The organism is Paracoccus aeridis (assembly GCF_004923205.2).
GTDB classification, from domain to species: Bacteria; Pseudomonadota; Alphaproteobacteria; order Rhodobacterales; family Rhodobacteraceae; genus Paracoccus; species Paracoccus aeridis.
This window is the reverse complement of sequence record NZ_SELD02000044.1, coordinates 53558-107736: the sequence shown is the minus strand read 5'-3', so window position 1 is coordinate 107736 and position 54179 is coordinate 53558. Positions and strand designations below refer to the sequence as shown.

General features: G+C 69.9%; 56 protein-coding genes and 2 pseudogenes (2 of these 58 running past the window's edge). 29 read left to right on the top strand and 29 right to left on the bottom strand.

Annotated features, from left to right (window positions below):
• Together gorA and rpiA are read right to left on the bottom strand one after the other, a co-directional pair.
• Window positions 1-1387 carry the 5' portion of a glutathione-disulfide reductase gene (gorA, locus tag ELI80_RS13595; protein WP_136652488.1) on the bottom strand. 14 nt of this gene lie to the left of the window's left edge, so only the first 1387 of its 1401 coding nucleotides appear in the window; the start codon lies at window positions 1385-1387; its stop codon lies off the left edge, out of view.
• Entirely contained in the window at window positions 1384-2229 is an 846-nt protein-coding gene (gene rpiA / locus ELI80_RS13590; protein WP_136652487.1) for a ribose-5-phosphate isomerase RpiA, read from the bottom strand. The genes gorA and rpiA overlap by 4 nt, the downstream gene beginning before the upstream one ends.
• Before the next feature lie 201 nt (window positions 2230-2430).
• Between rpiA and ELI80_RS13585 the strand changes: the two genes are divergently transcribed.
• The 3 genes from ELI80_RS13585 to ELI80_RS13575 are packed head-to-tail and all read left to right on the top strand — an operon-like array spanning window position 2431 to window position 4659.
• The gene (locus ELI80_RS13585) at window positions 2431-3633 is read left to right on the top strand and encodes a bifunctional 2-C-methyl-D-erythritol 4-phosphate cytidylyltransferase/2-C-methyl-D-erythritol 2,4-cyclodiphosphate synthase (protein WP_136652486.1); all 1203 of its coding nucleotides are present in this window, start codon (window positions 2431-2433) and stop codon (window positions 3631-3633) included.
• Window positions 3634-3636: 3 nt separating this feature from the next.
• Entirely contained in the window at window positions 3637-4140 is a 504-nt protein-coding gene (locus ELI80_RS13580) for a phosphatidylglycerophosphatase A family protein (RefSeq protein WP_136652485.1), read from the top strand.
• A 12-nt stretch (window positions 4141-4152) separates the two neighbouring features.
• Window positions 4153-4659: a CinA family protein gene (locus ELI80_RS13575; RefSeq protein ID WP_136652484.1), complete on the top strand. Its 507-nt coding sequence runs from the start codon at window positions 4153-4155 to the stop codon at window positions 4657-4659.
• On the opposite strand, the gene ELI80_RS13570 is transcribed toward ELI80_RS13575, so the two are convergent.
• From ELI80_RS13570 to ELI80_RS13550, 5 genes and pseudogenes are all read right to left on the bottom strand, one after another.
• Complete coding sequence (locus ELI80_RS13570; RefSeq protein ID WP_136652483.1) at window positions 4641-5687, bottom strand: threonine aldolase family protein; 1047 nt, start codon at window positions 5685-5687, stop codon at window positions 4641-4643. The two genes, ELI80_RS13575 and ELI80_RS13570, sit on opposite strands and share 19 nt — an antisense overlap.
• Window positions 5684-6124, bottom strand: a complete 441-nt coding sequence (locus ELI80_RS13565; RefSeq protein WP_136652482.1) for a YcgN family cysteine cluster protein — start codon at window positions 6122-6124, stop codon at window positions 5684-5686. Before ELI80_RS13565 ends, ELI80_RS13570 begins: the two co-directional genes overlap by 4 nt.
• On the bottom strand, window positions 6124-7062 hold the full coding sequence (locus tag ELI80_RS13560; protein ID WP_136652499.1) for a bifunctional riboflavin kinase/FAD synthetase: 939 nt from the start codon (window positions 7060-7062) through the stop codon (window positions 6124-6126). Before ELI80_RS13560 ends, ELI80_RS13565 begins: the two co-directional genes overlap by 1 nt.
• A 76-nt stretch (window positions 7063-7138) precedes the next feature.
• Window positions 7139-7264 (bottom strand): annotated as a pseudogene (locus tag ELI80_RS13555) ((R)-hydratase); the annotation flags it as partial.
• Between the two features lie 66 nt (window positions 7265-7330).
• Window positions 7331-8515, bottom strand: a complete 1185-nt coding sequence (locus ELI80_RS13550) for an MFS transporter (RefSeq protein WP_136652481.1) — start codon at window positions 8513-8515, stop codon at window positions 7331-7333.
• A gap of 90 nt (window positions 8516-8605) precedes the next feature.
• On the opposite strand from ELI80_RS13550, the gene ELI80_RS13545 reads away from it, so the two are divergent.
• The gene (locus tag ELI80_RS13545) at window positions 8606-9544 is read left to right on the top strand and encodes a GlxA family transcriptional regulator (RefSeq protein WP_136652480.1); all 939 of its coding nucleotides are present in this window, start codon (window positions 8606-8608) and stop codon (window positions 9542-9544) included.
• Window positions 9545-9566: 22 nt separating this feature from the next.
• Here ELI80_RS13545 and ELI80_RS13540 read toward each other — a convergent pair.
• From ELI80_RS13540 to ELI80_RS13520, 6 genes and pseudogenes are all read right to left on the bottom strand, one after another.
• Window positions 9567-10192: pseudogene (locus ELI80_RS13540) on the bottom strand (substrate-binding domain-containing protein).
• A gap of 323 nt (window positions 10193-10515) precedes the next feature.
• A complete protein-coding gene (locus ELI80_RS13535) occupies window positions 10516-11286 on the bottom strand; it encodes an anti-sigma factor family protein (protein WP_136652479.1) in 771 nt (256 codons plus the stop codon).
• Window positions 11283-11816: an RNA polymerase sigma factor gene (locus tag ELI80_RS13530; RefSeq protein ID WP_136652478.1), complete on the bottom strand. Its 534-nt coding sequence runs from the start codon at window positions 11814-11816 to the stop codon at window positions 11283-11285. Before ELI80_RS13530 ends, ELI80_RS13535 begins: the two co-directional genes overlap by 4 nt.
• A 70-nt stretch (window positions 11817-11886) precedes the next feature.
• Complete coding sequence (locus ELI80_RS16470) at window positions 11887-12174, bottom strand: hypothetical protein (RefSeq protein WP_236641499.1); 288 nt, start codon at window positions 12172-12174, stop codon at window positions 11887-11889.
• Window positions 12110-13309 carry a YVTN family beta-propeller repeat protein gene (locus ELI80_RS13525; protein WP_236641498.1) on the bottom strand — a complete coding sequence of 400 codons (1200 nt, stop codon included), beginning with the start codon at window positions 13307-13309 and terminating at the stop codon, window positions 12110-12112. Before ELI80_RS13525 ends, ELI80_RS16470 begins: the two co-directional genes overlap by 65 nt.
• 19 nt (window positions 13310-13328) lie before the next feature.
• Window positions 13329-13781, bottom strand: a complete 453-nt coding sequence (locus ELI80_RS13520; RefSeq protein ID WP_236641497.1) for a DUF305 domain-containing protein — start codon at window positions 13779-13781, stop codon at window positions 13329-13331.
• A gap of 133 nt (window positions 13782-13914) precedes the next feature.
• Here ELI80_RS13520 and ELI80_RS13515 point away from each other — a divergent pair, with 133 nt between their 5' ends.
• A complete protein-coding gene (locus ELI80_RS13515) occupies window positions 13915-14730 on the top strand; it encodes a DJ-1/PfpI family protein (protein WP_136652477.1) in 816 nt (271 codons plus the stop codon).
• Window positions 14731-15102: 372 nt separating this feature from the next.
• Here the strand turns inward: ELI80_RS13515 and ELI80_RS13510 are convergent, their stop codons facing one another.
• Complete coding sequence (locus ELI80_RS13510) at window positions 15103-15741, bottom strand: LysE family translocator (RefSeq protein WP_236641496.1); 639 nt, start codon at window positions 15739-15741, stop codon at window positions 15103-15105.
• Window positions 15742-15847: 106 nt separating this feature from the next.
• On the opposite strand from ELI80_RS13510, the gene ELI80_RS13505 reads away from it, so the two are divergent.
• Window positions 15848-17209 (top strand): aminotransferase-like domain-containing protein, encoded by a 1362-nt coding sequence (locus tag ELI80_RS13505; protein ID WP_161596480.1) that lies wholly within the window; start codon window positions 15848-15850, stop codon window positions 17207-17209.
• Window positions 17210-17284: 75 nt separating this feature from the next.
• On the opposite strand, the gene ELI80_RS13500 is transcribed toward ELI80_RS13505, so the two are convergent.
• From ELI80_RS13500 to ELI80_RS13485, 4 genes are all read right to left on the bottom strand, one after another.
• Window positions 17285-18148 (bottom strand): TIGR01459 family HAD-type hydrolase, encoded by an 864-nt coding sequence (locus ELI80_RS13500; protein ID WP_136652475.1) that lies wholly within the window; start codon window positions 18146-18148, stop codon window positions 17285-17287.
• Window positions 18149-18272: 124 nt separating this feature from the next.
• A complete protein-coding gene (locus tag ELI80_RS13495; RefSeq protein ID WP_136652474.1) occupies window positions 18273-19193 on the bottom strand; it encodes a manganese-dependent inorganic pyrophosphatase in 921 nt (306 codons plus the stop codon).
• Between the two features lie 142 nt (window positions 19194-19335).
• Window positions 19336-19683, bottom strand: coding sequence for a nuclear transport factor 2 family protein (locus ELI80_RS13490; protein ID WP_136652473.1), 348 nt, complete (start codon window positions 19681-19683; stop codon window positions 19336-19338).
• Window positions 19680-20714: a TraB/GumN family protein gene (locus ELI80_RS13485; RefSeq protein WP_136652472.1), complete on the bottom strand. Its 1035-nt coding sequence runs from the start codon at window positions 20712-20714 to the stop codon at window positions 19680-19682. The genes ELI80_RS13490 and ELI80_RS13485 overlap by 4 nt, the downstream gene beginning before the upstream one ends.
• 211 nt (window positions 20715-20925) lie before the next feature.
• On the opposite strand from ELI80_RS13485, the gene ELI80_RS13480 reads away from it, so the two are divergent.
• From ELI80_RS13480 to ELI80_RS13465, 5 genes are all read left to right on the top strand, one after another.
• Window positions 20926-21213, top strand: coding sequence for a co-chaperone GroES (locus ELI80_RS13480; protein WP_131673797.1), 288 nt, complete (start codon window positions 20926-20928; stop codon window positions 21211-21213).
• A gap of 53 nt (window positions 21214-21266) precedes the next feature.
• On the top strand, window positions 21267-22916 hold the full coding sequence (gene groL, locus ELI80_RS13475) for a chaperonin GroEL (protein WP_136652471.1): 1650 nt from the start codon (window positions 21267-21269) through the stop codon (window positions 22914-22916).
• A gap of 510 nt (window positions 22917-23426) precedes the next feature.
• Window positions 23427-23825: a hypothetical protein gene (locus tag ELI80_RS13470; protein ID WP_143803219.1), complete on the top strand. Its 399-nt coding sequence runs from the start codon at window positions 23427-23429 to the stop codon at window positions 23823-23825.
• Window positions 23826-23900: 75 nt separating this feature from the next.
• Entirely contained in the window at window positions 23901-24026 is a 126-nt protein-coding gene (locus ELI80_RS16540; protein WP_268939883.1) for a hypothetical protein, read from the top strand.
• 164 nt (window positions 24027-24190) lie between these two features.
• Window positions 24191-24754, top strand: coding sequence for a tyrosine-protein phosphatase (locus tag ELI80_RS13465; protein WP_136652469.1), 564 nt, complete (start codon window positions 24191-24193; stop codon window positions 24752-24754).
• Window positions 24755-24772: 18 nt separating this feature from the next.
• Here ELI80_RS13465 and ELI80_RS13460 read toward each other — a convergent pair whose 3' ends face one another.
• Both ELI80_RS13460 and ELI80_RS13455 read right to left on the bottom strand, forming a co-directional pair.
• Window positions 24773-26299 carry a Ppx/GppA family phosphatase gene (locus tag ELI80_RS13460; RefSeq protein ID WP_136652468.1) on the bottom strand — a complete coding sequence of 509 codons (1527 nt, stop codon included), beginning with the start codon at window positions 26297-26299 and terminating at the stop codon, window positions 24773-24775.
• 61 nt (window positions 26300-26360) lie between these two features.
• A complete protein-coding gene (locus tag ELI80_RS13455; protein WP_136652496.1) occupies window positions 26361-28526 on the bottom strand; it encodes an RNA degradosome polyphosphate kinase in 2166 nt (721 codons plus the stop codon).
• 162 nt (window positions 28527-28688) lie between these two features.
• Between ELI80_RS13455 and ELI80_RS13450 the strand changes: the two genes are divergently transcribed.
• The 4 genes from ELI80_RS13450 (at window position 28689) to ELI80_RS13440 (ending at window position 31495) form a co-directional block, all read left to right on the top strand.
• A complete protein-coding gene (locus tag ELI80_RS13450; protein ID WP_136652467.1) occupies window positions 28689-29216 on the top strand; it encodes a GNAT family N-acetyltransferase in 528 nt (175 codons plus the stop codon).
• A 42-nt stretch (window positions 29217-29258) separates the two neighbouring features.
• On the top strand, window positions 29259-29972 hold the full coding sequence (locus ELI80_RS13445; protein WP_136652466.1) for a molecular chaperone DjiA: 714 nt from the start codon (window positions 29259-29261) through the stop codon (window positions 29970-29972).
• Window positions 29973-30080: 108 nt separating this feature from the next.
• On the top strand, window positions 30081-30800 hold the full coding sequence (locus ELI80_RS16095; RefSeq protein WP_161596479.1) for a sterol desaturase family protein: 720 nt from the start codon (window positions 30081-30083) through the stop codon (window positions 30798-30800).
• Window positions 30801-30886: 86 nt separating this feature from the next.
• Complete coding sequence (locus tag ELI80_RS13440) at window positions 30887-31495, top strand: hypothetical protein (protein WP_136652465.1); 609 nt, start codon at window positions 30887-30889, stop codon at window positions 31493-31495.
• A gap of 56 nt (window positions 31496-31551) precedes the next feature.
• Here the strand turns inward: ELI80_RS13440 and ELI80_RS13435 are convergent, their stop codons facing one another.
• The 3 genes from ELI80_RS13435 to ELI80_RS13425 all read right to left on the bottom strand — a co-directional run bounded on the left by ELI80_RS13435 (window position 31552) and on the right by ELI80_RS13425 (window position 38004).
• Window positions 31552-33390 carry an MFS transporter gene (locus ELI80_RS13435; RefSeq protein WP_201740638.1) on the bottom strand — a complete coding sequence of 613 codons (1839 nt, stop codon included), beginning with the start codon at window positions 33388-33390 and terminating at the stop codon, window positions 31552-31554.
• Between the two features lie 137 nt (window positions 33391-33527).
• The gene (acs, locus tag ELI80_RS13430; RefSeq protein WP_136652464.1) at window positions 33528-35480 is read right to left on the bottom strand and encodes an acetate--CoA ligase; all 1953 of its coding nucleotides are present in this window, start codon (window positions 35478-35480) and stop codon (window positions 33528-33530) included.
• A gap of 229 nt (window positions 35481-35709) precedes the next feature.
• On the bottom strand, window positions 35710-38004 hold the full coding sequence (locus ELI80_RS13425; protein ID WP_136652463.1) for a glycosyl hydrolase family 28-related protein: 2295 nt from the start codon (window positions 38002-38004) through the stop codon (window positions 35710-35712).
• A gap of 209 nt (window positions 38005-38213) precedes the next feature.
• Here ELI80_RS13425 and ELI80_RS13420 point away from each other — a divergent pair, with 209 nt between their 5' ends.
• The 5 genes from ELI80_RS13420 to ELI80_RS13400 all read left to right on the top strand — a co-directional run bounded on the left by ELI80_RS13420 (window position 38214) and on the right by ELI80_RS13400 (window position 42123).
• The gene (locus tag ELI80_RS13420) at window positions 38214-38834 is read left to right on the top strand and encodes a thiamine phosphate synthase (RefSeq protein ID WP_136652462.1); all 621 of its coding nucleotides are present in this window, start codon (window positions 38214-38216) and stop codon (window positions 38832-38834) included.
• A 40-nt stretch (window positions 38835-38874) separates the two neighbouring features.
• Entirely contained in the window at window positions 38875-40434 is a 1560-nt protein-coding gene (gene guaA / locus ELI80_RS13415; protein WP_136652461.1) for a glutamine-hydrolyzing GMP synthase, read from the top strand.
• Between the two features lie 19 nt (window positions 40435-40453).
• Window positions 40454-40798: a putative quinol monooxygenase gene (locus ELI80_RS13410; protein WP_136652460.1), complete on the top strand. Its 345-nt coding sequence runs from the start codon at window positions 40454-40456 to the stop codon at window positions 40796-40798.
• Between the two features lie 75 nt (window positions 40799-40873).
• Entirely contained in the window at window positions 40874-41665 is a 792-nt protein-coding gene (locus ELI80_RS13405) for a DUF72 domain-containing protein (RefSeq protein WP_136652459.1), read from the top strand.
• Complete coding sequence (locus ELI80_RS13400; RefSeq protein ID WP_136652458.1) at window positions 41662-42123, top strand: GNAT family N-acetyltransferase; 462 nt, start codon at window positions 41662-41664, stop codon at window positions 42121-42123. The genes ELI80_RS13405 and ELI80_RS13400 overlap by 4 nt, the downstream gene beginning before the upstream one ends.
• Before the next feature lie 3 nt (window positions 42124-42126).
• Here ELI80_RS13400 and ELI80_RS13395 read toward each other — a convergent pair whose 3' ends face one another.
• The 4 genes from ELI80_RS13395 to alr all read right to left on the bottom strand — a co-directional run bounded on the left by ELI80_RS13395 (window position 42127) and on the right by alr (window position 45945).
• Entirely contained in the window at window positions 42127-43110 is a 984-nt protein-coding gene (locus tag ELI80_RS13395; protein ID WP_136652457.1) for a hemolysin family protein, read from the bottom strand.
• Window positions 43111-43114: 4 nt separating this feature from the next.
• Window positions 43115-43675, bottom strand: coding sequence for an rRNA maturation RNase YbeY (gene ybeY / locus ELI80_RS13390; protein WP_438943074.1), 561 nt, complete (start codon window positions 43673-43675; stop codon window positions 43115-43117).
• Window positions 43672-44781: a PhoH family protein gene (locus ELI80_RS13385; protein ID WP_136652456.1), complete on the bottom strand. Its 1110-nt coding sequence runs from the start codon at window positions 44779-44781 to the stop codon at window positions 43672-43674. The genes ybeY and ELI80_RS13385 overlap by 4 nt, the downstream gene beginning before the upstream one ends.
• A gap of 126 nt (window positions 44782-44907) precedes the next feature.
• On the bottom strand, window positions 44908-45945 hold the full coding sequence (alr, locus tag ELI80_RS13380) for an alanine racemase (protein ID WP_136652455.1): 1038 nt from the start codon (window positions 45943-45945) through the stop codon (window positions 44908-44910).
• A 179-nt stretch (window positions 45946-46124) separates the two neighbouring features.
• Here alr and ELI80_RS13375 point away from each other — a divergent pair, with 179 nt between their 5' ends.
• The 7 genes from ELI80_RS13375 (at window position 46125) to ELI80_RS13350 (ending at window position 52185) form a co-directional block, all read left to right on the top strand.
• The gene (locus ELI80_RS13375) at window positions 46125-47657 is read left to right on the top strand and encodes an acyl-CoA carboxylase subunit beta (protein ID WP_136652454.1); all 1533 of its coding nucleotides are present in this window, start codon (window positions 46125-46127) and stop codon (window positions 47655-47657) included.
• Window positions 47658-47698: 41 nt separating this feature from the next.
• Window positions 47699-48424 carry a DUF6497 family protein gene (locus ELI80_RS13370; protein ID WP_136652453.1) on the top strand — a complete coding sequence of 242 codons (726 nt, stop codon included), beginning with the start codon at window positions 47699-47701 and terminating at the stop codon, window positions 48422-48424.
• Between the two features lie 181 nt (window positions 48425-48605).
• The gene (locus ELI80_RS16090; RefSeq protein ID WP_161596478.1) at window positions 48606-48731 is read left to right on the top strand and encodes a lipoprotein; all 126 of its coding nucleotides are present in this window, start codon (window positions 48606-48608) and stop codon (window positions 48729-48731) included.
• A gap of 78 nt (window positions 48732-48809) precedes the next feature.
• Window positions 48810-49223, top strand: a complete 414-nt coding sequence (locus tag ELI80_RS13365; protein ID WP_136652452.1) for a hypothetical protein — start codon at window positions 48810-48812, stop codon at window positions 49221-49223.
• 226 nt (window positions 49224-49449) lie between these two features.
• Window positions 49450-49698 carry a hypothetical protein gene (locus tag ELI80_RS13360; protein ID WP_136652451.1) on the top strand — a complete coding sequence of 83 codons (249 nt, stop codon included), beginning with the start codon at window positions 49450-49452 and terminating at the stop codon, window positions 49696-49698.
• A gap of 105 nt (window positions 49699-49803) precedes the next feature.
• Window positions 49804-50025: a YMGG-like glycine zipper-containing protein gene (locus ELI80_RS13355; RefSeq protein ID WP_136652450.1), complete on the top strand. Its 222-nt coding sequence runs from the start codon at window positions 49804-49806 to the stop codon at window positions 50023-50025.
• Window positions 50026-50127: 102 nt separating this feature from the next.
• Window positions 50128-52185 carry an acetyl-CoA carboxylase biotin carboxylase subunit gene (locus ELI80_RS13350; protein WP_136652449.1) on the top strand — a complete coding sequence of 686 codons (2058 nt, stop codon included), beginning with the start codon at window positions 50128-50130 and terminating at the stop codon, window positions 52183-52185.
• An 87-nt stretch (window positions 52186-52272) separates the two neighbouring features.
• Here ELI80_RS13350 and ELI80_RS13345 read toward each other — a convergent pair whose 3' ends face one another.
• Window positions 52273-52596 (bottom strand): DUF4174 domain-containing protein, encoded by a 324-nt coding sequence (locus ELI80_RS13345; protein ID WP_161596477.1) that lies wholly within the window; start codon window positions 52594-52596, stop codon window positions 52273-52275.
• A gap of 75 nt (window positions 52597-52671) precedes the next feature.
• On the opposite strand from ELI80_RS13345, the gene ELI80_RS13340 reads away from it, so the two are divergent.
• Window positions 52672-53259, top strand: a complete 588-nt coding sequence (locus tag ELI80_RS13340) for a hypothetical protein (protein WP_136652447.1) — start codon at window positions 52672-52674, stop codon at window positions 53257-53259.
• Between the two features lie 134 nt (window positions 53260-53393).
• Here the strand turns inward: ELI80_RS13340 and ELI80_RS13335 are convergent, their stop codons facing one another.
• Window positions 53394-53867, bottom strand: coding sequence for a DUF4174 domain-containing protein (locus tag ELI80_RS13335; protein ID WP_136652446.1), 474 nt, complete (start codon window positions 53865-53867; stop codon window positions 53394-53396).
• 97 nt (window positions 53868-53964) lie between these two features.
• Between ELI80_RS13335 and scpA the strand changes: the two genes are divergently transcribed.
• A protein-coding gene (scpA, locus tag ELI80_RS13330) for a methylmalonyl-CoA mutase (RefSeq protein WP_136652445.1) crosses the window boundary here: on the top strand, window positions 53965-54179 show its beginning. Its footprint extends 1924 nt past the window's final position; 215 of the gene's 2139 nt are visible here — the first part of the coding sequence; it begins with the start codon at window positions 53965-53967; the stop codon falls past the right edge of the window.

Here is a 54179-nt window from a genome sequence, read left to right as displayed (position 1 = left end):
CGTCGGCGGCCGCGCGGTGGCTCGGGCCGCCGCGCCGCACCGGCATCCGCATCGTCACCAGCTCTTCGGCGAGCGTCGGGTGGACCGCGACGGTCAGGTCGAAGTCCTCCTTGGTGGCGCCCATGCCGATGGCCACGGCGGCAAGCTGGATCATCTCGCCCGCCTCGGGGGCGAAGATGTGGCAGCCCAGCACCTTGCGGGTTTGCTCGCACACGATGAGCTTGGTCATCGCCTTCAGCTGCGATCCCGCGAACAGCGACCGCATGGGTCGGAAGGTGGCGGCATAGACCTCGATGTCGCCCTTCTCCTCTGCCTCCTCCTCGGTCAGGCCGACGCTCGCGAGTTCATGCGGGCGGGTGTAGACGGCGCTGGCGACGATCGCGTGATCGACGTGGCGGGGGTGGTTGCCGAACATCGTGTCGGCGAAGGCGTGGCCTTCGCGGATCGCCACCGGCGTCAGGTTCACGCGGTCGGTCACGTCGCCCACGGCGAAGATCGACGGCACGCTGGTCTGCGACCATTTGTCCACCACGATCTCGCCCCGCCTGCCCAGGCTGACGCCCGCGTTCTCAACCCCGAGGTCGCCGGTATAGGGGTGCCGCCCCGTCGCAAGCATCACCGCGTCGTAGCGTTCGGACGTGCCGTCCCCGAAGGTCGCGCGGACGCCGCCCCCGTCGCGGTCCAGCCGCTGCAGCTGCACGTCAAGCCGCATCGTGACGCCGATCTGTTCCAGCTGGTGCGTCACCAGCTCGCGCCCCTGCCTGTCGAAGCCGCGCAGCACGAGGTCGCCGCGATGGGTCAGCGTCGTGTCGCAGCCCAGGCCCTTGAGGATCGTCGCGAACTCGCAGGCGATGAAGCCGCCGCCCACGACCAGCACCCTGCCGGGCAGGCTGTCCATCTCGAACAGGTCGTCCGAGATCATCGCGAGCTCGTCGCCCGGAATGCCGGGCCGCGTCGGGCGGCCGCCCACGGCGATCAGGATGTGGGCCGCGGTCTTCAGCGTGCCGTCGGCAAGCTGGACCGTGTGCGGGTCGCGGATGCGGGCGCGCTGGTGGTGGATGTCGACCCCGGCGGTGACAAGCCCGCCCTGGTAGATCCCTTCCAGCCGCGACAACTCCTCGTGCAGCTTCGCGCGGAACGCCGGCCAGTCGAACCGCCCCGCCTCGACCTGCCAGCCATAGGCGCGCGCTTCCTCGATAGCGTGGGGCGCCTCGGATGCGAAGATCATCAGCTTCTTGGGCACGCAGCCCCGGATGACGCAGGTGCCGCCGAGCCGGCTTTCCTCGGCCAGCGCCACGCGGGCACCGTGCTGGCTTGCCGCGATCCGGGCCGCGCGGACGCCGCCCGATCCCCCGCCGATGACGAAAAGGTCGTAGTCGAAGCTCATGCCGCTTCCTCCCGGGTCAGTTCGATGACGGAGCCGTCAGGGCTTCCGATGAGCGCAAGGCTGCACATGTCCAGAAACAGCCCGTGCTCGACCACGCCGGGGATGGCCGCCAGCCCGGCGGCCAGGCGCGCGGGGTCATGGATCAGGTCCAGCGACAGGTCGAGGATGACGTTGTTCTCGTCCGTCCGCAGCACCCGGCCGTCGCGCTGGCGCAGCAGCATCGGGCGATGGCTCAGGTCCATCCGGTCCAGCAGGCGCTGGATGTGGACGCGCGTGGTTTCCAGCCCGAAGGGAACCACCTCGACCGGCAGGTGGAATGCGCCCAGCGTTTCCACGACCTTCAGCGGATCGGCGATCACGACCATCCGGTCGGACGCGGCGGCGACGATCTTCTCGCGCAGATGCGCGCCGCCGCCCCCCTTGATGAGATTGAGGTCGGGGTCGATCTCGTCCGCCCCGTCCAGCGTCAGGTCGAGCCAGCCGATCTGGTCCAGCTCCTCGATCCTGAGGCCGAGATGTTCGGCCAGGTCGCAGGTCGCGCGCGACGTCGCGGCGCAGCGCAGGTTCAGCCCTTCGGCGCGGACCCGCTGCGCCAGCCGCCGGACCATGAACACCGCCGTGGACCCGGTGCCGAGGCCGAGCCGCATCCCGTCCTCGACCAGCGCCACGGCGGCGCGCGCGGCCGCGTCCTTGGCGAGATCGGACGGGGTCTGGACCAGCGGGGCCTCGCCGGACGTGTCGCGGGCCGGGGTTTGCTGGCCAGGGGTTTGCTGGCCCGGGGTTTGCTGGCCAAGGGTTTCCCGGCCAGAGGTATCCCGGCCGGACGGGCTTGGGTCGGACATGGGGGCTCCTCTGGGACGGTGAACTTCGTGCTCGCCGTCATATAGGCCACATCGCCGCCGGGTTCGAGGGGCCTGCGCCCGTCGTGCCGTCCCGTCCCCCCGGCGGCCGCGCGCGCGGCGCCCCGGCGGCCGCGCGCGCGGCGTGCAGGGCCCGCGGTCGCAAGATTGCAGATGACGCGGCCTTGCCTTAACCATCGGCCGATGACCCTGACCCCGTCCAGCACCGCGCCCCTCACCCCGCCGCCGGCTGCGCCGTTCGAGCTTGCCGTCCTGATTACCGCCGCCGGCCGGGGCACGCGCGCGGGCGGGGGCGATCCGAAGCAGTGGCGCGCCCTTTCGGGCCGGTCGGTCCTCGCGCGCGCCATCGACGCCTTCGCGGGCGTGGGCCGGGTCGTCCTGATCGTCCACCCCGACGACATGGTCCGCGCCGTGGGCGAGTTCGGCGGGCGCGCGACGCTGGTCGAAGGCGGCGAGACACGCTCGGACAGCGTCCGCGCCGGGCTGGAACTGCTGGACGGATCCGGCGTGACCCACGTCCTGATCCACGACGGCGCCCGCCCGCTGGTCTCGCCGGACGTGATCGCCGGCGTGGTCGAGGCGTTGCGCGGCGGGGCCGGCGCCGCCGCCCCTGCCCTGCCCGTCACCGACGCGCTCTGGACCGGCGCGGGCGACCGCGTCACCGGCTTCCGCGACCGCGACGGGCTGTTCCGCGCCCAGACGCCGCAGGGCTTCCGGCTGGATGCGATCCTCGCCGCCCACCGCGCGGCACCGGAAGGCGCGGCGGACGACGTGGAGCTTGCGCACCGCGCGGGGATCGCCGTGGCGATCACGTCGGGCTCCGAGGACAACATCAAGCTGACCTGGCCCGGCGACTTCGCGCGGGCCGAGGCGATCCTGCGCGGGCAGGACGGAAAGGATGCGGGAATGGATGTGCGGCTCGGGAACGGCTACGACGTCCACGCCTTCGGGCCGGGCGACCATGTCTGGCTGTGCGGCGTGAAGGTCGCGCACGACGCGGGCCTCGTCGGCCATTCCGATGCCGACGTGGGGATGCACGCGTTGACCGATGCGATCTACGGCGCGCTGGCCCAGGGCGACATCGGCCGCCACTTCCCGCCCAGCGACCCGCAGTGGAAGGGCGCGCCGAGCGAGATCTTCCTGCGCCACGCCGCCGACCTTGCCCGCGCGCAGGGCTTCCGCATCGGCAACGCCGACGTGACGCTGGTCTGCGAGCAGCCCAAGGTCGGGCCTCACGCAGGCGCGATGCAGGCGCGGCTGGCCGGGATCATGGGCGTCGATCCGACCCGCGTCAGCGTCAAGGCGACCACCTCCGAACGGCTGGGGTTCACCGGCCGCAAGGAAGGCATCGCGGCGCTCGCCACTGCCACGCTCATCAAGGACTGACAGATGCACAGGCAGATCGCGACGTTGTTCGGCATCGGCTGGCTGCGGCCCGCGCCGGGAACCTGGGCCTCGGCCGCGACGGTGGCGGCGGGCTACGCACTGCACCGGATCGGGCATTTCCCGCTGGTCGCGCTCGCCACGCTCGTGGTCCTCGGGGTCGGGTTCTGGGCCATCGTCGGCTACACGCGCGGCATGGCCCCGGGCGACCGCCACGGCATCGACCGCCCCGAGATCGTGGTGGACGAGGCGGCGGGGCAGCTGATCGCGCTTTGCGCCACGTCCGCCGGCTTCTGGTTCGCGGGCCTGCCGCGCGAGGTGATCCCGTGGCCGGGCATCGTCGCCCCGTTCCTGTTCTTCCGGCTGTTCGACATCTGGAAGCCGTGGCTCGTCGGGCGCGCGGATGCGCGCAAGGACGCCGCCGGCGTGCTGCTGGACGACGTCTGGGCCGGGATCTTCGCAGCCGCCGCCTCGATCGCGGCTGCGGGCGTGTCGCACGGCTTGATGTGAGGGGCTGACGGTATGGACGACAAACCTGCCGAGGACCTGAAGGCGCTTGCGGAAGCGGTGCTGAAGGCCGCGACCGACAGGGGCGTGATGCTCGCGACCGCCGAAAGCTGCACCGGGGGGCTGCTGTCGGCGGCGCTCAGTGACATTCCCGGCTGCTCGGGCGCGCTGGACCGCGGCTTCATCACCTATTCCAACCGCGCCAAGACCGAGATGCTGGGCGTGGGCGAACACACGCTGGACGCCCACGGCGCCGTCAGCCCCGAGGTCGCGGCGGAAATGGCCGCGGGCGCGCGCGACCGCTCGGACGCGGGGATCGCCGTGTCCGTCACCGGCATCGCCGGTCCGGGCGGGTCCGAGCACAAGCCCGAGGGCCGGGTCTGCTTCGGCATCGCCGACGCGGACGGCGTGCGGACCGAAACGGTGGAGTTCGGGCCCCTGGGACGCGACGGCGTCCGCCGGGGCGCGGCGGCGCACGCGCTGAAGATGATGTTGGCGGCGCTTCAGCCCGCGAAGGACTGAACCGCCTCCTCGAACGCGCGCAGTTCTTCGCCGGTCGTGGCCCAGCTCGTCACCAGACGGATCGTGCCGCGGTGGGCATCGTCGCCCGCGTCCGGCCAGTCGGCCGCGCGCAACCCCCGCGCGCGCAGATGCGCCACGAGCGCGCGGGGCGCCCGGACGAACAGCTCGTTCGCCTCGACCGGCTGCAGCCGCTCCAGCCCCGCGCGGTCCACGATCGCGGCAAGCTCCGCCGCCATCGCGTTGCCGTGACGGGCCAGTTGCAGCCACAGCTCGCCATCCAGCCAGGCGATCATCTGCGCGGCGAGGAAGCGGTGCTTGGACCACAGATGCCCCGCCCGCATCCGCCGGAAGGCGAAGTCGCGGGCGCGGGCCGGATCGAAGAACACCACCGCCTCCAGCGCCATGCAGCCGTTCTTGGTGCCGCCGAGCGACAGCGCATCCGCGCCCGCGCAATGCGTGAGATCGGCGGGCGCCGCCCCGGTCGCGGCGACCGCGTTCGCGAACCGCGCCCCGTCCACGTGCAGCGCCATGCCCGCGCCGCGCACGATGCCCGCAAGCTCCGCCACGTCGGCGGGCGAATAGAGGGTGCCCCATTCGGTCGCGTTCGTCACCGACAGGACTGCGTTCCGCCCGTCGTGCTCGTCGACCTGCGGATAGTCGAACAGCCGCGCCCTGAGCGCCTGGGGCGAGATACGCCCGTCCGCCCCGTCGATCAGCGCCAGCTGCGCGCCGCCCGCCATGAACGCGGGCGCGCCGGACTCGCTCGTCTCGATGTGCGCCGTGCGGTGGCAGAAGATCCGGCCCCAGGGCGGGCAAAGCTGCGCCAGCGCCAGCGCATTCGCCCCGGTGCCGGTGCCCAGCAGGAACACCTCGGCGCCGGGCGCGTCGAACACCTCGCGCACCCTCGCCGCCGCCCGCGCGGTCAGGTCGTCGCGGCCATAGGACGACGCGTGCCCTTCGTTCGCGGCGGCGAGCGCCGCCATGATCCGGGGGTGGACCCCCGATGCGTTGTCCGATCCGAAATTCACGAAAGATCCTCGATCACGTACTGGTCCCAATCATCCTCGCTGACGTCCAGTTCGCTGACCGTGCGCCCCTGCACCGACATGCCGGCGCGGTGGATCGCGTCGCGGTCCCCGGAAATCAGGTGGTGCCACGGATAAAGCGGCTTGCCCTCGGCCCGCAGCCGATAGGCGCAGGTCGCCGGCAGCCACCAGGAAATCTCTTGCAGCATCTCGGGCGTGAGGACGATGCAGTCGGGCACGAAGTCGTGCCGGTTGGGGTAGCTGGAACACTGGCAGGTCTGCCCGTCGAGCAGGCGGCAGGCGACGCGGGTGAAGTCGAGGCTGCCGTCGTCCTCGTATTCGATCTTGTTCAGGCAGCACTTGCCGCAGCCGTCGCAGAGCGATTCCCACTCGGCCGCCGACAGCTCGGCCAGCGGCAGTTCCCAGAACCTGCGTTCCATCAGCCGAGCGCCGCCCGCGCGTCCGCCTCGTCCCGCCGCATCTGCGCGACGAGGTCGTCGAGGGCGCTCGCGCCCTCGAACTTCATCTCGGGCCGCAGGTATTCGACCAGCGCCACGGAAAGCTGCGCGTCGTAGAGGTCGCCCGCGAAGTCGAACAGATGGGTTTCCAGGTTCGGGGCGTTGTCGCCGAACATCGGCCTGACGCCGAGGCTCGCGACCCCGCGATAGCTGCCCCGGTGGGGCCCGGTCATCACGTCGACCAGCACCGCGTAGACGCCGAGCTTCGGCAGCACCCGCCCCGCGACCGACATGTTCGCGGTCGGATAGCCCAGCTCGCGCCCGCGCTTCTCGCCATGCAGCACCGGCCCCTCGATCCGGTGCCAGTGGCCCAGCATCCGCTCGGCATCGCGCGGACGCCCCGCGGCCAGCGCCTCGCGGATGGCGGTCGAGCTTGCGGGCTCGTCGCCGGGCAGGCCGCTCATCGGGACGGCGGTGACGCCGAAGCCGAAGCGCCGCCCCAGGTCGGCCAGCATCGCCGCGTCCCCAGCCCGCTTGTGGCCGAAGCGGAAGTCGGCGCCGACCGCGACATGGACCACGCCCAGGCCCTGTGCCAGCACGTCGCGGGCGAACGCCTCGGGCGCGAGGCCGGCGAGAAGCGGGCCGAACGGCAGCTCGAACAGGTGCGACACGCCCAGGCGCGCCAGCCGGTTCGCGCGCGCGGTCGCGTCCATCAGCCGGAACGGCGGGCTGTCGGGCGAGAAGACCTCGCGGGGATGCGGCTCGAACGTGACGACGCCGAGCGGCGCGTCGGGCCGGGCGTTACGCGCCGCGTCAAGGACGGCGCGGTGGCCCAGGTGGATGCCGTCGAAGTTGCCCATCGCCACCGACGCGCCGCGCGCCGACGCGGGAACGCCCGTCCAGTCGCGGTGGATGTGCATCGGCGGGTTCTGCATGGGCGATCGGGTCCGGCGTGCGAAGGAAGGCTGGCGGGCGGGCCGGCGATGGCGGAACAGGTCAGCCGAGCTTGCGGCTCGGCGCCAGGACCAGAGCCTCGCCCTTGAGCACGACCGTATTGCCGACCCACGCGCCGGTGGCAAGGGTAACGCGCCGCCTGGCCGTGTCGATCCCATCGACCGTGACCCTTTGCCCTTTCTCGGATTGCATCACCTCAGAGGTGATCTCCGACAAGACGACGAAACTGTCCGGTCACCGTGGCGTGGTACCGACGGCCGCGAGGTCTGACGGGCCCCGGCGCCCGTCGCGGCTGGCTGCAACCACCACGGCGCAGCACGTCAGCATGACGAGCGCCGCCCACCCGACATGCGACGCGGCGCCTTGTGCCAGGATCCAGCCCCCTGTCGCCGACCCTATTGCCTGCCCGACATAGATCACCGAGGTGTTCAGCGCGACCGAAGCGCCAGTCAGGTCCGGCGCCTCGCGGTTCAGTCGGGCCTGCTGCATCGCGTTGCCCCATGCGAAGCCGCATCCCAGCAGCGCGACAGCCACGGCCATCGCGCCAGTCTCACCTGCGCCGACGCTCCACAGGATCGCCCCGGCCAGCGTCGAGGTCAGCGCGAGCACGAAGGCAGGTCGAGGCGCGATCTTCGTGACCATCCGCGCGGCGACGACGCTGCCCAGCAGGCTTGCGCCGCCGAAAAGGCCGAAGAACAGGCCTGCGACATGTGGACCGGCACCAGTCAGGGCGGCCAGCAGCGGTGCGAGGTACAGGAAGATCGTCAGCTGCCCGGCGGTGAACAGCAGCGACGCCAGCAGGACCTTCAAGAGCGGCCGGCTGCGCAGGACCGACAGGAACCCAGCCAGCACCAGACGGGGCGGCGACACCCGGCCGGGCAGCGCCAGCGCCACGAGCATCGCGGCGACCATGGCCCCGGCGCCCACGGACCAGAACACGGCCCGCCACCCCGCCCATGCCGAAAGCCATGTCACGATCGGCAGCCCGGCCGCGAAGGAAAGCGACCACCCCAGAAAGACCGTCGCGATCGCCGCGGGGCGCGCGTTTTCCGGCACCATCTCCGCGATGGTCGCCGCCGCCTGTGGGGTGAACACCGCCGCGAAGGCGAGCTGCACAAGCCGCGCCGCCACGACGGTGCCGTAGTCGGGGGCCAGCGCCGAGGCGATCTGCCCGGCCGCGACGATCATCAGCGCGCCGGACAACAGCCACCGGCGCGGGATGCCCGCAGTGGCCCAGGCCATCAGCGGCGCGCCGAGGCACAGGACGATGGCTCCGTATGTGACCAGCCGGCCCGCATCCTCGATCCCGACGGAAAGTCCCTCGGCCAAGGGGGCCAGCATCCCGGCAGGGGCGAGGATCGCGAGGCCGGTGATGAAGTTGCCGGCGAGCAGTACCAGCTTGGCGAACGAGTGGCTCACGGTGCTCTCCTGTTTCCTTCGCGCGCAATTAGAGACACAAGGTGAAAGGCTGAAATGACGCTTTTCCCTCGAATCAGGACAGATGCACCGATGACCAGTGACGTCACCTTCCTGATCCACGACGGCTTCCAGATCCTGGACCTCGCCGGCCCGATGGCGGCCTTCCAGATGGCAGGGCGCATCGCCCGGACAGAGCCCTACAGGCTGCAAGTCAGCGCGCCGGGAGGCGGCGTGATCTCCAGCTCCGCCGGCGTCAGCGTGGCGGCGGAAGCGGCTCCACCTGTGCGAGGAGGGACGCTGATCGTCGTCGGCGGCACGGCGCCCGGTCCCGCATCGCCGGACCTGCAGCGGAGCCTCGGCGACGCACTTGCCGCGTCCGGGCGCATCGCCAGCGTCTGCACCGGGGCCTTCCTGCTGGCCGAGGCCGGCGCGCTGGACGGCCGGCGGGCGACGACGCACTGGAAATACGCGCCGCTGCTGCAGCGGCAATATCCGCGCATCCGGGTCGAGGCCGATCGGATCTTCGTGCGCGACGGCGATACCTGGACCTCGGCCGGGATCAGCGCCGGGATCGACATGGCGCTGGCGATGATAGAGGCCGACCTCGGGCCCGCCATCGCGCGTGAGACGGCGCAGATGCTGGTCGTCTATCACCGCCGTCCGGGCGGTCAGAGCCAGTTCTCGGCCATGCTGGAGATGCAGCCCGACAGCGACCGCATGGCGCGGGTGCTGGTCCATGCGCGCGAAAATCTTGCCGGCGATCTGTCGGTCGAACGGCTGGCCGAGGTCGCCTGCCTCAGCCCGCGCCAGTTCGCCAGGGCGTTCCGCCAGTCCACCGGCGAAACCCCCGCCAAGGCGGTCGAACGCCTCCGGGCCGAAGCCGCCCGCGAACTGGTAGAGAAGGGGTGCCAGCCGATCGAAGGGATCGCCGGAGCTGTCGGCTTCGGCGACCCCGAGCGGATGCGCCGGGCGTTCGTGCGCATCTACGGCCAGCCGCCGCAGGCGCTGCGGCGGCTGGAGAGAAGATAGCCTTGGGCGCGCCGCGGCGCGGTCAGCGCACCCAGCCCTCGGTCTTCATCAGCGCCTGCGCCTTTTCGGTAATAAGGAAGTCGAGGAACTGCCTTGCCTCGGGGTCGGCGTCGGGCGCCATCGAGACGTTCACATCCCGCCATATGGTGCGGTCGGGCTGCAGGGCCACGGCCTCCAGCACATCGGAATTGGTGACGGTCCAGTCGGGCCAGGTGATCCACGCATCCGCGTCCATTTCCCTAACGCCTTGAAGCTGGCGCCCGAGCCGTGGGGGAAGGCCACGATATTGCGGCGCATGGCGCGGATGTCGTCCAGCTTGCCGAGGCGGCCCGCGACGTCCTCCCACACGCCGGTGCCCGAGGTGTTGGCGACGCCCGCGCCCTCGGTCACGACGATCCGAACGCCGTCCGCCAGAAGGTCATCGAAACCCCTGATGCCCTTGGGATTGCCCTTCTTCACGGCAATGGTGGCCGGGCGGATGTAGACCGGCTCGACCTGTTCGGACTTGAAGCTGCGGTAGGTTTCCAGGAACGCCGTCATCGACTGTTCGGAGGTGCCCCAGATGATGTCGGCATCGGCCTGCGCCTTGGCCGACCAGGTCTTTTCGGGGCCTGCGGTGATCTCGACCTTCTTGCCGGTCTCGGCCATCCAGGCGTCGGCGACCTTCTGGAAGGCGGTGTGCGGCCCGCCGGCACCGTAGAGGCGGACGATACCGTCGGGCGCGGCGCGCTGGATGGCGGGGTCGTAAAGCCCGCTTTCCTGGCCGAGGGCGGGCGCGGCCAGCAGGCTGGCGGCGAAAAGGGCGATGGGCGAAAGCCGCATGCGGACACTCCTGTCTTGGATACCGGCCCCGGTGGGGCAAGGCTGGGGGCTGGCCCACGCGGGGGCCATGATCGGGGTCATGGCGGGCGCATCCGCGCCCCGGCCATGGACAGTTGACGCAGGCCGGGGCGGATTATTCCCGCCGCGCGTCAGGAGGCCAGCGCGACCTGCCGGCGGACCTCGTCAGCAATGGGATGCAGGCGGTCGGGATCGAGGGGGCCGACAAGGCTGTAGCCCATTCCGGCGGCGGTCCAGCTCCACCCGGCGACATCGCCTTGCGTGTTGGGCACCATCCGCTGGCCGTGATCGCCGGCCATCGGCCGCGTCAGCATCACCAGCCGGATGCCGCGGTCGTCGTCATACATCACCATCAGCCCGGCGCCGTGGGACGTCGGCACGATCCGCCCGCCCATCAGCCGAAAGCCGGCCGGGGCAAGGTCGGGGATTTCCGGCGGCTGGGGCATGTGCGCGCCGGACCAGGCCCGCAGCGCATCAAGGTCGTCGGCCCGCATCTCGACCGGCTGGATGAGGTCGGGCGAATAGACGGCAAAGCTGTCGGCGGCCTCGCGCGCCAGCGCGGCGATCCCGTCGGCGGCGGGCGAGGGGTGCAGCGCCCACCCGCCGATCCCGCCCAGCGACACCAGCGCCAGCGCGGCGGCAAGATTGCGCAGCCACGCCCCCCGCGCCGAGGCCGCAGGCCGGGCGATATGCGCAAGGTTCAGCCGCGAGGGCAGCGGCTCGTCCGCGACCGGGTCGAGCGCGGCGCGCAGCGCGCCCCGCTGCGCGGCGTAATCCTGCATCCGCGCCGCCAGGTCGGGATGCGCCGCCAGATAGGCCGCAACCTCGGCCCGCCGCGCGTCGTCCAGCTGGCCGTCGATATCGGCGTGCAGTTCATCGTCGGTGATGGGGCGCCGGGTCATGGAATACTCCGCAAATTGGGGCGCGGGCGGTTTGCCGGCGTGCCGATGCCGCGCTCGTTCAGGATGGCGCGCAGACGCTCGCGCCCGCGCGACAGGCGCGACATCACGGTCCCCATCGGCACGCCCAGCACCCGCGACGCCTCGGCATAGCTCATGTCCTCGACCGAGATCAGCAGCAGCACGCTGCGCTGATCGTCGGGCAGAAGCGCCAGCGCGGCAAGGATGTCGTGCTGCGCCAGCCCGTCCTCCTGCGTGGGGCGGGTGGCGAGGGCACCGGCGGCATCCTCGACCGGGACCGCGATGCCGCGCCGGGCCCGCTGGCGCATCTGGGTGACGGCGACGTTGTGCAGGATGGTGAACACCCACGGGCGCGGGTTGCCGTCGCGGCGGCGGTGCCAGTTGGCGACCACGCGTTCCAGGCAGTCCTGCACCGCGTCGTCGGCGGCCGCCGGATCGCGCAGCAATCCCCTCGCGTAGCGGCGCAGCGCGGGGATCATGGGCTGCACTTCTGCCATGAGGTCGCCGTTCATGACGGGGTCGCCCCGGCGCAGGCGCGCGCGTCCGGTGCCGAGGCGCCGGGGGCGGGGCGGCGCGCCCGGGTCATTCGACCTGGGCCTGCACGATCTCGCCCGGCCCGTCCTCGCCCTGCCGGGCGATGACCAGATCACGGCGGGCGGCGTCACCGTTCCCGCTGACCAGCTGGCGGATCGGCCCGACCGCGTTCACCACGGCCGCGCCGGCGGGATTGGACTTGAACCGCGCCAGCGGCTCCAGCGGACCCGAGCCGTCGGGACTGGCAGACAGCGCCAGAACATAGGGCTGCTTAGGTTGCAGCCCGCCGACACCGGCCTGCATGACCTGCAGCAGGCCCTGGTCGAACAGCGTCACGCTGGTGGTCGTCCGGCCCTTGCCGCCGGGCGCCGCCAGCCGCAGGTTCGTGGCGCCCGTGGTGTCGTCCAGGGCCACAAGGTTGTCCGTTCCCGCCCCCCTCGGCGACGGCATCGGGGACATAGACCAGCGCCTGCGGCGCCTGCCCGATCGGGACATTGGCCACCACCTTCTGCGCGGCGGTGTCGATCACGGCCAGCTGATCGTCATTCTCCAGCCCGACATAGATGCGCGAGCCGTCGGCCGAGGGCCACAGCCCATACGGCAGGTTCCCGACCGGGATCGACGCGATTTGCTCGAAACTGGCAGTATCGAACACCTTGACCGTGTTCTCGACCCCGACCGTGACATAGGCCAGCTGTCCCTTGTCGGTCTGCGCGAAGTTGACGTGGTTGGTCAGCGGGCCGGTCTCCATGGTCCTGATGACGTCGAAGGGCGGGCGGGCGTCGAACACCTGCACCTTGCCCACATCCTTCATTGTCAGCCAGACCTGCCTGCCGTCCGGGGTGGCGGCGATGTTGGGGCAGAACGGGCTGGCCTGCTCGACCCGCCCGACGATCTGGTGATCGGCGGTCGAGACGACCACCGTCTCGGGGTTGAACGACGAGCAGATGTAGCCGTAGGCCCCGTCGGGCGAAAAGATCGTCATCCCCGGTCCCGCGGGAACCTGGATGCGGGTCTTTTCCTGATAGCTGGCCGCGTCGATGACCGAGACGTAATCCTCGCCCCGCACGGTGACCCACAGCTCGCTGCCGTCCGGGGTGTAGAACGCCTCGTGCGGCGAGCGGCCCAGATAGGTCGTGTGCCGCACGCTGTTGGTCGCCGTGTCGATGAAGCTTACCGAGTTCGACCCGATCGACACCACGGCGATGGTCTTGCCGTCGGGGGCAAAGCCCATGCCGTGGACAAGCACCTGCCCCTTGTAGAGGGGGCTGAGGCTGCTGGGCTGCGGATCGCCGAGGCGGATCATCCCCACCAGCGTGTTGGTCGAGGGGTCGGTGACGGACACCGTGTTCGAGAACTGCTCGGCCGCATAGACGCGGTCGCGGCTGCTGATGGGCCGGTCGGCGGCCTGCGCCGCGGCCGAGGTCAGCAGGCCCGCCAGCACGGAAAGGAAGGCAACGCGGTTGGTCATGGCTGTGGTCCTTGTGGGGTCAGTTGCCGGTCTGCAGAACCGCAGCCTGGGTCGGAACCGGGGCAGAGGCCGGCGCAGGATTGCCGATCGCCATGTGCATCGCGGCGATCTCCTGGATCTGCTCGACGATGATCTCCTGCGCGATGCGCTGCAGGATCGGGTCGCTGCCGTGGCGCAGATAGGCCTTGGCCATGTCGACCGCGCCCTGATGGTGCGGGATCATCATCAGCGCGAAGTCGCGGTCGATGTCGCCGCTGGCCTTGATGGTCATGTCGGTCATCATGCGGACCATGGCCTCGTCGTTTTCCAGCAGGAACGGGCGCTCATGGTCCGGGGCGCCGGTGGCGGTGTCGTGGCCGACCGGCGCGTGGGTGTGGTCGGCCAGTGCGCCGCCGGCCCCCGTCAGCGCCGCGGCAAGCGCGAGGCCGGCGGCAAGGGTTGCGGTGGTCGTGGTCATCAGGCGGCGGGTCATGCCGTCATCCTCCGGGGTGCGTGATGCTGTCCGGGGTTGACGGCCGCGCGGGCCGGTTATTCCGCAGCGCCGCGGAATAAATCGGTCCTCTTTCCCGTCTGCAGGACTGTCCATCGTGCGAAAGGGAAACCCGATGTCCGCCAATCTCGACCGGCGCAGTATGCTGGCCCTTGCCTCTCTCGCGGCTGCCGGTGCCGCCCTGCCCGCGGGCGCACAGCAGGTTCCCGCAGACCACATGCGGCACATGACCAGCGTGCCCGAGGGGGCGCCCAAGGTAGGCCTGCTGACCTTTCCCAACATGGTCGCCCTGGACCTGATCGGACCGCTGACCGTGTTCCGTATCCTGCGGTGCGAGACCCACCTCGTCTGGAAAGACCTGACGCCGTGCCCGACCGACGCCGGCATCGCGGTCGCGCCCGACATGACCTTCGACGACTGCCCGGCCGATCTGGACGTCCTGTTCGTTCCCGGCGGCACCATCGGCACCACGGCCTGCATGACCGACCCGGAGGTGCTGGACTTCGTCGCCGACCGCGGTACCCGCGCCAGATGGGTCACGAGCGTGTGCACCGGCAGCCTGGTCCTGGCGGCCGCCGGCCTGCTGCGGGGCTACGACGCGACCTCGTACTGGGCGGTGGCCGATCTTCTGCCGCTGATGGGCGCGCGCCACGTGCCCGGCCGCGTGGTCCGCGACCGCAACCGCCTGACCGGCGGCGGCGTGACGGCGGGCATCGACTTCGGCCTGACCCTCGCCGCGGAAATGATGGGCGAGGAGGCCGCGCGCCGGGTCCAGCTGGTGCTTGAATACGCCCCGGAGCCACCGTTCCGGAACGGCACGCCCGAGGAGGCCGGCCCCGAGCGCACGGCCGCGATGAAGGCCGCGCGCGCCGGGATGGACGATGCGGCCCGAAGGGCGGCAATGGCGGCGGGTCGCCGGCTGGGCCTGTAGGCAGCGGCGGGCGGGTGCGGGCGCGCATACCCGCGCCCCCTTCCCGGCATGACCAAAGCGGCGTCATGCCCCTCCCTGCCTCGCGTCATCGCCAAGGCTTGGAAAGGTTGATCGTCGCCTTGATCCCGTCGCGGTGTAAAAGGGCAGCGCCCGCCAGATCGATAATGAAAATGGCGTCCGACAAGCGCGGAATGGCTGCGATCGATATATCGGTCCACGCGGCTGATGGAGATAGCGAAGCCTTCCAGCATTCCCGATGGGCAATCCTGCACGGAATGGACCTGGCGGCATATCCAATTCTCGCGGCATGATGCGCCAGCTGTTGGGAGGAGGCAGACACAACAGTCGGCAATCGTGCTGCTGGTCGGCCCCTCATGCCTTGTCTGCGAAGGCAGACCAGATCATCGTTGTCCCGAAAACCAGAAACACGATGCCTGTCAGCATCCGCCCCAGCCGCGCGTGGCCGGGCTTGCGCAGCAGCCGCCCAACCTGCCGCGCGCCGAGCGCGTAGCCACCAAGAACGAGGAACTTGACCATCACGAAGGTCAGTACCATCAGGACGAGCACGTCCTTGCCGCTGCCGGCTGGAACGAACTGGGGGAACAGCGCGGCGAAGAACAGGACTGCCTTGGGATTGCTGATGCCGACGCCAAACGATCGCAGCCACAGTCCCAGATCATTCTTTTCGGAAGGCCGGGCCGAGGTCGCTGCAACTTCCATGGGCGGTGCAGGCCGCAAGTAGTTCCATCCCAGCCACAGCACGTAAGCGGCCCCTGCGACGCGCAGCGCAAGAAAAGCAGCGGGATGGCTTGCAAGAAGGCCCGCCAGTCCGGTGATCGAGAGCGAAGCGAGCAACGCGATCGCCACAAGATCGCCGCTGAGGGCGAAGAGTGCGCGAAACCGCCCCATCGACAAGGCATTGTTCACGAGGAAAAGGGTGGATGGGCCGGGCGTTGCAACCTGGGCCGCACTGACAAGGACGAAGCCGAGATAGGAGGATAGTTCCATCATGCACCAGACCGGACAAGGCCGCGCGAGGCGTTTCTGAGGCCAGCGATGATCCTTGATGCGGCAAGGCGCACCTCGTATCAATCGAACTATTGTACCGAGTACAAGAATGGTCAGACCTGAATACCTCAAGCATGCCGATCGTCTGGCGGACGAAATCGTCAGCGAACGCCTCGGTCCAGGCCACCGTCTTCCCCCGCTGCGGCAGTTCGCGTTCGCCGAGGGCATCGCCTTCTCGACAGCGACGCGCGTCTATACGGAACTTGCACGCCGCGGCCTCGTGTCAGGCGAGGTCGGACGCGGCACTTTTGTCCGGGCCGCCCCGCATCGCCCCGCCCTGAGTGAACCGGATCGCCCGGAAATCATCGACCTGGAATTCAATTCGACGGTGGTCGCCCGTGCCGATGCCGATGTGCTGTCGAATGCGTTGAAACGGCTCGCCTCCGACCCGGCCTTTGCTGCCGCGTCGGCCGCTGCCGGACCCGGCAGGACCTGGTTTCGCAGTGACCTGTTGGCCGCCCACCTGTCGCGCCCGGACTGGACGATCCCGCCCGAACATCTGCTCTGCGCCGGCGGTGGCCGGCAGGCGATCGCCGCCGCCTTCGCCGCCTTGGGCAGGCCCGGCGCGGGGGTCGGGCTGGAAGCCATCACCTATCCGATGGCGAAGGTGGCCGCCCGGCGGCTGGGCTTGTCGACCGTGCCGCTTGCCGTGGATGATGAGGGCGTTCTTCCGGATGCGGTGGAAAGGGCATTCAACGACGCCGGCATCGGGATGATCTATATGCAACCGACGCTGCACAATCCCCTGGGTACGACGATGACAGAGGCGCGGCGCCGGCAGATTGCGGATGTCCTTGTCTGCAAAGGCATCGTCGCGGTCGAGGACGGCGTCTACGGATTTCTGGCACCCGACGCCCCGCCGCCGGTCGCGGCCTTTGCGCCCGACAATGTCATCTTAATCGACAGCTTCTCCAAGCGCGGCTTCTCGGGCGCATCTGCGGGCTTTCTGGTTGCAGCCTCGATCAACCTGCGGCGCCGGTTGTCGGTGAGCCTTCGCTCAGGCGCCTGGCTTCCCGCCCCGATCAACCTGGCCCTGCTTTCCGCGATCCTCGAGGCGGGTTCCCTGCCGGAAATCGAGCAGCGCAAGAGGCAGGGGGCCAAAGCCCGGCAGGCGGTCCTTCGATCGGAACTTGCCGGATGGGATGTGCGGGCGGACGCGCGCAGCTGTCACGCCTGGCTTCACCTCCCTCCCCGCTGGCGCAGCGATCTGTTCTGCAGCGCGGCGATGCAAGCCGGCGTCGCCGTCACGCCGGGGGCGAACTTCGCCGTTCAGCCCGGCTTCGCGCCGGATGCGGTACGGCTGGCTTTCTCGGCCGTCGGTAGTGACTGTCTTCGTGTTGCGCTCGGCCGGCTGCGCACGATCCTGCTCAGCAGACCAGGGGAATGGCGACAAGCGGACCCGGTTCCATGAGCGAGGCTGTCGGCGTAACCGCCTTTCATGCGCGCGCAAAACGGCCCGCAACCATGACGCGGCCGCCCGGATGGATCAGCGCAGCCGCCCCATCGCGTAGGCGGGCGCCTGTCCCTCGGCCGCGAGCCAGGCGGACAGCAGGTCCTCGGCCGGGTTTTCCACGTCGTGGCCCAGGTGTTCGGCGGCGAGGCCGCCCGTGATGAACAGCGTGTCGAGCCCCTGCCGCCGTCCGCCCTCGACATCGGTCGCGACGCCGTCGCCGATGCAGAGGATCCGTGCGTCAGCGGCCAGCCCCAGGTGCCGCCGCGCGAGATCGTAGATCGGGGCGTGCGGCTTGCCGTAATACAGCGCCGTGCCCCCGATCTGTTCATAAAGCTGCGCGAGCGCGCCGGCGCAGTAGATCCGCGTCTCGCCCACGTCCACGACGATGTCGGGGTTCGCGCACAGCATCTTCAGCCCGCGCGCGGCGGCCCGTTCCAGCACCTCGCGATAATGCTCGGGCGTCTCGGTCGCCTCGTCGAAGGGGCCGGTGGCGACGATCCCCTCGGCGTCCTCGAAGGCCACCCGCTCGATGCCCTCGGCGCGGGGATCGTCGGTGCCGGTGAAGAAGCCGAGGTCCTTCTCGGTCCCGATATGCCAGACCCGGTGCCCGACGTCGCCTGCCAGCATCGCGTCCTGCGCGGCGTCGCCCGAGGTCACGATGTCGTCCCAGGCGTCGCGCGGAACGCGCAGCCGCTCGATCTGCTCGGCGACGAAGCGCCACGGCCGCGGCGCGTTGGTCAGCAGCGCAACCCGCCCGCCCTGCCGGCGGAACGCCTGCAGCGCCGAGATCGCGGCCGGATAGGCCACGCGCCCGTTGTGGACGCATCCCCACAGGTCGCAGAAGAGGACGTCGTAGTCGCCCGAGATCTCGGATAGCGCTTTGATGATGTGCGTCACGGGCGGGACCTTCGTTCGGGCGGGATGGAGTGGCGTCGGGGCCGGCGGGCGCCGGGAGGACGGTCCGGTGGACCGCCTCGGGCAAGGCGGACGCCCGAACGCCCCCGGCATCCGGATCGGCGGATCAGGCCTGGAGGACCGGGATGATCTGCTTCTTGCGGCTGACGATCCCCGGCAGGACCACGGTGTCGCCCGCGACGGTCACGCCGAAGGACCGTTCGGCCACGCGGCGGACGTAGTCGTTCGGGACCAGCAGCGTCGCCTGCTCGTTCAGGATGTCCACGATGAACATCAGCACCTCGTGGGCGCCGTCCTCGGCCGCGACGGCCGGGATCGCCGCCATCAGCGCGGCCTTGCGGTCCAGGAGCACCTGCGGCGCGGTGGTTTCCAGCACCGAAACGCGCAGCAGGCGGCCGTCGAGCTCGTATTCCTTGCTGTCCATCCGCAGGAGCGAGGCGTCGTCGAAGGCCGAGACGTCGGATTTCGCGGTGAACATCTCGGTCGCGTAGGCGTCGATGTCGACGCCGAGCTCGCGCGCGAGGTTCTCGGCGACGAAGCGGTCGTGCGGGGTCGTGGTCGGGCTGCGGAACTGAAGCGTGTCGGACAGGATGCAGGTCAGCATCATGCCCTTCACCCATTCCGGCGCGCGGGCCATGTCGGCCTCGCCGATCAGGTCGTGCATGATGGTCGCGGTGCAGGCGAGCGGGCGGATGGTGATGTTGATCGGCAGCCGCGTCTTGAGGCCGCCTGCGAGCAGGTGGTGATCGATCACCTCCATCACCTCGGCCTCGTTGATCGAGGCGGGCAGCTCGGCCAGGTTGTTGGTGTCCACGATGACGCACCGGGCGCCCGGCTCCACGTCCGAGATCAGCTCGGGCATGTCCACGCCCCACCGGCCCAGCATCCACACCGCCTCGGTGTTGGGCGATCCCTGCAGCACGGCCTTGGCCGGGGTCTTGCGGACCTCGGTCAGGTACCACGCCCAGATGAGCGGCGAGCCGGTGGAATCTGTGTCGGGTGCCTTGTGGCCGAACACCTGGATCATGGGGGACCTTTCCGGAAAGCTGGTTCGCGCGGCTTTATAGGATCGGTCCCGGCGGTTGTCTATCGACGCGGCCGAGCGCGCGGCGCGGCGTGGCGGCGCCGCCTGCCCCGGCCGCCCGGCCTAAGGACGGCACGCGGGCAGCTTATCTGTCGCGGCGTTCCGCCTGCTGGTGCTGGACGATCTGCCAGTCGTCGCCCTGCCGCACCCAGGTCGAGGTGCAGAGCGCGGCGAAGTCCGACCCGTCCGCGCGGCGCGCGACCGCCGCGTAGCCCAGGACGATGCAGTCCTCTCCCTCGACCATGCGCCGGTCGGTCATCTGGACGCTGTCCCATGCCCCGCCCGCGTCGATCGCGGCCAGCATGTCCTCGCCCTGATACAGGCGCCCCCCGATCACCGCCACGCAGGACGGGTGCGCGCGCTGGCGCGCCTCGGCCGCGCCCATGGTCCACCACGCGGTCTCGTCGTCCCAGCGTTCCTCGGTCAGGCTCATCGTGTCGTCCCTTCGTCTTGCGCCACCCGCCGGACGGTCCAGCCGTCCCGCTCCAGCAGCCTCAGCACGCCCTGCTCGCCGGGCAGGTGCAGCGCGCCGAACGCGGCCACGACCTCCCTGCCCTTCGGCGCCGCGGCTTCCGCGGCCTTGGTCAACGGCGCGATCCAGGCGCGGTTCCGCCGGTCCATCAGCCGCTCCTGCGCCAGCGCCACCTGGCGGTCCACCTGCTCGCGGCTGAGGCCCGAGTTGGCGTAGGCGTCGTGGCGCGAAAACTCCCATAGTTCCCAAACCCGGCCGCTGAAGAAGGCGGCGGCGGTGGTGGCGGTGAAGTCGTCGGCGTGTTCCGCGCCGGGCAGCGCCGACAGGAGCATGTCGATCTCCTCGGCCGGGGTGAGGTCGGAAAACAGGCCGAACACCGTGTCGTAGGGTTCGAGCGACTTCACCGGCACGCCGGCCGCCGTCGCCACGTCGATCAGCATGAAGTCCATGCCGGCGCGCGCCGCGTCGCCCGATTTCAGCTCGGCCATCATGCAGGGCGACACCGCCAGCATCGTCGCCGCGTACCAGGGCCGCAGCCGGCTCGCCATGACGGCGGGAACGCCGCGGTCCTCCATCGCGTCGGACAGCGCGGCCCATTGCTCCTTGCCCATCCGCTCGGGCAGGGTCGCGCCGGTCGCGTCGATCATCAGCTGCGGCTCGGCGGCAAGGCGGCTCTGCAGCTGCGCCTGCGCGTCGGGCGCGGCCTCGACCAGCAGCGCGTCGGCGGCCGTGATCCGGGGCTTCAGCGCGTCCACGGCGGCGACGTGGCGATCGTCGGTGAAATGGTAGGTCCCCAGCAGCAGCATGCGGGCATCGCCCTTCCGCGCTTCCCACACCGTCCCTTCGGAGTTCGGGACCTGCGCGGCGGCGGCCGCGATCCCGGCGCGGTCGGCGGGCGACAGGTCGTCCATGAGGTTGCGTCCCGTGCACGCCGCCTGCAGACCCGCGGCGGTGGCAAGCCACAGCGCCGCGCCAAGGATCACCCGTTTCATTCCGTTCCTTTCGCCTCGCTTGCCGCCGGTTCCGAGCCGGCGCGCCCGGCGACAGTGGCACGGGGCGACGGGGGGCACCAACCCGGGTCACGGGCAGTTGACTTCGGAGTTGACTCGCCCCCGCCCCGCGCCTAGATCAGCCCTCGATTGGCACTCAACCCGATCGAGTGCCAACACCACACTGCAACCTGAGACATCGGAGTGTACCACGATGGCATTCAAACCGCTGCATGACCGCGTTCTGGTCCGCCGCGTCCAGTCGGACGAGAAGACCAAGGGCGGCCTGATCATCCCCGACACCGCCAAGGAAAAGCCCGCCGAAGGCGAGATCGTCTCGGTCGGCGAAGGCGCGCGCAAGGATTCGGGCGAGCTGATCGCCCCCTCGGTCAAGGCCGGCGACAAGATCCTGTTCGGCAAATGGTCGGGCACCGAGGTCACGCTGGACGGCGAAGAGCTGCTCATCATGAAGGAAAGCGACATCCTCGGGATCATCGGCTGAGCCGGCGACCCCTGACGGATTCCGCTTCAAACAGTTTCAGAAGGATTAGGTAAATGGCTGGCAAGGAAGTCAAGTTCAGCACTGACGCCCGCGACCGCATGCTCAAGGGCGTCAACATCCTGGCCGACGCGGTCAAGGTGACGCTCGGCCCGAAAGGCCGCAACGTGGTCATCGACAAGTCGTTCGGCGCCCCGCGCATCACCAAGGACGGCGTCTCGGTCGCCAAGGAAATCGAACTGACCGACAAGTTCGAGAACATGGGCGCGCAGATGGTCCGCGAAGTCGCGTCGCGCACCAACGACGAGGCCGGCGACGGCACCACCACCGCGACGGTCCTGGCGCAGGCCATCGTCAAGGAAGGCATGAAGGCGGTCGCCGCCGGCATGAACCCGATGGACCTGAAGCGCGGCATCGACCTCGCGACCGCCCGCGTCGTGGAATCGATCAAGTCGGCCTCGCGTCCCGTGTCCGACACCGCCGAAGTGGCCCAGGTCGGCACCATCTCGGCCAACGGCGAGAAGTTCATCGGCGAGCAGATCGCCGAGGCGATGCAGAAGGTCGGCAACGAGGGTGTCATCACCGTCGAAGAGAACAAGGGGATGGAGACGGAAGTCGAAGTCGTCGAGGGCATGCAGTTCGACCGCGGCTACCTGTCGTCCTACTTCGTGACCAACCCCGAGAAGATGATCGCCGAGCTGGAGGATGCCTACATCCTGCTGCACGAGAAGAAGCTGTCGTCGCTGCAGCCGATGGTCCCGCTGCTGGAAGGCGTGATCCAGACCGGCAAGCCGCTGCTGATCGTCGCCGAGGATGTCGAGGGCGAGGCGCTGGCCACGCTGGTCGTCAACCGCCTGCGCGGCGGCCTGAAGGTCGCGGCCGTGAAGGCCCCGGGCTTCGGCGACCGCCGCAAGGCCATGCTGCAGGACATCGCGATCCTGACCGGCGGCCAGGTGATCTCGGAAGACCTCGGCATGAAGCTGGAGAATGTCGGCATCGACATGCTGGGCCGCGCCAAGAAGGTCTCGATCAACAAGGACAACACCACCATCGTCGATGGCGCCGGTGAGAAGGCCGAGATCGAGGCCCGCGTCAGCCAGATCCGCCAGCAGATCGAGGAAACCACCTCGGACTACGACAAGGAAAAGCTGCAGGAGCGTGTGGCCAAGCTGGCCGGCGGCGTCGCCGTCATCCGCGTCGGCGGCATGACCGAGGTCGAGGTGAAGGAGCGCAAGGACCGCGTGGATGACGCGCTGAACGCGACCCGCGCCGCGGTGCAGGAAGGCGTCGTCGTGGGTGGTGGCGTGGCGCTCGTCCAGGGCGGCAAGGCGCTGGACGGGCTGGACGGCGCGAACGCCGACCAGCAGGCCGGCATCGCCATCGTCCGCCGCGCGCTGGAAGCGCCGATGCGCCAGATCGCCGAGAACGCGGGCGTCGATGGCGCCGTCGTGGCCGGCAAGGTGCGCGAATCGGACGACAAGACCTTCGGCTTCAACGCGCAGACCGAGGAATATGGCGACATGTTCCGGTTCGGCGTGATCGACCCGGCCAAGGTCGTCCGCACCGCACTGGAAGACGCGGCCTCGATCGCGGGCCTGCTGATCACCACCGAAGCCATGATCGCCGAGAAGCCCGAACCCAAGGGCGCTGCCGGCGCCGGCATGGGAGGCGGTATGGGCGGCATGGGCGGCATGGACATGATGTGATCCATCCGCCGAGGGCCCAGCCCTTGGCAGACCGGAAGGGCGCCCCTCGGGGCGCCCTTTTGCGTTTAGGGTTTTGCTGCCGTGCCCGGACGGTCGCAGGCGGCCAGAGCAGGCCGGCCGGGCTGGCCGGAGGTGATCGGAGCAAGGGTTTTCCTCCCGATCACTCCGGCCGGCATCCGCGCCGTCGTCCTTCTCCCCAGCGGCGCCGACACCCTGCGGCGGGCGGGCTGGGACAGAAGCAATGGTAGCGAGGCTGGACGCGATGAAGCGCATCCCGGTCCCGGTGAAACGCGAAGCCCGCCGCGTGTCTCGCCAGCCCGATGGCAAACTTCGTCGCAGATCCCGCCGTGTGCAAACGGCGGGAACGCAGCGTTGAAGTACGGCCGCGCGCCCGCGACTGCGAACAGGGAAAGGATGCGCGCTCCGCCAATCGTGATCGCCGCGGGCCTGCGCGCGGCGCATCATGCTGCAGCCGCCGGCATTGTCCCGGTTCAAGCGGAGGCTTTCGCCATGCGACCGATCCTGCGACCGATGCTCCCCGCGCTACTGCTGGCCCTGCCCCTGCCCGCTGCCGCCTTCACCGCGAAGAACGGCATGACGGCGGCTCAGGTCGGCCCGACCGAGATCGCGGTGCCGTTCGCTTCCGGCCGCGCCGACACCAGCTACTGGTGCGCGGCCGGAGATTTCGCCGAACGCGCCATGGGGCTTCCCGGCAAGACCCGGATGTGGCGCGCCACGCCCCAGCCGCGCAGGGCGGGCCTCGGGATCGTCTTCACGCTCGACCCCGCGAAACAGGCCGAGGGCGCCGGCATCTCGGATTTCGGCGCGGGGCCGGACGACGGGTCGGTGTCGGTGTCGATGGCCATCGCGAGCTACTGCGGGCTGCCGTTTCCGTTCTTCCGGGAGTGAATGCGAGCAGGCCGATGACAGGACCTTCGGCTGCAAGGCGTGGACCGAGGATCCGGGGAGATCATAAAGGTCGGCGTGATCGAGACGGGCAAGATCGCCCGCACCGCGCGGGAAGATGCGGCCTCGATTGCAGGCTGCAGATATCACCGAAGGCAAGATCGCGAGAAGGAATTCGGCGCTGCCGGAGTGGATGTGATGTGAGCCATCCGGGCGACGTGAGGGACCATCAGGTTGCGCCCCTTCCTTCCCGAGGTCTGTCCGACCCGCACGATGCCGTGAAGGCGTCGGTGTCGGTCCGGGCTCGCACCCCGACGGGCGTCGCGCTAGTCTCGGCCCCGGGATCGACTTGCCTCAGAGGGTCTGGAATGGTGCTGGTCAGACTGTCTGTGCGCGCGGCCCTGATCGTGCTGGCGGCGACGGTCGGCTATCTCGCCTATCTGCACGCGTCCGGCAATTTCCACGAGGTCGCCCCGGGCAAGGTCTACAGGGCGGCGCAGATGGACGGGCAGGCGCTGGTGCGGTGGCACCGCGAACACGGCATCGCCAGCGTGCTGAACCTGCGCGGCCGCAACGACGGGTCGGACTGGTACGAAACCGAACGCGCGGTGTCCGACCGGCTGGGCATCAAGCACCTGGATTTCCGGATGTCGGCGCAGGCTGAACTGGACCAGCCCGAGGTCGAGGCTCTGCTGGCGGTCATGCGCGATGCCCCCAAGCCGATGCTGATCCACTGCATGGGCGGCGCCGACCGCACCGGCCTTGCCGCGGCTCTGTATGTGGCGGGGCTGGAAAACGGGGGCGAGGATGCCGCGGAACGGCAGCTGTCGCTGACCTATGGCCATGTCGGCGTACCCTGGCTCAGCAAGGCCTGGGCGATGGACACCACCTGGGAACGGATCGAGCCCTGGCTCGGTTTCCCCGGCAGCTGACCCGCCGGGCACCCCGGCTCACACGACCACGCCCTCGACCTTCATCGCCGCGCAGAGCGACCGGAACCGCGCCTCGGCGACCTCTCCCATCAGGGCGCGCCCGGTCTTCGTCAGCTTCAGCGTCAGCGTGCCCGCCGCGCGGTCCAGCGCCAGGTCGCCCGCCTCGGCCGGGTCGCGGACCGAGAACATGGCGCCGAAGCGCATCGCCTTGCCCAGCGTCTCGGCCGCGTCGATCTGGTCGGGGGTCAGCAGCGAGAACAGCGGCTCCATAACCGACCCCGCGCGGCTGTTCTTGTAGCGGTGAAGCAGCGCGAGGCCCAGGAACACGCGCTGCGGATGCGACAGCGCGGCGAGGTTCGCGCGGGTGACGTTGTCGAAGCACGCCTCGGCCCGGTAGTCGGGGTGCGCGCGCCAGCTCGTGTCGTGCAGCATGCAGGCGGCGCGGACCAGGCGGTCGTGGCTCGGCGGCACCGCGTCGAAAAGCGGCAGCAGGAACTGGTACAGCTTCTTGCCCGACCCCGGCATCCGCGCCATCTGGCGCTCGGTGAAGCGCGCGGCTTCGATCAGCGGGTCGCGCCTGCGGATCGCGTCGGGCATCTGCTCGTAGAGCAGGCCCTCGCGGATGCCGTAGGAGCTGATCGCGATCTCGGGCGGCGCGAAGGTCTGGACCATCTGCCGCAGCACCTGCGCGGCCAACGGCACCAGTTCCAGCCGGCTCTGCGACACGCCGGTGCGGGCCTTGAGGTCGTCGATCCCCTGCTCGCCGATCCACTTCACCGTCGCCATGACGTCGTCGGGCGTCATGCGGTATTCGTGCAGGACCGTCATGGGGTACTTGCGCCGTTCCATGTCGATCCGCGCGATCGCGCGCCACGAGCCGCCGACGAGGTACACCCGCTCGTGGCCGGTGCCCATCTCGTCGGCCAGCCGCGACATGATCTTCTCGATATGCTTGCGAAGGGCCTTTCCCTCGACCTGCTGCAGCCGGAACGGGCCGAGCGGGGACGACACCCGGTTGCCCACCTCGCCGCCACCGACCTCGGCCAGTTCCATCGAGTTGCCGCCGATGTCGCAGACCAGCCCCTTGGCGTCGGGCCAGCCCAGAAGGACGCCCTGCGCGGACAGCCGCGCCTCTTCCTTGCCGTCGATCACCCACAGCTTCAGGCCGGTCTCCTGCTCGACCTGCTTCTGGAACGCGGGCCCGTTCTCGGCCTCGCGGACGGCGGCGGTGGCGACGCAGGTCAGCGGGCTGATCCCCATCCCCTCGGCCAGCACGCTGAAGCGCTTGAGCGCGGCCATTCCGCGGACCGCGCCCTCGGGGTTCAGGCGGCCGGTGGTGGCAAGCCCCTGGCCCAGGCCCGCCATGACCTTCTCGTTGTAGAAATAGGCCGGGCTGCGCGCCGCGCCGTCGAACACGACCATCCGGATCGAGTTCGAGCCGACGTCCACGACGCCCACCCGCTGCAGTTCGCGCGCGGACAGGACGCCGCGCCCTTCCTTGCCGAACGGCGTGATGCGGCGCCCGGACGTGGTCTTGACTGACATCGGCATCTCCCCGGTGACGATCTTCCGGCCCGGCGGCCCAACGGCTCGGCAGATGTCTGGTTCAATCCAGCGAGTGCGTCAATGCCGGAACGTCCCTTGCCCCCGCGGTGCCGCGCCCCGAAAGGGACGGGTTTTCCATGAAGAACCTGTGGCAGTTGAACAGGTCGTCCCGGCCTGCGGGCAGGTGGCGCAGGTAGCGGCCGTCGGGCTGCAGGATCCAGCTCTGCGCCTCGTCCGCCATGTTCGCGGCCATGACCTGGTTGGTGATCTGCGCCTTGACGGTGTCGTTCAGGCATTCGACCAGCGTTTCCACCCGCCGGTTCAGGTTGCGGTCCATCCAGTCGGCCGAGCTGATGAACACGCGCGCCTTGCGCGACGGCAGGCCGTGGCCGTTGCCGAAGCAGACGATCCGGCTGTGTTCCAGGAAGCGGCCCACGATCGACTTGACGCGGATGTTGGCCGACAGCCCCTCGATCCCCGGTCTCAGGCCGCAGATGCCGCGGATGACGAGGTTGATCTTCACCCCTGCCTGCGACGCGGCATACAGCGCCTCGATCACCTCGCGTTCGGTCAGGCTGTTCATCTTGGCCCAGATCGCGGCGCGCCGCCCCTGACGCGCCAGCTCCGCCTCGCGCCCGATCAGCTCCACGAGCTTGTCCCTGAGGCCGAAGGGCGAGATCGACAGGTTCTCCAGCCCGTCCGGCTGCACGTAGCCCGACAGGTAGTTGAAGACCTTGGTCGCGTCCCGCCCCAGCGCCGGGTCGCAGGTGAACAGCGACAGGTCGGTGTAGATGCGGGCCGTGATCGGGTGGTAGTTGCCGGTGCCGTAGTGGGTATAGGTCACCAGCCGGTCGCCCTCGCGCCGCACGACGCTGCTGATCTTGGCGTGGGTCTTGTAGTTCATGAAGCCATAGACGACATGCGCGCCGGCCCGTTCCAGCCGGCGCGACTGGCGGATGTTCGCGGCCTCGTCGAAGCGCGCCTTCAGTTCCACCAGCGCCGTCACCGATTTGCCCGATTCCGCCGCCTCGCACAGCGCGTCCACGATCGGGCTGTCGCGGCTGGTGCGGTAGAGCGTCTGCTTGATCGCCAGCACGTTCGGATCGACCGCCGCCTGCGCGAGGAAGCGGATCACCATGTCGAACGTCTCGTAGGGGTGGTGCAGCAGCATGTCCTTCTGCCGGATCGCCGCGAACATGTCGCCGTCGTGGTCCTGCACCCGTTCCGGCACCCGCGGGGTGAAGGACGGCCACAGCAGGTCGCGCCGGTTGTCCAGCACCAGTTCCGCAAGGTCCGCCATGCCGACGAGGCCGTCGACCTCGACCACCTCCTCGGGGGTGACGTGCAGTTCGGACATGATCAGCCGGCGCAGGCTGTCGGTCGCGCCGGCCGTCATCTTCAGCCGCACGACCTGGCCGCGGCGGCGGCGCTTCAGCGCGTGCTCGAACTCGCGGACGAGGTCCTCGGCCTCGTCCTCGACCTCCAGGTCGCTGTCGCGCAGCACGCGGAAGGCGCAGTGGCCCACGTCGCTGTAGCCCGGGAACAGCCGGTCGAGGTTCATCAGCAGGAGGTCTTCGAGCCTGAGGAACCGCGCGCCCCCCGGCAGCGCGATGAACCGCGCGAGCTGCCCCGGGATCGGCAGCAGCGCCTCGAGCCGGCGGCCGTCGCTGACGCGGGCGAGTTCCACCGCCAGCGAGAAGCCGAGGTTGGGGATGAACGGGAACGGGTGCGCGGGGTCGATCGCCAGCGGCGAGACGACCGGGAACACCTGGTCGAGGAAGTAGCGGTCGAGCCATTCGACCTCTTCGGAGGTGACGGTCTGGCGGGTCACGATGACGATGCCCGCCGCTTCCATCTCGCGCCGGAGCGTGTTCCAGACCGACTGCTGCGCGGCCATGAGCCGGCGCGCGTCCGCGTTGATGAGCGCGAGCTGCTCGGCCGGCGGCAGGCCGTCGTCCGAAAGGGTGGCGTTCCCCTCTCGCACCAGTTCGCGCAGGCCGGCGACGCGGACGGTGAAGAACTCGTCGAGGTTCGCGGCCGAGATCGACAGGAAGCGCAGCCGTTCCAGCAGCGGGACGCGCAGGTTCCGCGCCTCGTCCAGCACCCGCCAGTTGAAGCTGAGCCAGCTGAGTTCGCGGTTGAAGAAGCGCGACGGGCCTTCGGGCGGGCCGCCCGACAGCGCGCGGGCGGGCGGGAACGGGGCTTGCAGGAAATCGGCCTGGGTCATCGGATCGTCGGATTTGCTGGCTGAATAGCTGCGGATCATGGGATCTGGCGTGCCGACTGTCCAGCCGGATCCACGGCGGATGCGGGTGGCCGCGTTGCTTCCCCTTGCGCCTCGCATCCCCTAAGCGTCGGTGCGCCATGCCGCATCGCCCGAGGTCATGCCATGCAGATCCGCCCCGCCACCGCCGCCGACGCCCGGGGGATCGCCGCGATCTGGAACCCGATCATCCGCGACACGGTCGTTACCTTCTGGCCGACCGAGCGGTCCGAGGCAGAGATCGCGGCGATGATCGACGCGCGCCGGCGCGACGGGTTCGCGTTCCTCGTCGCAAGCGACGGGGGCGCCGGTGATGGAAGCGGGGTGACGGGCTTCGCCTGCACCTCGCAGTTCCGGGGCGGCGCGGGCTATGCGCGGACGCTGGAACACACCGTCCACGTCGCGGAAGGGCAGCGCGGCAGGGGGGCCGGGCGGGCGCTGATGGCGGCGCTCCAGGCGCACGCGACCGCCGCCGGCGCGCGGCTGATGATCGGCGCGATCACGGCCGAGAACCGCCCGAGCCTCGACTTTCACGCCCGGCTCGGCTTCGCCGAATGGGGGCGCATCCCCGCGGCGGGCTGGAAGTTCGGGCGGTTCCACGACCTCGTCCTGATGGGCAAGGATCTGGGCGCGAACGACGCGGCTCGACCGTGATCGCGTCTTTCCTGCGCCGGGTCTTGCCGCTAGCCTGTCGGCATGGATGACGTCTCGAACCCGACGCGCGCCGAGGCGCCGCGCCTGCCGCAGCCGCGCGGCTTCTGGCAGCGCATCCTCGACCGCATGGCCGCGCTGGTGGGCGGCCGCGCGGCGGTGCCGCCGGAACGCTCGGTCGCCTTCACCATCGCGGTGATCGCGCTGGGGGCCAAGATCGCCAAGGCCGACGGCCGCGTCGCCCGCGAGGAGGTCGCGGCCTTTCGCCGCATCTTCAAGATCCCCCGGACCGAGGAACGGCACGCCGCGCAGGTCTTCGACCTCGCCCGCCGCGACGTGGCGGGGTTCGACCTGTGGGCGCGGCGCATCGCCTCGATGTTCCCGCCCGCGGACCCGGTGCTGGTGGACGTGCTGGAAGGGCTGCACCTGATCGCGATGGCCGACCACAGCCTGACCGAACGCGAGATCGTGTTCCTGGACGAGGTCGCCCGGATTTTCGGCGTGGACCCCGGCGCGGTCGCCGCCATGCGTGCCCGCCACGACCCCGAACACGGCTGCCCGCCCTGCGAGGTGCTGGGCATCCCGCCCGGCACCCCGCTGGAGGTGGCGCGCGCCCGCTGGCGCGAGCTGGTCCGCGAGAACCACCCCGACCGCGCGCAGGCCCACGGCCTCCCGCGGGAGGCGATCCGCCTCGCCGAGGCGCGCACCCGCGCGATCAACGAGGCGTGGCAGACCTACCGCACCCAGTATCGCGACTGAGCCCGCTTTTCCGCTTGCCATGACGTGGCGGAACCGGCCGGCCCCAGATTGACCGGCGGCGCCTTCGGTCGCAGGCTTGTCGCGGAACCGTCGCCTGGGGAGGGGCCGATGGAACGCATCCGCCTGATGCTGTCGCACCGCGCCATCGCGATCCTCGCGGCGGCCTTCGTGCTGGGGCTCGCCGTCACGCTGACCGGGCCGGCCTGGATCTGGGCGCTGGTGCCCGTGGGCGTGGCGCTGCAGATGCTGAACGAATACGCGATGCACCGCTTCCTGTTCCATCTGCCGCCGCCGCGCGCGCAGTGGAAGTTCGACCTGCTCTACCGCGCCCATTACGGCCACCACGACTTCCCGACCTGCCCGTCGCTGTTCTTCGTCCCCGCCTTCGTCGCGCTGCCGATGCTGGCGCTGCACGTGCTGGTCGCCGGGCTGGTGGGCGGGCTGCTGATCCCCGGCATGGGCTGGGGTATCGCCGCCGCCGTCACCCTGACCGGCGGAGTCGGCACTTTCCTCGTCTATGAATGGTTCCACATGACCGCGCACCTGCCGGTGCGCCGCAGCAGGCTGGAACAGCACGTGACGACGCTCCACAACCAGCACCATTTCCGCGATTTCACCCGCTGGTTCCACGTCTCGCCCGGGGGCGAGGTGATCGACCGCGCGCTGGGCACCGCGATCTCGCGCGACGCGCTGAAGTCGCAGGCGCGGGCCGAGTTCATCCGCACCCTCGGCCTGCGCCCCGACGATCCCCGGCTGGTGTCGGCCCGCACCCGGATCGCGCGGGCGCACGGGGTGAGCGTGGCCGAGATCGCCCGCGCCGCGTCCTGACCCGCGGCTGCCCCGGGGGAACCCCGCACCGCCGCGGGTCGTTTCCCGGCCGATAGTCCCGCCCGCCCCCCGGAGGCACCCGTCCCATGCTTTACCGTCTCGCATTCACCTGCATCCTGTCGCTTGCGGTCACCGCGCCGCTCGCGTCCGGCGCGCTTGCGCAGGGCTTCCAGATGCCCGGCGCGGACCAGCCTGTCGCCCCGCAGGGGGCGACCCCGCCCGCCGGCGGCGACGGCTCGATCGGTTCGATCCTCGAAAACCTCCTGGTCGAGGCACAGCCGCACCTGGAAGGCCTCGCCGGTGCGATGCAGGGGACGCTGCAGGAGCTGTCGCCCGCGTTGCGCGAACTGGGCGGGCTGGTGGACGACATCGAGAACTACCAGCGCCCCGAGCGGCTGCCCAACGGCGACATCATCCTGCGCCGCCGCGCCGACGCCCCGCCGCCGCCCCCGACCGGGCAGCTGGAACAGCTGGTGCCGGGCGGCGATCCGCAGCCGGGAACAGTCGCGCCGGTGGGCCCGGGCGCTGCGGTCCCCGGCCCTGCTTCCCCCAACACGGCAGTCCCAGCGCCCGTGGTCCCCGCGCCCGCAGCGCCTGGCCCCGCCACGCCCAACCCTGCGGCGCCCGCCCCGATTACGCCCGCCCCGACCGCACCCGTCGTCCCCACCGGGCCTGCGCCCCGCGTCACGCTGTAGCAGGAAACGAAAAAGGGCCGGGTTTCCCCGGCCCTTTCATGTGCGGCAGAGGCCGCTCAGGCCCGCCGGTAGCCCGGCCCCGTCATGTCGTCGGTCGACGCCGGGGTTGCGGTCCCGTCCGCGAACAGGCTGCGCTTGTGGCCGTTCCACGGCACCAGCAGCAGCCCCACGATCACGGTCATGGAGGCCACGATGATCGCGTACCAGAGCCCCGCGTAGATGTTGCCCGACTGCGCCGAGATCGCGAAGGCGGTCGCCGGCAGCAGCCCCCCGAACCAGCCGTTGCCGATGTGGTAGGGCAGCGACATGCCCGAATAGCGGATCCGGGTCGGGAACAGCTCGACCAGCGCCGCCGCGATGGGGCCGTAGACCATCGTCACAAGGATGATGAGATAGGTCAGCAGCAGCACCAGCGTGAAGTTCTGGACGTTGAAGATGTCGAAGAAGTTGTCGGCCCTGGCGATCGTGGTGTTGTCCGCCGCGACCAGAGGATAGCCCGCCTGCGTCAGTGCGCCGTTGACCGCCGTCTCGAACCCGGCCTTTGCCGCCTTCAGCTCGTCCCCCGTCAGCGTCCCTTCGTAGGCCGGGATCACCGTGTCGCCCACGGTGACGGTCGCGGGCGTGCCCGGCGCCGCGTCGACGGTCGTGTAGTTGACCGACGACTTGGCCAGCAGCGCCTTGGCGATGTCGCACGAGCTGGTGAACTTGGCCGTCCCGGTCGGGTTGAACTGGAACGAGCAGGTGTCGGGATCGGCGCTGACGACGACGCGGGTGTTGTCCTGCGCCGCGGCGAGCGCGGGGTTGGCGGTGTGGGTGATCGCCTTGAACACCGGGAAGTAGGTCAGCGCCGCCAGAAGGCAGCCGGCCAGGATGATGGGTTTGCGCCCGATCCGGTCCGACAGCGATCCCCAGAACACGAACCCCGCCGTCCCGATGATGAGTGACCATGCCACCAGCACGTTCGAGGTGAAGGTGTCCACCTTGACCACGTTGTTGATGAAGAACAGCGCGTAGAACTGGCCCGAATACCAGACCACCGCCTGCCCCGCCGTCAGGCCGAACAGCGCGATCAGCGCGATCTTGGCGTTGCGCCACTGGCCGAACGCCTCTCGCAGCGGCGCCTTGGACTGCGCCCCCTCGGCCTTCATCGCCTTGAAGGCCGGGCTCTCCTCCATCTGCAGGCGGATGTAGAGCGAGATCGCGAGCAGGATGATCGACCCCAGGAACGGGATCCGCCAGCCCCAGGCCTTGAACGGCTCCAGCATCACCTGCTGGCCGTCGGGTCCGAGAAGCGGCTCGCCGCCCGAGAACTGCGGGACTGGGGCGTAGTTGCCGTTCACGTAGCTCTGCACGATCAGGATGATGATGAGCGACAGCAGCAGGCCCAGCGTCGCCGTGGTCTGGATCCAGCTGGTGTAGTAGCCGCGCCGGTTGCGCGGCGCGTGCTCGGCCACGTAGGTCGCGGCACCGCCGTATTCGCCGCCGAGCGCCAGCCCCTGCAGCATCCGCAACAGGATCAGGATGATCGGCGAGACGATGCCCCATGCCTCGTAGCCGGGCAGCAGGCCCACGATGAACGTGGACAGGCCCATGATGACGATCGTCATGAGGAACGTGTACTTCCGCCCGACGAGGTCGCCGAGGCTTCCGAAAACCAGCGCGCCGAACGGCCGGACGATGAACCCGGCGGCAAAGGCCAGCAGCGCGAAGACGTTGCGCGTGGCCTCGGGGAAGCTGGTGAAGAACTGCGCGCCGATGATCGCGGCGAGCGAGCCGTAAAGGTAGAAATCGTACCACTCGAAGACCGTGCCCAGCGAGGAGGCCAAGATGACCTTCTTTTCCTCACCGGTCATCGGCCGCGAACGGTCGACCGCGTTGAGATCTGCGTTTGCCATGGAACCGTGTCCTCCCCTCCATGAAGTGAACGGGCCGGTTGGATCCGGCCTCCGATCCTGCCGGTCGGCCGGGCAAATGGCCGGTCGCCGGAAGATTTCTCTTATGCGGGGCAGGCACCGGCGGCGCCCGCCGCCCCCTAATCCCGGACCACCCGGTTCTCGATCAGCTCGTCCACCACGCCGGGGTCCGCCAGCGTCGAGATGTCGCCCAGGCTGCCGAAGTCGTTTTCCGCGATCTTGCGCAGGATGCGGCGCATGATCTTGCCCGACCGGGTCTTGGGCAGGCTCGGCGCCCATTGGATCACGTCGGGCTTGGCGAAGGGCCCGATCTCGCCCCGGACCCAGGTCTCGAGCTCGCGCCGCAGGTCGTCGGACGGCGTGGCGTCGTTCATCACCGTGACGTAGGCGTAAATCCCCTGCCCCTTCACGTCGTGCGGGAAGCCCACGACGGCCGCCTCGGCCACCTTGGCGTGGGCGACGAGCGCGCTTTCGATTTCCGCCGTGCCCATCCGGTGCCCCGAGACGTTGATCACGTCGTCCACCCGGCCGGTGATCCAGTAATAGCCGTCCTCGTCGCGCCGGCAGCCGTCGCCGGTGAAGTAGTAGCCCGGGTACTGCTGGAAATAGGCGGATTCGAACCGCTCGTGGTCGCCCCAGAGCGTCCGCATCTGCCCGGGCCAGCTGTCGGCGATGGCAAGGACGCCCTCGACCCCGTTGCCCTCGATCGGGGTTCCGGTCGTGGCGTCCAGCACCACCGGCTGCACCCCGAAGAACGGGACCGTGGCCGAGCCGGGCTTCGTGGGCGTCGCGCCCGGCTGCGGCGTGATCATGTGGCCGCCGGTCTCGGTCTGCCACCAGGTGTCCACGATCGGGCAGCGGTGCTTGCCGACATGGGTGTCGTACCAGTTCCAAGCCTCGGGGTTGATGGGCTCGCCCACGGTTCCCAGCAGGCGCAGGCTGGACAGGTCGTACTTCTCGACCCACTCCGGCCCCTGCCCCATCAGCGATCGCAACGCGGTGGGCGCCGCATAGAACTGGGTCACGCGGTGCTTTTCGATCGTGGCCCAGAAGCGGCCGAAGTCGGGCCACGTCGGGATCCCCTCGAACATCACGGTCGTCGCGCCGTTCGCGAGGGGGCCATAGAGGATGTAGGTGTGCCCCGTCACCCAGCCCACGTCGGCGGTGCACCAGAACACGTCGCCGTCGCGGTAGTCGAAGGTGCATTCGTGGCTGAACGCGGCATAGGTCAGGTAGCCGCCGGTCGTGTGCAGGACGCCCTTGGGCTTGCCGGTCGATCCCGACGTGTACAGGATGAACAGCGGATCCTCGGCCCCCATCGGGCGCGGCGGGCAGTCGGGGCCGACCTGCTCCATCAGCGCCAGCACGTCGACGTCGCGCCCCTCGATCCAGGTGGTCTGGTCGCCGGTATGCTTGACGACGAGGACGCGCACCCTGTCCGAGCAGTGCAGCATCGCCGCATCGGTATTCGACTTGAGCGGCGTGCGCCTGCCGCCGCGCGGCGCGGTGTCGGCGGTGACGACGAGCTTCGCGCCGCAGTCGTTCACGCGGTTGGCGAGCGCGTCGGGCGAGAAGCCGGCGAAGACGACGGAATGGATCGCGCCGATCCGCGCGCAGGCCAGCATCGCATAGGCCGCCTCCGGGATCATCGGCATGTAGATCACGATCCGGTCGCCGCGCATCACGCCCTGGCTCAGGAACACGTTCGCCATCCGGTTCACCTTGTCCGACAGCTCGGCATAGGTGATGTGGCGCGCGGGCTGGGCCGGATCGTCGGGTTCCCAAATGATCGCGGTCTGATGGGCGCGTTCCGGCAGGTGACGGTCCACGCAGTTGACGCAGGCGTTCAGCACCCCGTCCTCGAACCACCGGATAGACACCTGCCCCAGCGTGAAGTCGGTGTTCTTGACGCGGGTGAACGGGGTGATCCAGTCGAGGCGCTGTGCCACCCGGCCCCAGAACGCGTCCGGGTCGTTCACGGATTCCGCGTACATCGCGGCATAGCGTTCGGGCGTGATGCGGGCGTTGTCCCACCCAGGCGGCACGGGATGCAGCGCGGCTGCGTCGGTCATGCGTTCGTCCCTCCTCGATCCGGGCCGCGCGCCGCCGCTCCTTCGCGCGGCGCCGCGTCCTGTTTTCACGACAGTATGAACAAGAGCCGCCGCGGGTAAAGACGGAACGCACGGGTGCCGAAACCGGGGGCAACCACGCGAAACGCGAAGGACCCCGCCGGATGGTTCCGGCAGGGCAAGTCGCATGATCGGGGGAAGAAACCTCGCCGCGCGGCCGGCGGCGGGATCATCAGCTCGGGTTGTCCATCCTGACCCGCACCGCCATCCGGCCCGACACCGGCGCGGTCCAGTTCAGGCCGACGTTCGCCTGGCCCGTCCCCTCGCGCGCGGAAACGAACGGCATCTCCGACAGGATGTTCCCGCCCGTGCCGCGGATCGCCGTCTCTGCGATCACCGAATCGACCTTCAGCGCGAACGCCCCGAACGGAAGCGACGCGGCCGTGTCCACGACCCACTTGGCGGCGGCCGTGTTCTGGGTGTGGGTGATCGTCACCGGGTTCGCGACGAAGACGTCCACCCCGGTGAAGCTGTTGCCCGAGAAGACGACGTTGCGGGCCGACGCGTGGTTGAGGCTGGCGATGGTGGTGTCCACCCGGTCGACCCGGGTGACGCGGCCGACGCTGCACTTGAACACGTTCCCCATCACCGTCAGCCCCTGCAGGAACTGGCCCGAGCCGTAGGGCTTGATGACGAGCCACGAGAACCCGGGCACCACGTTGGAACAGAGGAACGTGTTCCCCGTGATCGTGAGCCCGCCGAAGCTGTAGAACTGCGGGCTGTAGTTCGGGTAGGCGCTGTGTTCGTTCGTCCACTCGATGGTGGCGTTGTCGATGTAGTTGCCGGTCACGTTCACCTGCAGGTTGCACGAGGTCAGGACAAGGCCCGCGAAGCGCACGCCCGACGTGGCGCTGTCGCCCTGGAACCAGTGGTTGCCGGAAATCATGTGCCCGTTGCCGTTCGCGACTATGAAGTGGCCGAAGCGCACGAACCGGCTGTTGCGGATCTTGCAGTCGTTTCCGTTGACGTTGATCGCGACGGATCGCCGGTTCTGCGCCAGCTCCCCCATCTCGTCCGACAGGAACTGGCACTGCTCGACCACGAGATCCTGGCAGGCCCGCCCGATCGAGGTGATCGCCCGCGCCTGGGGCCGGGTGAAGAAGCAGTCGCGGAACGTCCACAGCTGGCCTGCCGGCGGCAGCATGACGCCGTTGCCGGTCCCGTCCATCAGGAACTCGATGTCCGCGAAGGTCAGCCGGTCGATGTTGCCGAGACCCGCGAAGTCGAGCGCGTAGCTTTCGCGGGTGAAGCTGTAGCTGCGCGTGCCCGCCCCGCCGAAGAGCGGTTGCGACAGCGTCAGCGTGGCGGTCGCGATGTTGCGGTCGCGGACATAGACCTCGCGCCCGACACCCGCGCCGCTGACGCGCGACCCGATGGCGATCTGGGCCACCTGCCCCACGGCGCGCAGCTCCTCGGGGCGCGCCGGGTCGTAGGTGCCGTTCGACGTGACCGTCGTCGTCTGCCACGCGGTGCCGGGGACGGTCGCGATCTGCCCGTTGCAGATCACGCGGCGGTTGGAGAACGAGCTGAGGCCCGGGCAGGCGGCGGCCACGTCCAGCGGCCCGGTCAGGTCGACGCGGCGGCCGCAGAGGTCCAGCGCGGTGTGGTCGGTGAAGCCGAACAGCGCCTGCAGCGCGCGCTTCAGGCCTTCGGTCTCATCGCCGAAGGCGTCGGCATAGGTCGGGAAGTCGAACCGGCCCTGCAGCGACAGGCGCGCGGCCCGCGGCATGATGATGCGGCCCTTGAACCGCACCGGCGCCTTGATCGCCGTGTCGGCCGAAAGGAAGTAGGTCCCGTCCGGCACCAGGATCTCGCCCCCGTTCGCGGCGGCGTCGGCGGCGAGGAAGGCGTCGCGGTCATTGGCGATCCCGTCCCCTACGGCGCCGAAGTCGCGCACGTCCACCCAGTCGAGGCCCGATGGCAGGAACGCGGCCGTCACGTCCTCGATGCGGATGCTCTCGATCCGGACCGCGCCGCCGTTGACGCCGACGAGGTCCAACCCGAAATGCCCGATCTGCGCGGTCCGGCCCCAGGACAGGGTGACGCCGGGGCGCCGGCCCATGCCGATGATGGCCGACACCTCGACGATCTCGCCGTAGCCGCGAAGCGCGGTCGCCGGCCCCGTCTCGGGCACGCCGTCGACGTGAACGCGGCCCGCGGTGCCCGCCCATCCGGCGATGCGGACCTGCGGCAGGTTGCCCGCGATCGCCTTCACCCGTGCCGACACGCGCAGGTAGGTGCCGGGCAGGATCGGCGTCTCGCCCACGAAACGCAGGCGCGTGACGTCCGCCTGCTTCACGATCTCGATGCAGGTGCCGAAGTCCTGGTCGCCAGGCACGATGGCGGCGTTCGGCGCGCCCGCCCAGGTCGCCTCGCCGGTGAGGCCGTTCTCGCGCGACCAGACGGCGAGCCCCGCGCCGAAGCCGGGCGGGTTCAGTTGCAGGCCGGCGGTGATGGCGATGTTCATCCGTGATCTCCCCAAAGCGGCGCGCGGGGCCGGGCCGGTTCGGGCCGGGCATGGGCGCAGTCATCGCGCGCAAGGTCGCAACCGGGCGTTAACCACCCCTTAACCTTCCGCGCGGCGCAACGGCGGGTTCCGCAACGAAGGCAGGCCGGATCGGCCTTCCAACACCGGCCGCCCTGCGCTATCTGCGGTCGATCACGAGGGAACACGCCATGACCGACCTGACCGTCCCGGACGCGCCGCAGCTTTACCTGATCGCCCCCGTGCTCGTGTCGGAAACCGAGCTGTCGGACCGTCTGGCCGCGGTGCTGGACACCCATCCTGTCGCCTGCCTGCGCCTGCCGGGCAGCGGCGACGAGGCCGCGCTGGGCCGCCTCGCCGACCTCGTGCGCGACATCGCCCACGCCCGCGACGTGGCGGTCGTGATCGACAATCACGTCGCGCTCGCCCGCGCGCACGGGCTCGACGGCGTCCACCTGACCGATGGCGCGCGCACCGTCCGCTATGCCCGCAAGGAACTGGGGTCCGACGCCATCGTGGGCGCGTTCTGCGGCACCTCGCGGCACGAGGGCATGAACGCGGGAGAGGCCGGGGCCGACTACGTCGCCTTCGGCCCCTGCGGCGCGACGCTTCTGGGCAACGCAGAGCCCGCGCCGATCGACCTCTTCCAATGGTGGTCCGAGATGATCGAGGTGCCGGTCGTGGCCGAGGGCGCGCTTGATCCGGGGCTTGTCGAAAAGCTCTGGCCGGTCGCCGACTTCATCGCCGTCGGGCCCGAGATCTGGTCGGCGGACGACCCCTCCGCGGCACTCGCCCGGCTCTGGCGCGCCTGACCCGCTTGCCGGGCGGGCGCTGCTGGCTTAATCGCTGCCCATGACCCAGCACCAGCGCCTTCTCATAATCGATTTCGGCAGCCAGGTGACGCAGCTAATCGCGCGCCGCCTGCGTGAACTCGGCATCTTCTGCGAGATCCGCCCCTACCAGTCGGTCACCGACGCCGACCTGCGCGCAGACCCGCCGCAGGCCGTGATCCTGTCGGGCGGCCCGGACAGCGTGACGCGGCCCGGCAGCCCCCGCGCGCCGCAGGCGGTGTTCGAACTCGGCGTTCCGGTGCTCGGCATCTGCTACGGCCAGCAGACGATGATGGAACAGCTCGGCGGCCGGGTCGAGGCGGGCCACCACGCCGAATACGGCCGCGCCTTCGTGACGCCCGCCCCGGGCCACGCCGGCGACGGGATCTTCGCGGGCCTGTTCACGGACGGGCGCGAAGAGGTCTGGATGAGCCACGGCGACCGCGTGACCGCGATCGCGCCGGGTTTCGAGGTGATCGGCACCTCGCCGGGCGCCCCCCTCGCGATGATCGCGGACGAGGCGCGCCGCTTCTACGCCGTCCAGTTCCACCCCGAGGTGCACCACACCCCGAACGGCCGCATCATGCTGGAGAACTTCGTCCGCCTCGCCGGCTTCACCGGCGACTGGACGATGGCCGGCTACCGCGCCGAGGCTGTGCGCCGCATCCGCGAGCAGGTCGGCGGCGGCAAGGTCATCTGCGGCCTTTCGGGCGGCGTCGATTCGTCCGTCGCGGCAGTCCTGATCCACGAGGCGATCGGCGACCAGCTCACCTGCGTCTTCGTGGACCACGGCCTTCTGCGTCAGGGCGAGGCGGACGAGGTCCTGACCATGTTCCGCGACCACTACAACATCCCGCTGATCCACGCCGACGAATCCGACCTGTTTCTGGGCGAGCTGGAAGGCGTCAGCGACCCCGAGGTCAAGCGCAAGACCATAGGGCGCCTTTTCATCGACGTGTTCCAGAAGCACGCGGCCGAGGTCGGCGGGGCGGAGTTCCTCGCTCAGGGCACGCTCTACCCCGACGTGATCGAGTCCGTCAGCTTCTCGGGCGGCCCGTCGGTCACGATCAAGTCGCACCACAACGTCGGCGGCCTGCCCGAGAAGATGGGCCTGAAGCTGGTCGAGCCCCTGCGCGAGCTGTTCAAGGACGAAGTCCGCGCGCTTGGCCGCGAACTCGGCCTGCCCGACCGCTTCATCGGCCGCCATCCCTTCCCCGGCCCCGGCCTGGCCATCCGCTGCCCCGGCGAGATCACGCGCGAGAAGCTCGACATCTTGCGCAAGGCCGACGCCGTCTACATCGACCAGATCCGCCGCCACGGGCTCTACGACGAGATCTGGCAGGCCTTCGTCGCGATCCTTCCCGTCCGCACGGTCGGCGTGATGGGCGACGGCCGCACCTACGACTTTGCCTGCGCGCTGCGCGCGGTCACGTCGGTGGACGGCATGACGGCCGACTACTACCCCTTCACCCACGAATTCCTGGGCGAAACCGCGACCCGGATCATCAACGAGGTCAAGGGCATCAACCGCGTGACCTACGACATCACCTCGAAGCCGCCGGGCACGATCGAGTGGGAATGACCCGTCCGGCGGCGATCCGATGACCTGCGCCTGCGGCCGCCACCACGGCCCTTCGGCTGGACGCGACCGGCCCGCGCCGATTGGCGCGCAGGTCGCGCTGTCGGGCCAACTCCGCTGCGCCGGCGCGGCAGAGCTGATGGCGGTTCTGGCGCATCTGCCCGACCATGTCCGCGCCAGCCGGGCCGAGCCGGGCTGCCTGCATTTCGACATCGCCCAGACCAATGACCCGCTGGTCTGGCAGGTCGAGGAGCTGTTCGCGGACGAAGCCGCGCTCAAGGCGCACAAGGCCCGCACGATGGCGAGCCCGTGGGCCTCGGCGACCGCAGCCATCGCGCGCGACGTCCACCGCATCGACGCCCCCTGAACGGGGTTGCCCCGGCCGACGCGCCCGACGATGCTGCGGCACGCGTGGATGGGGCACGCGCGGAAGGGGGGCCGCATGGCAGGCAGCATCAGGATCGGCGTCGGCGGCTGGACCTACGAGCCGTGGGAGGAAAGCTTCTATCCATCCGACCTGAAGAAGAAGGACCAGCTGCGGTATTCCGCGTCGCAGCTGACCGCGATCGAGATCAACGGCACCTTCTACCGCACCCAGAGGCCCGAGACGTTCGAGGCGTGGGCCGACGCCGTTCCGGACGATTTCGTCTTCGCGGTCAAGGCGCCGCGCTATGCCGTGAACCGCAAGGTGCTGGCCGAAGGGGCCGAGTCGATCGGGCGCTTCGTCGAAAGCGGGCTCGACCGGCTCGGCGGGAAGCTCGGGCCGATCCTGTGGCAGCTGCCGCCGACGAAGAAGTACGAGCCGGAACATTTCGCCGCCTTCCTCGACCTGCTGCCCGCGCGCGCGGGCGACGCGGCGCTGCGCCACGCCGTCGAACTGCGCCATCCCTCCTTCGAGGACGCGGGCGCGGTGGAGGCCTGCCGCGACCGGAACGTCGCGATCGTTCTGGCGGGCGACAGCGGCTATCCGCTGATCGCGGACCAGACCGCCGACTTCACCTATTTGCGGATCATGGGCACGACCGAAGGACACCCGCTCGGCTATGCGCCATCGAAGCTCGACCAGTGGGCGGAACGGGCCAGGACGCTCGCCGCCGGGCGGCAGCCGGACGACCTTCCCGGCATCGTGCCGACCACGGACGCGACGGGACGCGACGTGTTCCTGTTCGTGATCGCCGGCCACAAGGCCGCGAACCCGGCCGCCGCCATGGCGCTGATCGAGCGGCTGGGATGACGCGGATCCGCCCCGAGACGCCCGGCGACACCGCCGCGATCTCGGACCTTCTGATCCGCGCGTTCGATGGACCCGCCGAGGCGCGGCTCGTCGATCAACTGCGCCGCGACGGCGATCTCGACCTGTCGCTGGTGGCGGTCGAAGATGGCCGGATCGTGGGCAGCATCGTGCTGTCGCCGCTCCGCGCGCCCTTTCCGGCCCGGGCGCTTGCCCCGGTCGCCGTCGCGCCGGACCGGCAGCGCGCGGGCATCGGCACGGCGCTCATCGCGGCGGCGTTCGCGGCCCGCCCCGGCCACACGATCGTTGTGCTGGGCGATCCCGCCTACTACGCCCGCTCGGGCTTCCGGCCCGTCGGTTGGGACTGCGCCTATGCCGGCCCGTTCCTGCAGGCCGCGGGCCCGCACATGCCGGAACGGGCGACCATCGCCTACGCGCCCGCATTCGGCGCGCTCGGCTGAGCCCTAGGGCGTCGAGCCCGCCCCGGCGGCATCCGGCAGGCGCAGCCGGACCCGCTTGATGCGGCGGGGGTCGGCGTCCACCACCTCGAACTGCGCGCCGCTTTCGTGAGCGATGACCTCGCCGCGCGCAGGCACGCGGCCCGCGAGCATGAAGATCAGCCCGCCCAGCGTGTCGATCTCGTCGTCGTCGTCGATCCCGGCAAGGCGAAGGCCCGTCTGGCGCTCCACCTCCTCGAGCGGCGCGCGGGCGAGGATCATCCACTGGCCGGGCCGCTCGGCCACCCACATCGCGTCCTCGCTGTCGTCGTGCTCGTCGTCGATCTGGCCGATCACCTGCTCGATCAGGTCCTCGATCGTCACGAGCCCGTCGACCCCGCCGTACTCGTCGATGACCAGCGCCATGTGGATGCGCTTCTGCTGCATCTGCTGCAGCAGCGCGCCGATCGGCATGCTGCCGGGGACGTAGAGGAGCGGCCGCAGCAGCGGGCGGACGGCGAAGCGCGCGGGCGCGCGCGCGCCGAAGCCGTGCTTCATCGCCAGGTCCTTCAGGTGCACGAGCCCCAGCGGCTGGTCCAGGTTGCCGCGGAAGACCGGGACGCGCGAATAGCCGTGCTCGCGGAACACCTCGACCAGTTCGGGCAGCGTCACGGTCACGGGCACGGCCACGATGTCGGCGCGGGTGACGGCCACGTCGTCCACGGACTTGCGCCGCAGGTTGAGGATGCTGGGGGCGGCGCCCGCGACGGCCGCTTCCATCATCGACGCCGGCACGTCGCCTTCGTCGCTTCCCGCGCCGCCGAGCCGTCCCAGGATCCGGCCCAGAAAGCCGCGCGGCTCAGGGGTGTCCCGTCCTGCGTCCCCCCGGCCCCCGTCCCCGCGGCCCCCTTCCCCGCGGCCTCCGTCCCCCCAGCCTCCGTCACCATCGTCGGCGGGCCAGCTGGCGCGCGCGTCGGGACCGGAGGCGTCGGGACTTCGGGGGTCGTTCATCGGATCAGGAGCCTTGATAGGGGTCGGGAATGCCCAGCTGCGACAGGATCGAACGCTCGGAATCTTCCATGGTTTCGGCGTCTGCGTCTATTTCGTGGTCGTAGCCCACGAGGTGCAGCGTCGCGTGGACCAGCAGGTGGACCACGTGGTCGGCCAGCGGCTTGCCCTGCTCGGCCGCCTCGCGCACGCAGGTGTCGTAGCTGATGGCGATGTCGCCAAGCTCGATCCCGTTCCCGTCATGGGGCGCCGCCTGCGGCAAATCGGGATGCGCGCCCGGGCCGCGCGGCTCGGGATCGTTCACGGGCCAGCTGAGCACGTTCGTCGGCTTCTGCTTGCCGCGGAAATGGTCGTTGAGACCGGCGATGCGGCTGTCGTTGCAGCCCAGCACGACGACCTCGACCCGGCCGAGCGCGAGGAACTGCGCCGTCGCGATGACGGCGCGGTTCGCCAGGTCCTCGAGCCCCGCGTCGATCCAGCGATCATCCTCGATCACGATGTCGACCGGGCGCGGCGCGTCGGGGGCGGCGCTTGCGACCGGGGTGCCGTTCATCAATGCGTCGCTCATGCCGCGCCACCCCCGTCCGGTCCGTCATCGGTGCGCGGCTCGCCCGTGAAGGAATTGCGGCGCGACGGGTACTGCCCGCGCATCTCCGACCCGGCACCCTGCGCGCGCGCGTTCTCGTCGGCGGCGTCGTAGGCCTGGATCACACGGGCGACGAGAGGGTGGCGCACCACGTCCTGCGCCGTGAAGTAGCTGAAGCTGATCCCCGGCACGCCCTTCAGGATCCGCTCGGCGTCCGACAGGCCCGACTGCACGCCGCGCGGCAGGTCCACCTGCGTGCGGTCGCCGGTGATGACCATGCGCGAGCCTTCGCCAAGCCGCGTCAGGAACATCTTCATCTGCATCGACGTCGCGTTCTGCGCCTCGTCCAGCACCACGAAGCTCGAGGCGAGCGTGCGCCCGCGCATGAAGGCCAGGGGCGCGATCTCGATCCGCTTTTCCTCCATCAGCTTCTGCATCTGCTTCTGCGGCAGGAAGTCGTTCAGCGCGTCGTAGAGCGGCTGCATGTAGGGATCGACCTTCTCCTTCATGTCGCCGGGCAGGAAGCCGAGCCGCTCGCCCGCCTCGACCGCGGGGCGCGACAGCACGATCCGGTCCACCTGCCCCCCGATCAGCATGGTGACGCCCACCGCCACGGCAAGGTAGGTCTTGCCGGTTCCGGCCGGGCCGATCCCGAAGGCGAGTTCGTTTGCGAACAGCGAGCGGACATAGTCCTTCTGCGCGTCGGTGCGTGGTTCCACGACCTTCTTGCGGGTGCGTAGCTCGATCTGGCCCTGGGCGAACATCTCGAGCTGCTCTGACGGCGTCGGGCCGGGCGCGTCCCGGTCCGCCGCCATCCGCAGCGCCGCGTCGACGTCGCCCGCTTCGACCGCGCGACCCTGCTCCAGCCGGGCGTAGAGCCCACGCAGCACCGACGCGGCCTCGGCCTGCGCGTCGGCGGGTCCCACGATCTCCAGCCGGTTGCCGCGGCGCAGGACGTGCACGCCGAGCGCCTGCTCGACCCGGGCGAGGTGCCGGTCGTGGGGGCCGCAGAGGTCGATCAGCAGCCGGTTGTCGGGAAATTCGATCAGCGTCTCGGCCGGGGCCGGAGTGGTCGGGGCAAGACCCAAGTGCGATCCTCATCGAAGGAGTGGCCGTTTGGCGAGTGCGTCCATGGTCGCAAGCCGGGGGCGCGTGTGCAAGGGCAAGCTGCCCGCTATGGACGGGCGCCGCGGCGAATGCGCGGATTTCGCGCGTCAGGACCAGTTGCGCGGGTAGCGGGTGCCGAGCGAGGCCAGGATCTCGTAGCCGATGGTCCCGGCGAGCCGCGCCACGTCGTCCACGCGCTGGCGTTCGTTCAGAAGCGAAAGGGCATCGGGCATGTCGGGCAGTTCGGTCACGTCGACCGTCAGCAGGTCCATCGACACGCGCCCCACCACCGGGCAGGCCCGGTCGCCGGCCCACAGCGACAGCTCCGACCCCGACAGCGCCCGCAAGATCCCGTCGGCGTAGCCCGCCGCGACGGTGGCGATGCGGCAGTCGCGGGGGGCGGTCCACGCATAGCCGTAGCCCACCCCCTCGCCCGCGCGGACCGCGCGGGTCTGGATCACGGGCAGGTCCAGCGACACGACCGGCCGGGCGTCCGCGAACGGCGCGCCGCCGTAAAGGCCGATGCCGGGCCGCGTCACGTCGAAATGATAGTCCGGCCCCAGCAGGATGCCGCCGGTGGCCGACAGGCTTCGCGGCGCGGTGACGCCGTCGGTCATCGCCCTGAACTCGGCAAGCTGCGCCGCGTTCGACGGGTGGTCCGGCTCGTCCGCGTTGGCGAGGTGCGACAGGACCAGCGCAGGGCCGGTGCCGTCCCCGGTCACGGCGGCAAGCGCCTCGGACCGGACGGCGGCCCACTCGGCACGCTCCATGCCCAGCCGGTTCATGCCGGTGTCGAGCTGGATGGCGAACGCCCCCTTGCGCCGGGTGACGCGGTCGCGGAAGAACTGCTCGGCGCTGTTCAGGACCGGGATCAGCCCGGCCATGTCGGCGTCCCCGGGCAGCGGCCCGGACAGCACGAGAATCCGCGCGTCGCCCGGAAGCAGCGGCCGGATCGCCCGCCCCTCGGACGGCAGCGCCACGAAGAAGTCGCGCGCGCCCGCGGCATGCAGCGCGGGAGCCACGCGATCGGCGCCAAGCCCGTAGGCGTCAGCCTTCAGCACCGCGCCCGCCCGCGCGCCGGGCGCCCGCGCCGCCAGGCTGCGCCAGTTCGCCACGATGGCGTCGATGCTGATGTCCAATCCCATGCCGGATTGCTTGGCCCCTGCCGGCCGCTGCGTCAAGGCCGCGTCAGGGCTGCGTCGGGGCTGCGTCGGGGCTGCGGCGACCGCCCGGCACGGCGGCTGCACTCAATAGGTGTTTGCCTGCGCCGCCGAGGCAAGTAGTGTCCCCGCAAAGCCCGGGACCGGGCCAGACGGGGGACAGCATGAAGGACATCCTGGAACAACTGGGCCAGCGCCGGGCCGAGGCGAAGCTGGGCGGCGGGCAGCGCCGAATCGATGCCCAGCACGCCCGCGGCAAGCTGACCGCCCGCGAGCGGATCGAGCTGCTCCTCGACGAGGACAGCTTCGAGGAGTTCGACATGTTCGTCCGCCACCGTTCCACCGACTTCGGGATCGAGGCGGACCGCCCCTACGGCGACGGCGTCGTGACCGGATGGGGCACGATCAACGGCCGCATGGTCTATGTCTTCAGCCAGGATTTCACCGTGTTCGGCGGCTCGCTGTCGGAAACCCACGCCCGGAAGATCTGCAAGATCATGGACATGGCGATGCAGAACGGCGCGCCCGTGATCGGCATCAACGATTCCGGCGGGGCGCGGATCCAGGAAGGCGTGGCCAGCCTCGCGGGCTATGCCGACGTGTTCCAGCGCAACATCATGGCATCGGGGGTGGTGCCGCAGATCTCGCTCATCATGGGGCCGTGCGCCGGCGGCGCGGTCTATTCGCCCGCCATAACCGACTTCATCTTCATGGTGCGCGACACCTCCTACATGTTCGTGACCGGCCCGGACGTCGTGAAGACGGTCACGAACGAGGTCGTGACGGCGGAACAGCTGGGCGGCGCGTCGACCCACACGAAGAAATCCTCGGTCGCCGACGGCGCCTTCGACAACGATGTCGAGATGCTGACCGAGATCCGGCGGCTGTTCGACTTCCTGCCGCTGTCGAACCGCGACAAGGCCCCGACCCGGCCGTTCTTCGACGACCCCGCGCGCATCGAGCCATCGCTCGACACGCTGATCCCCGACAACCCGAACCAGCCCTACGACATGAAGGAGCTGATCGCGAAGATCGCCGACGAGGGCGACTTCTACGAGATCCAGCGCGACTTCGCGGGCAACATCCTGACCGGCTTCGTGCGGATCGAGGGGCAGACGGTCGGCGTCGTCGCCAACCAGCCGCTGGTGCTGGCGGGCGTCCTGGACATCGATTCCAGCCGCAAGGCCGCGCGGTTCGTCCGCTTCTGCGACGCCTTCAACATCCCGATCCTGACCCTGGTGGACGTCCCCGGCTTCCTGCCCGGCACGGCTCAGGAATACGGCGGCGTCATCAAGCACGGCGCGAAGCTGCTGTTCGCCTATGGTGAGGCGACGGTGCCCAAGGTCACGGTCATCACCCGCAAGGCCTATGGCGGGGCTTACGACGTGATGTCGTCAAAGCACCTGCGGGGCGATTTCAACTATGCCTGGCCCACCGCCGAGATCGCGGTGATGGGCGCGAAGGGCGCGGTCGAGATCCTGTACCGATCCGAACTGAGCGACGCCGACAGGATCGCGGCGCGCACGAAGGACTACGAGGATCGCTTCGCCAACCCCTTCGTCGCCGCCGAGAAGGGCTTCATCGACGAGGTGATCCAGCCCCATTCGACCCGTCGCCGCGTCGCCCGCGCCTTTGCCAGCCTGCGCGGCAAGCAGTTGGGCAATCCCTGGAAGAAGCACGACAACATTCCCCTGTAGCATGTCCCAGTGAAGATCACCGCGACCACGGGCCCCATGCGATGAACCCTTTCGAGATCCTCCTGTCGACGGCGCTCGCCGCGGGCCCCGGTGCGGACGCGCCGCTCGCGGTGCCGTCGGGGGCGCAGGTCTGGCTGCAGGAGGTCCTGACCGACAAGGTCGTCGGCATGGGGCTTGTCGCGCGGTTCCGCTTCGTGATGCCGTCGCTGGCGGATCAGGTCCCGCCGTCGACGGACTATACCGACGACTACGCCGACGTGCCGCTGAGCGACGAGGACGTGGCGGCGCTGAACGACGGCTCGCTCAGGGGAACCCCGGTGGACGAGGGAGGTGCAGGCGACGGCGCCCCCGTCTTCGAGGTGCTGCCCCCCGACACCCCGGCGCTGGACCTTACGCAGCACGCGGACCCCGCGTCCCCGGTGGACCGGATCGAGGCGGAAGCCGGCGCGCTGATCCCGGAAGAGGCGTTCGACCTGCCCGTTCCACCCTCGCAGCCGGGGGCCGAGGCCGCGGCCGACGCCGAGGTTCCCCTGCCCGCCGCCCCCGACGTGCTGATGCAGGACCCGAACCATCTCGACGTCGTGTGGCTGTGCGAGAACGTGGCCCTGCCCGGACTGAAGGACATGCCCGAGCGCCCGCAGCAGGTGGTGATCTCGCTCGCCTCGGCGGAAAGCGAGTTCGGGACCTTCGATCCGACCGTGGTCCAGCTGTTCGAGGGGTTCCGCATCCCGCCCGACCGCGACGCCTGCGTATGGGAGCCGTGGTGATGCGCCCCGTTCCCCGCGCCGCCGTCATCCATGATGCAGACGGGCCACAGGCGGCGGATGCGCGCTGCCCTCGGCGTGACGGCGCGGCGGTGCCCTGTATGATGGCCGCCGGCCCGCGCGAGGCGGACCGTCACACGAGCAGTCGGGGCACGAAAACCCCGCAGATCAGGAGTTTGGGAACATGTCGAAGAAAATCGCACTGGTGCTGGTGCTGGCCGCCGTCGTCGCGGGCTGCCAGCGGCCGCAGCCCGTCGTGCAGCCGGTCGTCACGGCCGAGCCGGTGTTCACCGGCAAGTATGGCAGCTGATCCTGCCCTGCGCGGGTCGGCCGTCGTCGCGGCCGGCCCGCACTCCCGACGCGTCGCCCGCCCGATGAAGGTCGCGCCATGCTGAAGCATCGCGGCTTTCCCGGCCGCCTTCCCTCGACCGACTTCCAGTTCACCGTCCGCCGCGCCAACAAGAAGGGCGCGACGAAGCTGGTCGCGCGCGAACGCTACCGCGACCGCCAGCCCGCCGACCGGCGCGCCGACGCGGGGTTCATGGCCGCGCTGATCCGGCATTTCGGCGACGAGCCGTTCGAGCGCGGCAACCTGGACGCGGGGCGCCTGTCCTGGCTCCTGGGGCGCGAGGTCGTGGCCGTCGGCAAGTTCGACCCGGTCAGCTACGAACAGCTGCTGAAGGTGGACATGAAGAAGGCCGAGGCGTCGTTCCCCGAACTGTTCGCGACCGAAAGCCCGCCCGACTTCGGCTGGGACGACGGCGATGGCTGGGACGACGACGAGGATGCGGACGACGCATGATCGCCGCGCGGGCCCGCCATCACACCGGCCCCGAAGCCCGCCCGTGCGTGGACGACGCGCCGGGTCCCGTGCCGACAGTCACGCGAACCGGATGCATTGGCGCGAGTGCGCCGATCCCGATGTTCTCTCCGGGTTGTCAGTTTGACCTGTGTGCCCTGCGTGACATAGTGAGGCCGCGTGTCATACAATCGGCCCGGAAAAGGGTCCTCAATACAGGCATAGGAAAATGCACACCAAACTCATCGTTCGCATTGCTGGCGTCGCGCTGCTGGCCGCTGGCCTGTCGGCCTGTGCGCAAGGCACCTACCCGGGCTACGGCTACAACACCGGCCTGTCCGCAGACGCGCAGCGCGCCGCGGGCGGCGCCCTTGCCGGTGCCGTCGTTGCCAAGGCGCTTGACGAGAAGGCCTCAACCGGCGCCCTCATCGGCGCGGCCGGTGGTGCGCTCTGCGACGACGTGGGCGTCTGCCAGTAACGCGATCGGCGCGACCGCCTGCTGCCGGGCGGCGCGCATCCTGACCAACAAGGCCGCCGGGCGCCCGTGCGCGGACCGGGCGCCGCAAGACAAGAAAGAGATCACATGTCCAAGAAACTGCTGCTCGTCGCCGGACTGGGCGCCGCCATGCTCGCCGGTTGCACGCAGAACATCCAGCCCACCGACCTTGACCGCGCGATCATCGGCGCGGGCGCAGGCTACGTCGTCCAGGACGTCCGCGGCAAGGGCGGCAGCGACCGCCTCAAGGGCGCGGCCATCGGCGCCGTCGGCGGCGCGCTGTGCGACGACGTCCGTCTGTGCCAGTGACCTGAGCGTCACCGCCGGTCCCATGGCCGGCATTCCGAATGATCCAGGCCGCCCCGGTGCATGCACCCGGGCGGCCTTTCCGTAACCAGCCCAGGGCAGCCCATGTTCAAGAAGATCCTGATCGCCAACCGCGGTGAAATCGCCTGCCGCGTCATCAAGACCGCGAAGAAGATGGGCATCGCCACCGTCGCCGTGTATTCCGACGCCGACCGCAACGCGCTGCATGTCCGCATGGCCGACGAGGCCGTCCACATCGGCCCGAGCCCGGCGAACCAGTCCTACATCGTGATCGACAGGATCATGGACGCGGTCCGCCGCAGCGGCGCCGAGGCGGTTCATCCGGGCTACGGGTTCCTCAGCGAAAACATGAACTTCGCCGCGGCTCTTGAGAAAGAGGGCGTCGTTTTCGTGGGCCCGCCCTCGCCCGCGATCCAGGCGATGGGCGACAAGATCACGTCAAAGAAGATCGCGCAGGACGCCGGCGTCTCGACCGTGCCGGGCTACATGGGCCTGATCGCCGACGCGGAAGAGGCGGTTCGCATCTCGACCGGGATCGGCTATCCGGTGATGATCAAGGCCAGCGCCGGCGGCGGCGGCAAGGGCATGCGGATTGCGTGGAGCGACACCGAGGCGCGCGAGGGGTTCGAGTCCTCGCGGAACGAGGCCGCCAGCAGCTTCGGCGACGACCGGATCTTCATCGAGAAGTTCGTGACCCAGCCGCGCCACATCGAGATCCAGGTCCTCGCCGACCAGCATGGGAACTGCGTCTACCTGCACGAGCGCGAATGTTCCATCCAGCGCCGCAACCAGAAGGTCATCGAGGAAGCGCCCTCGCCGTTTCTCGATCCCGAAACCCGCCGTGCGATGGGCGAGCAGGCGGTCGCGCTTGCCAAGGCGGTGGGCTATGCCTCGGCGGGCACGGTCGAGTTCATCGTGGACGCGAACAAGAACTTCTACTTCCTTGAAATGAATACGCGTCTGCAGGTCGAACACCCGGTGACAGAGCTCATCACCGGCATCGACCTGGTCGAACAGATGATCCGCGTGGCGGCGGGCGAGAAGCTGCCCTTCACCCAGGCCGACCTGACCATCACCGGCTGGGCCATCGAAAGCCGGCTCTACGCCGAAGACCCCTACCGCAACTTCCTGCCCTCGATCGGGCGGCTGACCCGCTACCGCCCCCCGGCCGAGGTAGCGGCTGGGCCGCTTCTGGCAACCGACCGCTGGGTCCCCTCGCGCCCCGACGCGCACCCCGCAACGGGCGACGCCGCCATCCGCAACGACACCGGCGTCTACGAGGGGGGCGAGATCAGCATGTTCTACGACCCGATGATCGCCAAGCTCTGCACCTGGGCCCCGGATCGCCCTGCTGCGATCGAGGCGATGCGCGGCGCGCTCGACAGCTTCGAGGTCGAGGGGATCGGCCACAACCTGCCCTTCCTGTCCGCCGTAATGGACCATCCGCGCTTCGTGTCGGGCGACATCTCGACCGCCTTCATCGCCGAGGAATACCCCGAGGGCTTCACCGGCGTGACGCTGCCGCAGGACGAGCTTGACCGGATCGCGGCCGCCGCCGCCGCCATGCACCGCGTGGCGGAGATCCGCCGCACCCAGATCACCGGGCGGCTGAACAACCACGAACGCCGCGTGGGCGAGAACTGGGTCGTGACGCTGAACGGGCAGGAAATTCCGGTGAACGTGCAGGCGGACCGCGCCGGCGCCACCGTGTCTGTGGGTGATCGCAGCCTGCGGGTCGAATCCGGCTGGAAGCCCGGCATGCCGCTTGCCGAGATGATGGTCGACGACGAGCCGCTGGTGATGAAGATCGAACGGATCCCGGCGGGCTACAGGCTCCGCACCCGCGGCGCCGACCTGAAGACGCAGGTGCGCCGCCCCCGCGCAGCCGAGCTGGCGCGCCTGATGCCCGAGAAGCTTCCGCCCGACACGTCGCGGTTCCTGCTGTGCCCGATGCCCGGCCTCGTCGTCGGCATCAACGTCGCACCCGGCGACGAAGTGCAGGAAGGGCAGGCCCTCGCCACGGTCGAAGCGATGAAGATGGAGAACATCCTGCGCGCCGAGCGCAAGGGCGTGGTCAAGTCCGTCAGCGCCGCCCGTGGCGAAAGCCTCAAGGTCGACGACGTCATCATGGAGTTCGAGTGAGGTGCACGCGCGCCGGGCGCCCTGCCCCGTCCCGGTCCGCGGCCGTCCTTGCGCGGTGCGCAAGCGGGCGCGGCGCGGGGCCGCGCGTCATTCCTTCATCTCGTCCTGCCGCATCGGCATGGCATCGACGATCTCGAACAGGGTCTCGGCGTCCACCGGCGTATCGAACCGCTGCTTGACGGTCCCGTCCTTGCCGACCAGCCGCAACTCGAACGCGTCATGGCCGCCGAAGTCGGTCAGCACCGGCATGTCGCGTTCGCCCAGCCCGTGCGCGGCCGCCCCCAGCATCCGCAACTGCTCGACGGCGGCTGCGTCGCTTTCGGCAGGGGCCGTGATGATGACGGGCCGCGCCCGGCCCAGCAGGGTGAGGTGGTCGGCCTCGGCCAGAGGGATTGTGACGATACGTTCCATAATGGCGGTTCCTCCCGGCATGTCGGAACGTGACGCGCCGGACCCGCCCTCGGTTCCCGCAGGGGCGGGATCGTGATGGCGCCGCTCGACGACATCCTGTCGCCGCAGGCTCAGCAGGCGGTCATCGCGGGCGTCTTCTTGGCGGCCGGCTGGTGGGTGGTGGCCTGGCAGAACCGCCGCCGCGACGACCGGCTGCGGGCGGAACGGGTGCGCGACGTGCAGCGGGCGCTGTTCGCGGAAATCCGCGCCTACCTTGCCGTGCTCCAGCGCGACGACGTCGCCGCCTACGGCGCCCGCATCGCCGAGCGCATCACCTCGGAGCCGGGCTACTTCCCCGTGATCCCGTCCGAAAAGAACGACGCGATCTTCAACGCCATCGTGGGCGAAATCCACGTCCTGCCCCGCGACACGGTCGATCCGGTGGTGCTGTACTACAGCCAGTTGAATGCGATCGTGGCGATGATCGCGGACCTGCGAACGCTCGACCTCGCACGGATCGGACCGGAGCGGGCCGCGTCGATGTACCGGGATTACATCGCCATGAAGGTCGAGGCGATGGAGATGGGACACAGCGCGCTGGACGCGATCCGCCGCAACATCGACGGCCGCGGAACCGCGGCCCGGTCGGTCAGTAACCCGGCTTCGGGCCGGTCCGGCCCGTGATCGGGGGCGGGTTGTAGGATGTGGTGCTCATCTGCGGGCTCCTGTTCCTGCGTCATTAGCATAATGATGATGCAGGTCGAATTCAACGGCGTGGCCAATGCAGTCGAAAACATACCGGCCAAATCCCGCAAAATTCATCCGCCGGCCCGCGCGCGCGCATTCTCGGCCCGGCTTTCCGGCGTCTTGTCGATCGCCCGGCCGATTTCCCGCGAGTTCCAGGGGAACGGCTTCCGGTCGATGACCGTGCCCTGCTTGTCGAGGATCACCAGCGAGAACCCGACCGGCCGCAGCTTCCGCCGCCACGAAGACGCGTTCGCAGGGTCAGTGTCCAGCAACACGACCACGTCGCGCGCCGCAAGGCCGGCGGGGTCGCGGTTGATCAGGTCGACCTGCGACCGGAACGCGGCATCCTCGGGCGTGTCGGCGAAGACGATGACGGCGCGGGCGGTGAAGATCAGATCCTCGGGCGCGACTTCCGCCGCGTCGCGCACGGAAAGCGCCGACACGCCGGGGCGAACGACGGCCGGGGCGGTGGGCGTCTCGACCGTCGAGACCGGCGCGGGCAACGAGGCCGGGGGCGTTCCCGCGCCCAGTCCGGCCACGGCCATAGCCGCCAGCCCCCATGCCAACCGCCTGATTACCATCTGTGCCTCGCCCTCATTCCGAAGATATAGTGACGCGCGCGCGACCTGAAAGGACCACATGATGAACGACCCCAAGCCGACGCTGGATCTGTGGCGCGAACTGGCACGCAAGGAACTGAAGGGCGCGGAACCCGATACGCTCGCCTGGGACACGCTGGAAGGCATCAAGGTCAAGCCGCTTTATACCGCGGCAGACACCGAGGACCTCGATCACATGGGCAGCCTGCCCGGCATCGCGCCCTTCACCCGCGGCCCGCGCGCGACGATGTATGCGGG

What these genes read in the sequence shown, in the direction of transcription:
- rpiA (WP_136652487.1), bottom strand. Translation starts at nt 2,229, where the DNA reads ATGTCCGACCCAAGCCCGTCCGGCCGGGATACCTCTGGCCGGGAAACC.
- ELI80_RS13585 (WP_136652486.1), top strand. Translation starts at nt 2,431, where the DNA reads ATGACCCTGACCCCGTCCAGCACCGCGCCCCTCACCCCGCCGCCGGCT.
- ELI80_RS13580 (WP_136652485.1), top strand. Translation starts at nt 3,637, where the DNA reads ATGCACAGGCAGATCGCGACGTTGTTCGGCATCGGCTGGCTGCGGCCC.
- ELI80_RS13575 (WP_136652484.1), top strand. Translation starts at nt 4,153, where the DNA reads ATGGACGACAAACCTGCCGAGGACCTGAAGGCGCTTGCGGAAGCGGTG.
- ELI80_RS13565 (WP_136652482.1), bottom strand. Translation starts at nt 6,124, where the DNA reads ATGGAACGCAGGTTCTGGGAACTGCCGCTGGCCGAGCTGTCGGCGGCC.
- ELI80_RS13560 (WP_136652499.1), bottom strand. Translation starts at nt 7,062, where the DNA reads ATGCACATCCACCGCGACTGGACGGGCGTTCCCGCGTCGGCGCGCGGC.
- ELI80_RS13545 (WP_136652480.1), top strand. Translation starts at nt 8,606, where the DNA reads ATGACCAGTGACGTCACCTTCCTGATCCACGACGGCTTCCAGATCCTG.
- ELI80_RS13535 (WP_136652479.1), bottom strand. Translation starts at nt 11,286, where the DNA reads ATGACCCGGCGCCCCATCACCGACGATGAACTGCACGCCGATATCGAC.
- ELI80_RS13530 (WP_136652478.1), bottom strand. Translation starts at nt 11,816, where the DNA reads ATGAACGGCGACCTCATGGCAGAAGTGCAGCCCATGATCCCCGCGCTG.
- ELI80_RS13525 (WP_236641498.1), bottom strand. Translation starts at nt 13,309, where the DNA reads ATGACCAACCGCGTTGCCTTCCTTTCCGTGCTGGCGGGCCTGCTGACC.
- ELI80_RS13520 (WP_236641497.1), bottom strand. Translation starts at nt 13,781, where the DNA reads ATGACCCGCCGCCTGATGACCACGACCACCGCAACCCTTGCCGCCGGC.
- ELI80_RS13515 (WP_136652477.1), top strand. Translation starts at nt 13,915, where the DNA reads ATGTCCGCCAATCTCGACCGGCGCAGTATGCTGGCCCTTGCCTCTCTC.
- ELI80_RS13510 (WP_236641496.1), bottom strand. Translation starts at nt 15,741, where the DNA reads ATGATGGAACTATCCTCCTATCTCGGCTTCGTCCTTGTCAGTGCGGCC.
- ELI80_RS13505 (WP_161596480.1), top strand. Translation starts at nt 15,848, where the DNA reads ATGGTCAGACCTGAATACCTCAAGCATGCCGATCGTCTGGCGGACGAA.
- ELI80_RS13495 (WP_136652474.1), bottom strand. Translation starts at nt 19,193, where the DNA reads ATGATCCAGGTGTTCGGCCACAAGGCACCCGACACAGATTCCACCGGC.
- ELI80_RS13490 (WP_136652473.1), bottom strand. Translation starts at nt 19,683, where the DNA reads ATGAGCCTGACCGAGGAACGCTGGGACGACGAGACCGCGTGGTGGACC.
- ELI80_RS13485 (WP_136652472.1), bottom strand. Translation starts at nt 20,714, where the DNA reads ATGAAACGGGTGATCCTTGGCGCGGCGCTGTGGCTTGCCACCGCCGCG.
- ELI80_RS13480 (WP_131673797.1), top strand. Translation starts at nt 20,926, where the DNA reads ATGGCATTCAAACCGCTGCATGACCGCGTTCTGGTCCGCCGCGTCCAG.
- groL (WP_136652471.1), top strand. Translation starts at nt 21,267, where the DNA reads ATGGCTGGCAAGGAAGTCAAGTTCAGCACTGACGCCCGCGACCGCATG.
- ELI80_RS13470 (WP_143803219.1), top strand. Translation starts at nt 23,427, where the DNA reads ATGCGACCGATCCTGCGACCGATGCTCCCCGCGCTACTGCTGGCCCTG.
- ELI80_RS13465 (WP_136652469.1), top strand. Translation starts at nt 24,191, where the DNA reads ATGGTGCTGGTCAGACTGTCTGTGCGCGCGGCCCTGATCGTGCTGGCG.
- ELI80_RS13460 (WP_136652468.1), bottom strand. Translation starts at nt 26,299, where the DNA reads ATGTCAGTCAAGACCACGTCCGGGCGCCGCATCACGCCGTTCGGCAAG.
- ELI80_RS13455 (WP_136652496.1), bottom strand. Translation starts at nt 28,526, where the DNA reads ATGACCCAGGCCGATTTCCTGCAAGCCCCGTTCCCGCCCGCCCGCGCG.
- ELI80_RS13450 (WP_136652467.1), top strand. Translation starts at nt 28,689, where the DNA reads ATGCAGATCCGCCCCGCCACCGCCGCCGACGCCCGGGGGATCGCCGCG.
- ELI80_RS13445 (WP_136652466.1), top strand. Translation starts at nt 29,259, where the DNA reads ATGGATGACGTCTCGAACCCGACGCGCGCCGAGGCGCCGCGCCTGCCG.
- ELI80_RS16095 (WP_161596479.1), top strand. Translation starts at nt 30,081, where the DNA reads ATGGAACGCATCCGCCTGATGCTGTCGCACCGCGCCATCGCGATCCTC.
- ELI80_RS13440 (WP_136652465.1), top strand. Translation starts at nt 30,887, where the DNA reads ATGCTTTACCGTCTCGCATTCACCTGCATCCTGTCGCTTGCGGTCACC.
- ELI80_RS13435 (WP_201740638.1), bottom strand. Translation starts at nt 33,390, where the DNA reads ATGGCAAACGCAGATCTCAACGCGGTCGACCGTTCGCGGCCGATGACC.
- acs (WP_136652464.1), bottom strand. Translation starts at nt 35,480, where the DNA reads ATGACCGACGCAGCCGCGCTGCATCCCGTGCCGCCTGGGTGGGACAAC.
- ELI80_RS13425 (WP_136652463.1), bottom strand. Translation starts at nt 38,004, where the DNA reads ATGAACATCGCCATCACCGCCGGCCTGCAACTGAACCCGCCCGGCTTC.
- ELI80_RS13420 (WP_136652462.1), top strand. Translation starts at nt 38,214, where the DNA reads ATGACCGACCTGACCGTCCCGGACGCGCCGCAGCTTTACCTGATCGCC.
- guaA (WP_136652461.1), top strand. Translation starts at nt 38,875, where the DNA reads ATGACCCAGCACCAGCGCCTTCTCATAATCGATTTCGGCAGCCAGGTG.
- ELI80_RS13410 (WP_136652460.1), top strand. Translation starts at nt 40,454, where the DNA reads ATGACCTGCGCCTGCGGCCGCCACCACGGCCCTTCGGCTGGACGCGAC.
- ELI80_RS13405 (WP_136652459.1), top strand. Translation starts at nt 40,874, where the DNA reads ATGGCAGGCAGCATCAGGATCGGCGTCGGCGGCTGGACCTACGAGCCG.
- ELI80_RS13400 (WP_136652458.1), top strand. Translation starts at nt 41,662, where the DNA reads ATGACGCGGATCCGCCCCGAGACGCCCGGCGACACCGCCGCGATCTCG.
- ELI80_RS13395 (WP_136652457.1), bottom strand. Translation starts at nt 43,110, where the DNA reads ATGAACGACCCCCGAAGTCCCGACGCCTCCGGTCCCGACGCGCGCGCC.
- ybeY (WP_438943074.1), bottom strand. Translation starts at nt 43,675, where the DNA reads ATGAGCGACGCATTGATGAACGGCACCCCGGTCGCAAGCGCCGCCCCC.
- alr (WP_136652455.1), bottom strand. Translation starts at nt 45,945, where the DNA reads ATGGGATTGGACATCAGCATCGACGCCATCGTGGCGAACTGGCGCAGC.
- ELI80_RS13375 (WP_136652454.1), top strand. Translation starts at nt 46,125, where the DNA reads ATGAAGGACATCCTGGAACAACTGGGCCAGCGCCGGGCCGAGGCGAAG.
- ELI80_RS13370 (WP_136652453.1), top strand. Translation starts at nt 47,699, where the DNA reads ATGAACCCTTTCGAGATCCTCCTGTCGACGGCGCTCGCCGCGGGCCCC.
- ELI80_RS16090 (WP_161596478.1), top strand. Translation starts at nt 48,606, where the DNA reads ATGTCGAAGAAAATCGCACTGGTGCTGGTGCTGGCCGCCGTCGTCGCG.
- ELI80_RS13365 (WP_136652452.1), top strand. Translation starts at nt 48,810, where the DNA reads ATGCTGAAGCATCGCGGCTTTCCCGGCCGCCTTCCCTCGACCGACTTC.
- ELI80_RS13360 (WP_136652451.1), top strand. Translation starts at nt 49,450, where the DNA reads ATGCACACCAAACTCATCGTTCGCATTGCTGGCGTCGCGCTGCTGGCC.
- ELI80_RS13355 (WP_136652450.1), top strand. Translation starts at nt 49,804, where the DNA reads ATGTCCAAGAAACTGCTGCTCGTCGCCGGACTGGGCGCCGCCATGCTC.
- ELI80_RS13350 (WP_136652449.1), top strand. Translation starts at nt 50,128, where the DNA reads ATGTTCAAGAAGATCCTGATCGCCAACCGCGGTGAAATCGCCTGCCGC.
- ELI80_RS13345 (WP_161596477.1), bottom strand. Translation starts at nt 52,596, where the DNA reads ATGGAACGTATCGTCACAATCCCTCTGGCCGAGGCCGACCACCTCACC.
- ELI80_RS13340 (WP_136652447.1), top strand. Translation starts at nt 52,672, where the DNA reads ATGGCGCCGCTCGACGACATCCTGTCGCCGCAGGCTCAGCAGGCGGTC.
- ELI80_RS13335 (WP_136652446.1), bottom strand. Translation starts at nt 53,867, where the DNA reads ATGGCCGTGGCCGGACTGGGCGCGGGAACGCCCCCGGCCTCGTTGCCC.